This is a genomic window from Pedobacter yulinensis, assembly GCF_003029735.1.
Classification (GTDB): domain Bacteria; phylum Bacteroidota; class Bacteroidia; order Sphingobacteriales; family Sphingobacteriaceae; genus Pedobacter; species Pedobacter yulinensis.
Genome location: NZ_KZ686270.1, coordinates 459,339 through 513,858, shown reverse-complemented (window position 1 = coordinate 513,858; position 54,520 = coordinate 459,339). Strand labels below are relative to the sequence as shown.

The 54,520-nt window shown below is 50.1% G+C and carries 52 protein-coding genes and 1 tRNA gene (1 of these 53 running past the window's edge); 28 read left to right on the top strand and 25 right to left on the bottom strand.

What is annotated here, in order from left to right:
* A partial coding sequence (locus tag C7T94_RS16790; protein ID WP_107216731.1) for a GIN domain-containing protein occupies positions 1–468 on the top strand: 468 nt, incomplete at its 5' end.
* A gap of 121 nt (positions 469–589) precedes the next feature.
* Here C7T94_RS16790 and C7T94_RS16785 read toward each other — a convergent pair.
* The 4 genes from C7T94_RS16785 to C7T94_RS16770 form a co-directional block, all read right to left on the bottom strand.
* Positions 590–1,531, bottom strand: coding sequence for an EamA family transporter (locus C7T94_RS16785; RefSeq protein WP_107216729.1), 942 nt, complete (start codon positions 1,529–1,531; stop codon positions 590–592).
* A 14-nt stretch (positions 1,532–1,545) separates the two neighbouring features.
* Positions 1,546–2,016 (bottom strand): Lrp/AsnC family transcriptional regulator, encoded by a 471-nt coding sequence (locus tag C7T94_RS16780; RefSeq protein ID WP_107216728.1) that lies wholly within the window; start codon positions 2,014–2,016, stop codon positions 1,546–1,548.
* A gap of 163 nt (positions 2,017–2,179) precedes the next feature.
* Positions 2,180–2,788 (bottom strand): DUF4142 domain-containing protein, encoded by a 609-nt coding sequence (locus tag C7T94_RS16775; RefSeq protein ID WP_162618745.1) that lies wholly within the window; start codon positions 2,786–2,788, stop codon positions 2,180–2,182.
* A gap of 262 nt (positions 2,789–3,050) precedes the next feature.
* Positions 3,051–3,512, bottom strand: coding sequence for an Lrp/AsnC family transcriptional regulator (locus C7T94_RS16770; protein WP_107216724.1), 462 nt, complete (start codon positions 3,510–3,512; stop codon positions 3,051–3,053).
* A gap of 139 nt (positions 3,513–3,651) precedes the next feature.
* Here C7T94_RS16770 and C7T94_RS16765 point away from each other — a divergent pair, with 139 nt between their 5' ends.
* On the top strand, positions 3,652–4,899 hold the full coding sequence (locus C7T94_RS16765; protein ID WP_107216722.1) for an aminotransferase class V-fold PLP-dependent enzyme: 1,248 nt from the start codon (positions 3,652–3,654) through the stop codon (positions 4,897–4,899).
* Here the strand turns inward: C7T94_RS16765 and C7T94_RS16760 are convergent.
* Positions 4,896–5,975 (bottom strand): calcium:cation antiporter, encoded by a 1,080-nt coding sequence (locus tag C7T94_RS16760; protein WP_107216720.1) that lies wholly within the window; start codon positions 5,973–5,975, stop codon positions 4,896–4,898. The two genes, C7T94_RS16765 and C7T94_RS16760, sit on opposite strands and share 4 nt — an antisense overlap.
* A gap of 146 nt (positions 5,976–6,121) precedes the next feature.
* Between C7T94_RS16760 and C7T94_RS16755 the strand changes: the two genes are divergently transcribed.
* Positions 6,122–6,667, top strand: a complete 546-nt coding sequence (locus C7T94_RS16755) for a hypothetical protein (protein ID WP_107216718.1) — start codon at positions 6,122–6,124, stop codon at positions 6,665–6,667.
* A 445-nt stretch (positions 6,668–7,112) separates the two neighbouring features.
* Here C7T94_RS16755 and C7T94_RS16750 read toward each other — a convergent pair whose 3' ends face one another.
* Positions 7,113–7,370: a hypothetical protein gene (locus C7T94_RS16750; RefSeq protein WP_204353313.1), complete on the bottom strand. Its 258-nt coding sequence runs from the start codon at positions 7,368–7,370 to the stop codon at positions 7,113–7,115.
* A gap of 252 nt (positions 7,371–7,622) precedes the next feature.
* Here C7T94_RS16750 and C7T94_RS16745 point away from each other — a divergent pair, with 252 nt between their 5' ends.
* Entirely contained in the window at positions 7,623–8,072 is a 450-nt protein-coding gene (locus C7T94_RS16745; protein WP_107216825.1) for an SRPBCC family protein, read from the top strand.
* Between the two features lie 176 nt (positions 8,073–8,248).
* Here the strand turns inward: C7T94_RS16745 and C7T94_RS16740 are convergent.
* Together C7T94_RS16740 and C7T94_RS16735 are read right to left on the bottom strand one after the other, a co-directional pair.
* Positions 8,249–8,322: transfer RNA gene (locus tag C7T94_RS16740), tRNA-Met, on the bottom strand.
* Positions 8,323–8,396: 74 nt separating this feature from the next.
* Positions 8,397–9,632: a hypothetical protein gene (locus C7T94_RS16735; protein WP_107216714.1), complete on the bottom strand. Its 1,236-nt coding sequence runs from the start codon at positions 9,630–9,632 to the stop codon at positions 8,397–8,399.
* 206 nt (positions 9,633–9,838) lie between these two features.
* On the opposite strand from C7T94_RS16735, the gene C7T94_RS16730 reads away from it, so the two are divergent.
* The 3 genes from C7T94_RS16730 (at position 9,839) to C7T94_RS16720 (ending at position 13,012) form a co-directional block, all read left to right on the top strand.
* The gene (locus C7T94_RS16730) at positions 9,839–10,219 is read left to right on the top strand and encodes an START-like domain-containing protein (RefSeq protein ID WP_107216712.1); all 381 of its coding nucleotides are present in this window, start codon (positions 9,839–9,841) and stop codon (positions 10,217–10,219) included.
* Positions 10,220–10,249: 30 nt separating this feature from the next.
* Entirely contained in the window at positions 10,250–11,683 is a 1,434-nt protein-coding gene (locus tag C7T94_RS16725) for an LptF/LptG family permease (RefSeq protein WP_107216710.1), read from the top strand.
* A gap of 117 nt (positions 11,684–11,800) precedes the next feature.
* Positions 11,801–13,012 carry a bifunctional 3,4-dihydroxy-2-butanone-4-phosphate synthase/GTP cyclohydrolase II gene (locus C7T94_RS16720; protein WP_107216708.1) on the top strand — a complete coding sequence of 404 codons (1,212 nt, stop codon included), beginning with the start codon at positions 11,801–11,803 and terminating at the stop codon, positions 13,010–13,012.
* 45 nt (positions 13,013–13,057) lie between these two features.
* Here the strand turns inward: C7T94_RS16720 and C7T94_RS16715 are convergent, their stop codons facing one another.
* Together C7T94_RS16715 and tsaD are read right to left on the bottom strand one after the other, a co-directional pair.
* The gene (locus C7T94_RS16715) at positions 13,058–13,261 is read right to left on the bottom strand and encodes a hypothetical protein (protein ID WP_107216706.1); all 204 of its coding nucleotides are present in this window, start codon (positions 13,259–13,261) and stop codon (positions 13,058–13,060) included.
* Between the two features lie 9 nt (positions 13,262–13,270).
* On the bottom strand, positions 13,271–14,272 hold the full coding sequence (gene tsaD / locus C7T94_RS16710; protein ID WP_107216704.1) for a tRNA (adenosine(37)-N6)-threonylcarbamoyltransferase complex transferase subunit TsaD: 1,002 nt from the start codon (positions 14,270–14,272) through the stop codon (positions 13,271–13,273).
* Between the two features lie 117 nt (positions 14,273–14,389).
* On the opposite strand from tsaD, the gene C7T94_RS16705 reads away from it, so the two are divergent.
* On the top strand, positions 14,390–18,769 hold the full coding sequence (locus C7T94_RS16705; protein WP_239495053.1) for a translocation/assembly module TamB domain-containing protein: 4,380 nt from the start codon (positions 14,390–14,392) through the stop codon (positions 18,767–18,769).
* A 312-nt stretch (positions 18,770–19,081) separates the two neighbouring features.
* Here the strand turns inward: C7T94_RS16705 and recA are convergent, their stop codons facing one another.
* The 4 genes from recA to C7T94_RS16685 all read right to left on the bottom strand — a co-directional run bounded on the left by recA (position 19,082) and on the right by C7T94_RS16685 (position 21,908).
* Entirely contained in the window at positions 19,082–20,098 is a 1,017-nt protein-coding gene (gene recA / locus C7T94_RS16700) for a recombinase RecA (protein ID WP_107216700.1), read from the bottom strand.
* Between the two features lie 133 nt (positions 20,099–20,231).
* Positions 20,232–20,897: an endonuclease III gene (gene nth, locus C7T94_RS16695; RefSeq protein WP_107216699.1), complete on the bottom strand. Its 666-nt coding sequence runs from the start codon at positions 20,895–20,897 to the stop codon at positions 20,232–20,234.
* Between the two features lie 53 nt (positions 20,898–20,950).
* Positions 20,951–21,148: a hypothetical protein gene (locus tag C7T94_RS16690; protein WP_162618742.1), complete on the bottom strand. Its 198-nt coding sequence runs from the start codon at positions 21,146–21,148 to the stop codon at positions 20,951–20,953.
* A gap of 175 nt (positions 21,149–21,323) precedes the next feature.
* The gene (locus C7T94_RS16685) at positions 21,324–21,908 is read right to left on the bottom strand and encodes an RNA polymerase sigma factor (RefSeq protein WP_107216695.1); all 585 of its coding nucleotides are present in this window, start codon (positions 21,906–21,908) and stop codon (positions 21,324–21,326) included.
* A 267-nt stretch (positions 21,909–22,175) separates the two neighbouring features.
* On the opposite strand from C7T94_RS16685, the gene uvrA reads away from it, so the two are divergent.
* Both uvrA and C7T94_RS16675 read left to right on the top strand, forming a co-directional pair.
* The gene (gene uvrA / locus C7T94_RS16680; RefSeq protein WP_107216693.1) at positions 22,176–24,977 is read left to right on the top strand and encodes an excinuclease ABC subunit UvrA; all 2,802 of its coding nucleotides are present in this window, start codon (positions 22,176–22,178) and stop codon (positions 24,975–24,977) included.
* 16 nt (positions 24,978–24,993) lie between these two features.
* A complete protein-coding gene (locus C7T94_RS16675; RefSeq protein WP_107216691.1) occupies positions 24,994–25,614 on the top strand; it encodes a LysE family transporter in 621 nt (206 codons plus the stop codon).
* A 55-nt stretch (positions 25,615–25,669) separates the two neighbouring features.
* Here C7T94_RS16675 and C7T94_RS16670 read toward each other — a convergent pair whose 3' ends face one another.
* Entirely contained in the window at positions 25,670–26,701 is a 1,032-nt protein-coding gene (locus C7T94_RS16670; RefSeq protein WP_107216689.1) for a DUF2157 domain-containing protein, read from the bottom strand.
* A 126-nt stretch (positions 26,702–26,827) separates the two neighbouring features.
* Here C7T94_RS16670 and C7T94_RS16665 point away from each other — a divergent pair, with 126 nt between their 5' ends.
* From C7T94_RS16665 to fabG, 8 genes are all read left to right on the top strand, one after another.
* Positions 26,828–27,217, top strand: a complete 390-nt coding sequence (locus C7T94_RS16665; RefSeq protein ID WP_107216823.1) for a septal ring lytic transglycosylase RlpA family protein — start codon at positions 26,828–26,830, stop codon at positions 27,215–27,217.
* Positions 27,218–27,789: 572 nt separating this feature from the next.
* Entirely contained in the window at positions 27,790–28,767 is a 978-nt protein-coding gene (locus tag C7T94_RS16660) for a ribonucleoside-diphosphate reductase small subunit (protein WP_107216821.1), read from the top strand.
* Between the two features lie 104 nt (positions 28,768–28,871).
* Positions 28,872–31,250, top strand: a complete 2,379-nt coding sequence (locus C7T94_RS16655) for a ribonucleoside-diphosphate reductase subunit alpha (RefSeq protein ID WP_107216687.1) — start codon at positions 28,872–28,874, stop codon at positions 31,248–31,250.
* Positions 31,251–31,287: 37 nt separating this feature from the next.
* Entirely contained in the window at positions 31,288–31,560 is a 273-nt protein-coding gene (locus C7T94_RS16650; protein ID WP_317046928.1) for a cysteine-rich CWC family protein, read from the top strand.
* 78 nt (positions 31,561–31,638) lie between these two features.
* Complete coding sequence (locus tag C7T94_RS16645; protein WP_107216685.1) at positions 31,639–32,784, top strand: alpha/beta hydrolase; 1,146 nt, start codon at positions 31,639–31,641, stop codon at positions 32,782–32,784.
* 97 nt (positions 32,785–32,881) lie between these two features.
* Entirely contained in the window at positions 32,882–33,757 is an 876-nt protein-coding gene (locus tag C7T94_RS16640) for a carbon-nitrogen hydrolase (RefSeq protein ID WP_107216683.1), read from the top strand.
* Positions 33,758–33,834: 77 nt separating this feature from the next.
* Positions 33,835–34,905 carry an agmatine deiminase family protein gene (locus C7T94_RS16635; protein ID WP_107216681.1) on the top strand — a complete coding sequence of 357 codons (1,071 nt, stop codon included), beginning with the start codon at positions 33,835–33,837 and terminating at the stop codon, positions 34,903–34,905.
* Between the two features lie 161 nt (positions 34,906–35,066).
* Positions 35,067–35,810 carry a 3-oxoacyl-[acyl-carrier-protein] reductase gene (fabG, locus tag C7T94_RS16630; RefSeq protein WP_107216817.1) on the top strand — a complete coding sequence of 248 codons (744 nt, stop codon included), beginning with the start codon at positions 35,067–35,069 and terminating at the stop codon, positions 35,808–35,810.
* Between the two features lie 54 nt (positions 35,811–35,864).
* Here fabG and C7T94_RS16625 read toward each other — a convergent pair whose 3' ends face one another.
* The 3 genes from C7T94_RS16625 to panB form a co-directional block, all read right to left on the bottom strand.
* Positions 35,865–36,269: a response regulator gene (locus C7T94_RS16625; protein ID WP_107216680.1), complete on the bottom strand. Its 405-nt coding sequence runs from the start codon at positions 36,267–36,269 to the stop codon at positions 35,865–35,867.
* Positions 36,270–36,337: 68 nt separating this feature from the next.
* The gene (locus C7T94_RS16620) at positions 36,338–37,039 is read right to left on the bottom strand and encodes an RluA family pseudouridine synthase (protein WP_107216678.1); all 702 of its coding nucleotides are present in this window, start codon (positions 37,037–37,039) and stop codon (positions 36,338–36,340) included.
* A gap of 7 nt (positions 37,040–37,046) precedes the next feature.
* On the bottom strand, positions 37,047–37,862 hold the full coding sequence (gene panB / locus C7T94_RS16615; RefSeq protein ID WP_107216676.1) for a 3-methyl-2-oxobutanoate hydroxymethyltransferase: 816 nt from the start codon (positions 37,860–37,862) through the stop codon (positions 37,047–37,049).
* A 278-nt stretch (positions 37,863–38,140) separates the two neighbouring features.
* Here panB and carA point away from each other — a divergent pair, with 278 nt between their 5' ends.
* From carA to C7T94_RS16570, 8 genes are all read left to right on the top strand, one after another.
* Positions 38,141–39,253 (top strand): glutamine-hydrolyzing carbamoyl-phosphate synthase small subunit, encoded by a 1,113-nt coding sequence (gene carA, locus C7T94_RS16605; RefSeq protein ID WP_107216672.1) that lies wholly within the window; start codon positions 38,141–38,143, stop codon positions 39,251–39,253.
* 101 nt (positions 39,254–39,354) lie between these two features.
* On the top strand, positions 39,355–40,122 hold the full coding sequence (locus C7T94_RS16600; RefSeq protein WP_107216670.1) for an ABC transporter ATP-binding protein: 768 nt from the start codon (positions 39,355–39,357) through the stop codon (positions 40,120–40,122).
* Positions 40,123–40,134: 12 nt separating this feature from the next.
* Positions 40,135–41,226: an ABC transporter permease gene (locus C7T94_RS16595; protein ID WP_107216668.1), complete on the top strand. Its 1,092-nt coding sequence runs from the start codon at positions 40,135–40,137 to the stop codon at positions 41,224–41,226.
* Between the two features lie 78 nt (positions 41,227–41,304).
* Positions 41,305–41,706: a hypothetical protein gene (locus C7T94_RS16590; RefSeq protein WP_162618741.1), complete on the top strand. Its 402-nt coding sequence runs from the start codon at positions 41,305–41,307 to the stop codon at positions 41,704–41,706.
* Between the two features lie 61 nt (positions 41,707–41,767).
* Complete coding sequence (locus tag C7T94_RS16585) at positions 41,768–42,250, top strand: hypothetical protein (protein ID WP_107216664.1); 483 nt, start codon at positions 41,768–41,770, stop codon at positions 42,248–42,250.
* 61 nt (positions 42,251–42,311) lie between these two features.
* Positions 42,312–42,809: a hypothetical protein gene (locus C7T94_RS16580; RefSeq protein WP_107216661.1), complete on the top strand. Its 498-nt coding sequence runs from the start codon at positions 42,312–42,314 to the stop codon at positions 42,807–42,809.
* Between the two features lie 166 nt (positions 42,810–42,975).
* Positions 42,976–44,268, top strand: a complete 1,293-nt coding sequence (gene eno / locus C7T94_RS16575) for a phosphopyruvate hydratase (RefSeq protein WP_107216659.1) — start codon at positions 42,976–42,978, stop codon at positions 44,266–44,268.
* 116 nt (positions 44,269–44,384) lie between these two features.
* Positions 44,385–44,696, top strand: a complete 312-nt coding sequence (locus C7T94_RS16570) for an FtsB family cell division protein (protein WP_317046927.1) — start codon at positions 44,385–44,387, stop codon at positions 44,694–44,696.
* Here the strand turns inward: C7T94_RS16570 and C7T94_RS16565 are convergent.
* The gene (locus C7T94_RS16565; protein WP_107216658.1) at positions 44,693–45,310 is read right to left on the bottom strand and encodes a trimeric intracellular cation channel family protein; all 618 of its coding nucleotides are present in this window, start codon (positions 45,308–45,310) and stop codon (positions 44,693–44,695) included. The genes C7T94_RS16570 and C7T94_RS16565 overlap by 4 nt on opposite strands.
* Positions 45,311–45,345: 35 nt before the next feature.
* The gene (locus tag C7T94_RS16560) at positions 45,346–47,430 is read right to left on the bottom strand and encodes a vWA domain-containing protein (protein WP_107216656.1); all 2,085 of its coding nucleotides are present in this window, start codon (positions 47,428–47,430) and stop codon (positions 45,346–45,348) included.
* Between the two features lie 49 nt (positions 47,431–47,479).
* Here C7T94_RS16560 and C7T94_RS16555 point away from each other — a divergent pair, with 49 nt between their 5' ends.
* Positions 47,480–48,229: a L,D-transpeptidase family protein gene (locus tag C7T94_RS16555; protein ID WP_107216654.1), complete on the top strand. Its 750-nt coding sequence runs from the start codon at positions 47,480–47,482 to the stop codon at positions 48,227–48,229.
* On the opposite strand, the gene C7T94_RS16550 is transcribed toward C7T94_RS16555, so the two are convergent.
* Together C7T94_RS16550 and C7T94_RS16545 are read right to left on the bottom strand one after the other, a co-directional pair.
* On the bottom strand, positions 48,210–48,887 hold the full coding sequence (locus C7T94_RS16550) for a class I SAM-dependent methyltransferase (protein ID WP_107216652.1): 678 nt from the start codon (positions 48,885–48,887) through the stop codon (positions 48,210–48,212). The two genes, C7T94_RS16555 and C7T94_RS16550, sit on opposite strands and share 20 nt — an antisense overlap.
* Before the next feature lie 71 nt (positions 48,888–48,958).
* Positions 48,959–49,213, bottom strand: a complete 255-nt coding sequence (locus C7T94_RS16545) for a hypothetical protein (RefSeq protein WP_239495052.1) — start codon at positions 49,211–49,213, stop codon at positions 48,959–48,961.
* A gap of 290 nt (positions 49,214–49,503) precedes the next feature.
* Between C7T94_RS16545 and C7T94_RS16540 the strand changes: the two genes are divergently transcribed.
* Entirely contained in the window at positions 49,504–49,857 is a 354-nt protein-coding gene (locus tag C7T94_RS16540) for a single-stranded DNA-binding protein (protein ID WP_107216649.1), read from the top strand.
* Positions 49,858–50,104: 247 nt separating this feature from the next.
* Here C7T94_RS16540 and C7T94_RS16535 read toward each other — a convergent pair whose 3' ends face one another.
* From C7T94_RS16535 to C7T94_RS16525, 3 genes are all read right to left on the bottom strand, one after another.
* A complete protein-coding gene (locus C7T94_RS16535; protein WP_107216647.1) occupies positions 50,105–52,162 on the bottom strand; it encodes a TonB-dependent receptor in 2,058 nt (685 codons plus the stop codon).
* 52 nt (positions 52,163–52,214) lie between these two features.
* Entirely contained in the window at positions 52,215–53,510 is a 1,296-nt protein-coding gene (locus C7T94_RS16530) for a PQQ-dependent sugar dehydrogenase (protein ID WP_107216645.1), read from the bottom strand.
* Between the two features lie 76 nt (positions 53,511–53,586).
* Positions 53,587–54,520, bottom strand: the final stretch of a protein-coding gene (locus C7T94_RS16525; RefSeq protein ID WP_107216644.1) for a TonB-dependent receptor. 1,769 nt of this gene lie beyond the right edge of the window; only the last 934 of its 2,703 coding nucleotides appear in the window; its start codon lies off the right edge, out of view; it ends in the stop codon at positions 53,587–53,589.

The window sequence follows — 54,520 nt, the reverse complement described above, 5'->3', positions numbered from 1 at the left end:
CCATCAGGTGTAAAAAAAGTCGTGGTGAGCGGCAATGTGGAGTTGATCCTGGTGCAGGACGGCACAGAACGTGTAGAACTACTGAACGAAGGTCAGCAAACCTCTGTAACGCAAAAAGGCGATATGCTGCGCATCAGCTCAGAGTCACGCGAAACCCAGCAGGTGCGTGTATCGGTTAAAGACCTGTACCGCATCGAGGCCTCGGGCCGGGTAAAGGTGAGCACCGGTTCAGACCTGGATGTAAAATACCTGCAGATCATTCTGAAAGACGAGGCCAAAGCCACGATCGGTGCAAATGTAACAGGTCTTTATAGCCTGCTTCAGGACAACTCGAACCTGATCCTGAGCGGATCGGCCGGCGAACATACCTTGCAAATGGGTAAAGTAGCCAGCATCACCATGGACAAGTTTACTTCCCAGCAATCACAGATCAATGCCCAACAGGCTGAGCAGGTTGCTTCATTATAAATAACAGGTTAGGTTAACGCTGAACGGCCGGAGGTTTTCTTCCGGCCGTTTTTTTATGCAGATTCTGCAATACCAGTAAGTTTGTCTGGTAAAAAGACCCCTGCACGACAAGTCCGGCAGATTATCCCGCTGTTCGCGCACGCCTGCTGCCGGAAATATTGATGGCAAGAACGCTTAAAAGGATCAGCACCAGTCCGCCGAGTTGTAACCAGCTGATCTCTTCTGCCGCGAAGAATACACCAAGCAAGATAGCCACGACAGGGTTTACATAAGCATATGTACTCACCTGAGCCGCCGAACGTACCTTAAGCAGCCACATGAAAGCGCTGAATGCCAGGACAGAGCCAAAGACGGCAAGGTAAGCGACGGCCAGCCACGACGATGTACTAACCGCGTGCCATTTAAACCGGGCAGCATCGCCAGAAATAAGGGCTGCGAGCATAAAGAGGAGCATGGCGCTCAACATTTGCCAGCTTACACCCGCTGTGGCTGTCAGATTTGCCGGGTAACGTTTTGAATACACCGATCCGATAGAAAAGGCGACGGTTCCCCCTGCGACAAACAACATGCCTGGAAGGCCATCACTCAGGGAGCCTCCGGCTGCTGCCTGGCTGAGCTGTTCGCCAAACAGCAGACCCACACCTGCGAACCCCGTTGCCAGGCCGCCGAGAGTAAGCGGACTTCGAAAATTTGCCTTCCAGTTTGGCCGGTCAATCAGGACAAGAACCAACGGCTGGGCAGACCAGAGAATCGCGACGACAGCGCTTGGCAGCGTTTGCTCGCCCAATACAACACCGCCGTTGCCACAGGCAACCAGCAGAATTCCTGCAATGATCGAGCGAAGTATGCCTGGCACATGCCAGATCTTTTCGCCCCTGGCAAAACACCAGCAGAAAAGCAGGACAGAACCCAGCAGGAACCGAAAAGCCCCAAGTATGAAGGGTGGCAGGTCTTCCATGCCCATCTGGATGAAGAAGTAAGTCGAACCCCAAACCAGGTAAATGGTGGCAAATGCCAGTGTTACAGTGAGCGGAGACGCGTGCTTTGACGGGGATGTTTTCATGACGGTTGATGTGTCTATAATTCGGGGATAACAAGCTGGCGGGTTTCTTTCACAGTCTGGAGAACGATCGTTGTACGCGTGCTGATCAGGTTGGGAATCTGGCTGAAAGAATTGCGCATCAGCGCCATCAGCGAAGCTGAATCTGATGTGCGTACCTTAACGAGGTAACAGTCGTCGCCGGCAATGTGATGCACTTCCTGAACTTCCGGCAAAGCAGTAAGCAGCGCCGTTGTCTTCTGATAATCGGGCCCGTCCAGAACCCGCATGGACACAAAGGCCAGCAGTTTCTGGCCAAGCGCCTCTGCATTGATCTGAGTGCTGTAACTCTCGATCACCTTTTTCTGCTCTAGTTTGCGCACCCGCTCCAGCATGCCGGAGGGTGCCATATTCAGCGCTTTTGCCAATTCTACGTTGCTGATCCGGGCATTGCCCTGCATCATCCGCAGTATTTCAAGGTCGGTACGGTCAAGTTCAAGGGTATTCATTGCCTGATTTCCCGCTAAAATAGAAATAAATTCTATTAATATCTAATAATTAGAATTTTATTCAGTATTTGACCTTATTTTACGAATTTATATCGATAAGATCTGCGTTTTTGGCCAGTAAGGCAGTCCTCCGTGAATTACGAACCATGAAGGCTTTCAGCGTTCAGGTATCAAGCTGCCACCTTCGGCACAATTGCTCAATGGCCGGTACATGGGCATGCAATGCTGTAACGGTGTGCTGGGCATAACCGCGTAACAACACGTTTTCGGCGAAGCTGCTGTAACACTTAAACAAAGGGAGGCTCCAGGCCAGCATGACCCGCTGGTGGAGGATGAAATATCGCGTAAGCTGTTGCGGCTGAAATTGAGACAATGCCCGAAGCTGCGTTCGTATCATCCCGGCAGAAGACCGCGGCAAGGTGATCGAAGCCGAAGCAGCCAACTCGCTCAAAGACAGGAGCGCATGCTGATGGTCGTTTGTAAGCTTACCTGCCAGGGTGCAGGTTTCCGGGTCCTCGCCTTTCTCCAGAACGAACCTGCTCATACTTAGCTCACTGATGCGAAGGCGGTATTCTTCAAGCAGGAACATCCGGTCATTGTCTGCGGCGCCAACAGCCCGGGGCTTTTGGGAAAAAGGGCCCTTGCCGGGATATGCCGGGCTTGTACAATTGATTTTTGGGGTCGACATGAGCAGGAAGTTCAGATAAAAGCTTGAAGGCCGCCCGACAAACATACGCTCGTCGGTTTGCCCTGCATAGTAAAAATCCGACATACGCCTGTTCCGCACAGTAAGCCTTTGTAAAAAAGAAAAGCCCACCGAAGTGGGCTTTCTTGCCGCCGGCTCAGAGGGGGTCAGTTTGCCGGCAGCAGTATTATCTCGCAGCAAAGGTGCTGCGCGGTGAGTTAAGTTCTGTCAGCTGGCAAAACAGATGGCCAACTGGCTGTGTCGTTTTGCTGATGACGCAACAAAAATGCGGCTTCGATTTCGGAATAAATTGTACAAAGGCGACATGATTGAAAAATTTTCAAAAAACTTACAGCTTCAGGTTGTACCCCGTTTTAACTCTGTCCATGACTACGTGCGTATAAAAGTGTTTCACGTTCGGGTTGTCCATGAGCCATCTGGTTGAAAACGCTTCGTAATGTTCCATATCACGAACGTTCACGACCAGCACGAAATCGTACGTGCCGGTTACAAAATAACACTGCATCACTTCCTCACAGTCGCGCATGGCCGATTTGAATTTACCCAGCTCACGCGAGCCGCCATCCTGCAGAATGATATCGACGATACACATAATACGCATGCCGGCCGCAAGCGGAGAGACAATTGAAACATCAGCCTGGATGACCTGATCATCGCGCAGGCGCTTCAACCTGCGTTGCACGGCACTGGCACTCAGGTGTACCGCTTCTCCAAGTTCCTCAGCAGTCAGCCTGTTGTTCTGCTGCAGCAGGGAAAGCAATTTTTTGTCATGGTGATCAAGCTCTTGCATGTTTTACGCGTTTTCAAAACCAAACTTAAAGAAAAAACGCGCCGCCGTGGGCCTCTTTGCGCGAATTAAGCGGCTGGCCCGCTCTAGTTTTGTGGTATAAACGCCTGCCCAGGCAGGCGCCATACCCATTCGACACAATATGACAACAAACACAACATTTCCAGCCGTTTTCAGTCAGGAAGAACTGGACCGCTTTCGCCGCGACACGCCCGGCGCCAACAACGTAACCCATCTGAACAATGCCGGTGCAGGGCTGATGCCTTTGTCTGTAAGCCGCTCGGTACTGGATCACATCAACCTGGAAGCAGAAATTGGCGGTTACGAAGCCTCAGCTGCACGGGCAGACGCCATACACGCTTTTTATGAACTGGCCGGCCGGCTGCTGAACTGCAAACCACAGAACATCGCTTTCACCGCCAGCGCCACCGATTCGTATACCCGGGCCCTTTCATCGATCCCGTTCAGCCCCGGCGATGTGATCCTGACCGACAAAGACGACTTCGTTTCGAACCAGATCCAGTTCCTGGCCTGCCAGAAGCGCTTCGGCATCCGCATTGTGCATATCGAAAATGCGCCGGAAGGCGGAGTGGACCTGGCCGATCTTGAACAAAAGCTCAACGTACTGAAGCCAAGATTGCTGGCCATTACACACATTCCGACCAATGCCGGTCTGGTGCAGCCCGTTGCTGAGATTGCTGCGGTTTTTAACCGTTACCGGGCATTGACGCCTGGCCACACCTGGTATATACTGGATGCATGTCAGTCTGCCGGACAGCTTAAGCTTGATGTGGAGGCTCTGGCCTGTGATTTTCTGAGCGTAACCGCACGTAAATTTTTGCGTGGGCCGCGGGGTACGGGTTTTCTTTACGTGTCAGACCGCGCACTGGCTGCCGGCCTGGAGCCTTTGTTTATTGACATGCGCGGGGCCGAATGGACGGATAAAGGCACATATAAACAGCAGGAGGGTGCCATCAGGTTTGAGGACTGGGAGTTTGCCTACGCCCTGGTCATCGGAACTGCAGAGGCCATTAGATATTGCCTGGAAATTGGGGAACACCGAATTTCAAAGCAGGTGCAGGGAGCCGCAGCTTATCTGAGGAGTCGCCTTTCAGAGATCGCGGGGCTCAGGCTGCTTGACCGCGGTCCGGCACTCGGCGGCCTTGTAACGTTTACGTTTGATAAACTATCTGAACCGGCCAAACTTTTCGAAGCGCTGAAACGGGACCGTTTCAACGTGGTACCAAGCTATCGGCAGTTTGCTGTGCTTGATTTTGATGAAAAAGATGTTAAATGGGCGCTTCGTGCTTCTCCGCACTATTATAATACCCGGCACGAACTGGATACTTTTGCAGAGGCCGTACACAAATTTTCACGGCAGCCCGCCTAAGGCGCGACTGTCGTGAAGAGGTAGACCGCAAAAATGAGCAGCAGGACAACGCCCTGGAGCACATTAGTTCGTCCGTTCGCCAGTGACAGCATGGTCGTAAATAAAGCAAGCAGCAACAGCAGTGTCGACTTCATGTCGATACCAAGCGTTACGGGCAGGCCGGTAAACATGGAGAGGAGCGCTACTGCAGGAATCGTGAGGCCAATACTGGCCAGCGCCGAACCGAGGGCCAGGTTCAGGCTTGTTTGCAGGCGGTTCAGGCTGGCTGCCCGGCAGGCGGCGAGGCCTTCGGGCAGTAAGACCACCGCTGCGATGATAATGCCCACCAGGGACTTCGGTGCGCCTGCAGCAACGACCATGTCTTCTATACCGGCCGAAAGCGACTTTGCAAGAATGACAACCACGCCAAGGCTAAGCAACAGCAGCGCCAGGCTTGTTATTGCAGTGAGTCGCGTGGGAGGCGCGGCGTGCATGTCCTCGTCCTGCCGGGGCTCGGCCGGCAGAAAATAGTCCCGGTGCCTGACGGTTTGGATCAGTACGAAGGCTCCGTACAGGACCAGCGAGACAATTGCCACAAAGGTAAGCTGCAGGGGAGTGTAATAAGGGCCTGCCTTACTCGTGGTATAATTAGGCAGCAGCAAGGTCAGGACAACGATCGCTGTCAGCGTCATCAGTCCGGCATTGACGCCTGGCAGGCTGAAGGTTTGTTCGCGGTATTTAATGCCGCCGATAAGCAGGCATAGGCCGACAATGCCGGTGAGGATGATCATAACGGCTGCGAAGACCGTATCTCTGGCCAGGGCTGTAGTTTCCGGCCCGCCCGAAACCATGATCGAAACGATTAGAGCCACTTCGATGATCGTAATGGCCAGTGCCAGCAGGAGCGTGCCAAAAGGCTCGCCCACCCAGTGTGCAACAACTTCAGCATGGTGAACCGCGGCAAGGACCGCCCCGATCAGGCAGGCCGCCAGTAAAAACTGCATGAAGGATGCGGCCACGAGGAGGCTGCCGCCATATGCGGCCCAGGCCACAAGCGGTGCAACAATGGTCCAGACAGGTAAGGAAAGCTTTTTCATAGGCAGGTAGACAAGATACCATTAAAACACGAAACATGCCCCGGTGTTTGCCAGCGTGATCAGGCCAGGGCACATATAAAAAAAGAGCTGCTCCATCCGGACCAGCATCTTTTTACCTAAAATTAAACCTAAGAAAACTTCACGCTTTGGCGGCAAGAACTGCCGCCCTGGCGTTTAGTCTTACAAAAATGAAAAAGGATGCAGATATGCCGAAACAAGTGCCGTTAAATGACGGGAATCAGCCGGTAAAACCCATGGTACATCCGGTTGACACGCAGAGGTTTGCTGGAAACCAGGTTGCATGCCGGTATCCTAAAGGTTCGCGCAGGAAAGAAAGATCTGCCGCCAGGCGTAGCGCCCATGGGGTACATGACCAGTTGCGCGCGGCTCGACGCCGGTTGGATCAAACATCGGCAGATCAGGCTATAGAATATGTCGACTGGCCGTCACAAAAAAAGGCACCTCTCCATCCGGACGGGTGCCTTTTACCTAAAATTAAACCTAAGAAAACTTACACGCTCATGCGGCGCGATGCGCCGTTTATTGCTAGTGATACAAAGATGCAGTCAGGTTCGCGTGTACGGAAGCAGGTAACGGTAAATGGACCTGATCTGCCGGCGACTGGAGAACTCCCCGGCTGCAAAGCAGCAAAAAGGGTTGCTGAGCGTATTCATGGCACCCCTGTCCCGTAAAAAGAAAGGTGCCGCTCCATCCGGAAGGGCACCTTTTCACCTAAAATTAAACCTAAGAAAACTGTTTCCGTCTTTCATTCGCGCTTATCCTGCCACACGCATGCTGCACTGCATCTTCACGCCTTCTCTGTTCCTGGTTACCGGCACCGCACGAACCCCCGCTCACATTGGTACCCCCGGAACTCACTGGGCTATACGCCATCGCCTGCACTCATCATCCCTGCTATGCGTACGCCACGGTCTCACTCGCTCTCACTCACTTTCACTTGCCTCCTCACGGCGCGAATGTCAGACTTCGTTAACAGTACAAAGATGTAGAAACCTGTGGCCCGGCCAAAAGCAGTGCCGGCAAACAGTGCCGATCTATCGGCGATCGGGGGGGTGCAATACCCGTTAAGCGGCAAAGCAGCCTGAAAGCAGGTTAAAAATCTGGCCGGGGATAACGTTAAAGTGTTTCGATCGTCAGGCGAATGGCTTGCCCGTCGGCCCCATTCCCGGCAACTGCCAGGGCCAGGCGAAAGTGTTCAGGGGCTTTGTCGCGGTCTGCGTCCCGGTAAAGTTCGCCCAGCAGGGTGTGGTAATAAGGATTCCCTGCCAGGTTCAGTTTTTCAGCTTCAGCAAGCGCAACGGCCTTTCCATGAACTTTCGACAGCGCGAACGTATGGTTCAGGGCCGCAACCGGCGAATAATATAGACGAAGCAAATGGTTGTACAAATGCAGACTATTTTCGCTTATTAGAGCGATGTTTTTGGTTGTGATATTATTTTGATTGACGGCAACTGGTTTCGTCCCTATCATACCCGCATGTTGTCGGATTCAGCCCCCACTCTGAAAAAGAGAACTTCTCATCTTTGTTATGCAGCAGCGTTAAGGTGTTGCTGCATGGAGCGGAAACCATACAAACGGGCGAACCTGAAAAGCCATACGAGTAGGATCAAAAAACATAAAAACGTTATGTCAAAAAACAATGTCTTCCTGCAGCGCTTTATCAAAGCCTCGCCTGAGAAGGTTTACCGCGCGTTCACCGAACAACTTGCTATCGCTTCATGGCTTCCGCCATATGGATTTCTCTGCACCGTACACGAAATGGATGTTAGGGTGGGTGGTACGTTCCGGATGTCGTTTCAGAACTTTTCGACCGGCAACAGCCACTCTTTCGGTGGTACCTACCAGGAGGTCAGGCCAGGCGGGTTCCTGAAGTACACTGACCAATTTGATGATCCGAACTTACCTGGTACGATCACCAACTCGATTTGGTTTGAGAAAACGATGATGGGTACCGAACTTCGGGTTTTGCAGGAAAACCTGCCCGAATCGATTCCTGCCGAGATGTGTTACCTGGGCTGGCAGGAATCGCTGGAAAAATTGATTAAACTGGTCGAGCCGGAAATTCCCGAGGCTTAACCTGCCTGAGTTTTAGCACAGCGGCGTTGGTACGGTGCCCGACCAGATTTGAAACTGATACATCTTTTAGCCGCAACTCTTTCCATCCGGAATTGCCTGTGTGTGAAAATAAAGGGTTATGCTTTTTTGCGGGAAACGAAAAGGCCTTCAGATGACATCTGAAGGCCTGATCGGTGTAGCGGGGAGCAGGATCGAACTGCCGACCTCAGGGTTATGAATCCTGCGCTCTAACCATCTGAGCTACCCCGCCGATTTTGGAGTTGCAAATATAGAATTTTTGTTCTTCGAAAAAAAAAAAGAAATGTAAAAATAGCCTGACGGCACTTATCGGCCGAAAACATAGGTTAGTGATACAGAAGTCCGGCTCATGCCCATTGATGTATCTACCAGTGTAATCAGATTCGTCAGTTCTTTAGACCAGGTCAGCATAGCATCTATCTTTCCGAACGATACACCTGCTCGCAATGGAACCGAAAAAGAGAGGCTCTGAAAACCATCCTCATTTTCAGCTGGTATCGGCTTCGACCCAGGAAGTTCAACCTGTCGTAAGGTAGTCCTGTCGTCACTGTAATGAAACCAGTTTGCAGAAAATCCGGCACCAGCAACAATCTTAAAATTCTGTCTGTTATAAAGCCGGTATAAAAAAACAGGTGATAGGCTATATGACCACTGCGTAAAATTCTTTGTTTCCTCCAGCCTATCGTTTATAGAGTAGAAGTGTGCTTTTGCCCTACTGGCTTGCCCCGTTAAGTGAATAATTGCATTATTACGTTCGGGATTTAAGGTCCATTCAACGCCGATTAAGGGATAGACGCTTATGATCTGATCTGGCTTCGAGCCGGCAATCCCTGCTTCTCCAGATATTGTAAAAGCAGTATGAGCAACCCCTGCACCGGCCATGAACCGAACTGGGCTGGAACGTCTTGCTTTGAAAGCAATCTCATTGTCATTGATCAGGGTTACAACTTCGGTAAGGTCGTTATGATTATATGTGGCGCGGTTGATAGCTGCTCTGGCTAAGGGCTGACTATCGTTGACCAATGAGGTTAGTTGCTCGCGAAAGGTGTTAATCTCAATAATTGTCCCACCTTGCTCACGTGCCCGATAAATCTGGTATCTGAGCTCTTCGGCAGCACCGCCGGTTTTCCTCACAAAATATCTGGTCTTGATGCTGTCGGCCAGGCTCAGCAAAGCAACCTTGCCTCCCTCTGCCAACACCTCAAGAAAAACCGTATCGGCTACCATTCGGTTATCGGGTCTTGACGGAATGCGTGGGTATTTAATGCGGTTAAGGCTCTTTCTGATAACTGCACGTTCAAAACGGCGTCCGCCGTTGACCTGTATCGCTGCCGTATTGGTTAAGTTAGCTTCCTCATGAGTACCGTTGGGCGCCTTCAAAATAAAATTTCGTGGATTTGTGACCCAGTTTACCACACGCACTTCAGCACTGCGGGCTGTTCCGTTCAGTGCGGTGACTTGTCCTTGCTTAAAGGTTGCTTGACCAAATGCTGTTATAGGGAGTAATAAAAGTGTAGAAAGGTAATGCTTGAGCGTTCTCATTGTTGAATTAGATTTAACAAATATAAGAATTGCACTGATCGAACTCAAGTTCTGATAGTCCTTTTGATTTAAAAGACAATGTCTCAAACATTTGCGACGCACTCAGCCTATAATGAGCATTTTTGCAAATACAGAATAATTTACTTTTCTTTAGAGATCAATAGGGAATAACTTTCGCGAATTAACGTTACCAGTGTTGTAAAGGGATGTCAGAAAAGAAAAAATTTACCATGGAGTTTGAATTGAAATCATCTCCGCGTATTTTGTACAGTTTCATCAGTGAGCCGAACGGACTGGCTCAGTGGTTTGCAGATGATGTGACCATTCGCGATCATGTTTACACCTTTAAATGGGACGACGAAGAGCAGCGGGCCAAGCTGCTCTCCCTCAAAGAAAACAAACTCGTTAAGTTCAAATGGACTGATGACGAACCCCATTGTTATTTTGAAATGGAGATCGTGCAGGATGAACTGACCAACGATGTGGCGCTGGCCATAACCGATTTCGCAACCGACGAAACGCTTGCCGAGCGCAGGCAAATCTGGGAAAATCAGGTCGATTACCTGCTGCGTGTCATCGGCGCCTGATTATTCCGTCGTCTTTCTTAACTTTGTAAGGTGAAAAAGATCCACCTGCTGTTGCTTCAGGCTTTTCTCAGACCGTTTGTCGTTACGTTCCTGATCGTAATGTTCATCCTGCTGATGTTTTTCCTGTTCAAGTACATTGACGATCTGATCGGCAAAGGCTTTGAGTGGTATGTGATTGTGGAGCTCATGTTTTATGCTTCGGCAAGTAACGTAGCGATGGCCCTGCCGCTGGCCGTACTGCTGTCGTCGATCATGACCTTCGGCAGCCTCGGTGAAAACTACGAGCTTGTGGCCATCAAGTCTGCGGGCATTTCCCTTCAAAAGGCCATGCGCCCCCTGCTGGCACTCATTCTCCTGCTCTCTGTTGCTTCGTTTTTGTTCTCTGACTACATGCTGCCGAAAGCAAACCTGAAGTTCGGCTCACTGATGTGGGATGTGCGCAATAAAAAACTTTCTTTCCTGATTAAAGAAGGCGTATTTAATAACAGCATACCCGGCTACGCGATCCGTGTGGATCGTAAAGACAGTCAAGCCGATTCCCTGTTTGGCGTAACCATTTACGACCATACCGGAAACAGCGGAATAGCCAAGGTGATCAAAGCTGAAAAAGGACGCATGTACAAGCTCGACGGCGACAAGTACCTTTATCTGAAGCTGATTAACGGCGTGCGATACGAGGAGTCGAGCGGTAACAGCAGTACCTATAATCCCCGGCAGCAGTTCAGCCGCATGCGCTTCAGGCAAACGGAACAAAAGTTCGACCTGTCTACCTTTGCCCTCAACCGCACGGCAGAAGAAAGTTTCAGCAACAACACGCAAATGCAAAATCTGAAAGGGCTCGTCAGGAAACGCGATTCTTTGCAGCGCAAATTAGACAGCCTGGATAAAAGCACCAAATACGCCGCATCGAGTTATTTTAAGCAGACGGGGGCGGCACTTGGTTACTCGAAAATTTCTTCGAAGCCTAAAAAGCTGGGGACCGATATCGTCAAATCCATGCCCAAAACCGTGTCGAGGTATCAGATTTATCAATCGGCCGCCGACCGGGCCGAATCCATTCGCCAAAGTATCAACAACCGGGTCGAAGAACGAAAGAATGTAGAAAAGGACCGGCTGTTTACGATCGTCGAGTACCAGCGCAAATACACGCTGGCTGTATCGTGCCTGCTGCTGTTCTTTATCGGGGCACCGTTGGGGGCCATTATACGCAAGGGAGGGCTTGGCCTGCCGGTTGTCATGGCCATTTCGTTTTTTCTTGTTTACCACGTGATCTCTACGGTCGCCGAAAAGTCTGCCCGCGAGGGTTCGCTTGATCCGCGTTTCGGCATGTGGCTGGCCATTATTATTCTGTCGCCTTTGGGAGCCTTTCTAACCTATAAAGCAACTGCCGACTCGGCATTGTTCGACGTAGACTATTATAAAAACCTCGTGAAGGGCTTGTTTAAAAAGAAAGTACGGGGGTAGAGCCCCGGTTCCGGCACTTCCTTACAGCATCATGATATTTTCGCTCCGTCTTTTGTCGAAATAACATCGTAAATTTGTGACATACTTTTCCGTGAGGGAAAGGTCTATTCAGCAACAATGAAGATCAAGTTAAATACCATTGAAGAGGCCATTGAAGACATCAGGGCAGGCAAAGTCATTATCGTTGTCGACGATGAAGACAGGGAAAATGAAGGTGATTTTTTAACTGCCGCCGCAAATGCGAGCCCTGAAGTAATTAATTTTATGGCCACTTACGGCCGCGGACTGATATGCGCGCCGCTCACCGAAGAGCGCTGCGATGAGCTGAATCTTAACCTGATGGTTGGCAAGAATACGGCTGCGTATGAAACGAATTTTACGGTTTCAGTTGATCTGACAGGCCACGGCTGCACCACGGGAATTTCTGCCTCAGACCGGTCTAAAACCATCAAAGCGCTGATCGATCCAAATATTCACCCTGATGAACTGGGCAGGCCCGGTCATATTTTTCCACTGCGCGCGAAAGATGGCGGCGTGATCAGGCGTGCGGGACATACTGAAGCTGCAGTTGACCTTGCCCGCCTGGCAGGGATGGAGCCGGCCGGTGTGCTTGTAGAAATTCTGAAAGAAGATGGCGAAATGGCCCGCCTGCCCGACCTGATCAAAATTGCGGAACAGCACCAGCTTAAGATCATTTCGATCGAGGACCTGATCGCTTACCGCCTGGCAAAGGAAAGCCTGATCAAACCGGAAGTAACCATTAACCTGCCAACAGCCTGGGGCGATTTTCGCATGACGGCCTATACGCAGATGGATAACCAGGCTACGCACCTGGCCATCAGCAAGGGCGAATGGAAAGAAGGTGAGCCGGTACTAGCGAGGGTGCACAGTTCCTGTGTAACCGGCGATATTTTCGGCTCCTGCCGCTGCGATTGCGGTCCCCAGCTCCATAGAGCCCTGCAAATGATCGAGGCAGAAGGAAAAGGCATTGTCGTTTACATGAACCAGGAAGGCCGTGGCATTGGGCTGATCAACAAACTACGCTCATATAACCTGCAGGATGCAGGTTTTGATACGGTCGAGGCCAATATTAAACTGGGCTTTAAAGGTGACGAGCGCGATTATGGTGTTGGGGCTCAGATTCTGCGGGCACAAGGTGTGACAAAGATGCGGCTCATGTCAAACAACCCGACCAAACGTGCCGGATTGGTGGGATACGGGCTTGAAGTCGTCGAAAATATCCCGATCGAGATTGAGAGTAATGAACACAATGAGCGCTACCTCAAGACCAAACGCGATAAGATGGGACACTCCATCATGAAAGGCTAAACATCGCGGCGCTTCGGCGCCGCGAAAATTTTTGTTTTCTGCTCTTTATTTCCCCGTCTGCTGAAAGTTAACGTCAAAGTCTTTCGTTACATAAATGATGACCAGGAAGGCGGCAATGATCAGAACGGTCAGAATAATAAGTCCCCAGCTCCCGGCCATTTTGTTTTTGTCTTTACGAATGAGCCAGTAGACACCGCCGATGAGGGGAATGGCACAAATGAGCCAGAAAATAATTGAAGCAACTGCCATAGTCTTAGTTTAAAATTCCATCCTTGCCATTGGAGCCGTATCCTGGCCCACAAATTCGCCTTTCTGGTATAAATGATGTGCCGCAATGGCAATCATGCCTGCGTTATCTGTACAATATTGAAATGCCGGGATAAAAATTTTCCAGCCTTGTTTTTTTGCCATTTCTTCCAGGCCGGTGCGCAGCCCTGAATTTGCGGATACACCGCCTGCAATGGCGATTTGGCTAATGCCATACTGTACGGCAGCCTTTTTTACCTTGTTCAGCAAAATGCTTACAATGCGGTGCTGTACCGACGCGCAAATATCGGCAAGGTTATTTTCAATGAAAACCGGATCTGCCTGCACACGTTCCCGCAGAAAGTACAGTACAGCGGTCTTTAAGCCGCTGAAGCTGAAGTTCAATCCCGGAATTTGCGGTTCCGGAAAAGAAAATGCCTCTGGATTTCCGGATCTTGCCCATTTATCGATCAAAGGTCCCCCAGGGTAGGGAAGCTCGAGAATTTTTGCGGTTTTGTCGAAGGCTTCGCCGGCGGCATCATCAAGCGTTTCGCCCACGATCTCCATATCAAAATAGTCATTTACCTTAACGATCTGGGTATGGCCGCCCGAAACGGTCAGACATAAAAACGGAAATTCCGGTCTGGGCTCGTCTATAAAGTGGGCGAGGACGTGCGCCTGCATGTGGTTTACCGCAATGAGGGGCAGCCCGAGCGCCAGGGCGAAAGATTTGGCAAACGATACGCCGACCAACAGCGACCCCAAAAGCCCCGGTCCGCGAGTAAAGGCCACTGCGGTCAGGTCACTTTTTCGCAGGCCAGCATCCTTCAATGCCTGGTTAACTGCAGGAACAATATTTTGCTGGTGAACCCGCGACGCCAGCTCTGGTATGACACCGCCATAATTTTCATGTATTGTTTGGTTTGCAATAACATTGGCAGTAATTTTGCCGTTGTTAGAAACGGCAACAGACGTTTCGTCGCAAGATGATTCTATAGCAAGTATAACTGGCAATTCGTTGATCCTTTAAGCTGCAAAATTATTAAAAAACTATTTAAAATACTTCTTTGGTCAATTGCTTCGCTGCTTTTGTTGCTGACCATCGTAGTTTTTTCTTTGCAGTTTAAAGCTGTGCAGACCTATATCGCTAAAAGGGCCGCACGGTACCTTTCAGACGAATTAAAGACAACTGTCAGCATAGGCAGTTTGTACCTCAAGCCGTTCAAATCGCTCGTGCTCGAAGATCTTGTGGTGCTCGACCTGCAAAAAGATACCCTGCTCAGCACACCGAAATTCATGGTCGATCTGAATGAGCTCTCGCTAAAGCGACGGGTAGTCGACGTTAATACCATCCAGATCAATAACGGGTCGTTTTTTCTTAAGCGTTATAAGAAGGGAGGAAACAACCTCAAGTTTATCATCGACTATTTTGACTCGGGTGCTGCACCCAAGAAAAAGAAGAAAAAACCTTATGAGGTGCGCCTTGGCCGGGTCATTTTGAACAACATGCACCTCAGGTATAAGAATCTGAGAAAGAAAGACACCCTGCTCAGGGGCGTAAATTATGATGATGCAGAACTCCGGCAGCTGAACGGCATATTCGAGGGCCTTAACACGCGCGACCACCTTGCAAAGCTGGATATAAAAAACCTCACTTTCAAGGAAAAGAGCGGATTCTACCTGAAAAACCTGACTGCCCAGACCACCATCGATACCAATTCAATCGAACTTAAAAACCTTCTGCTGGTGACCAACCAGAGCCGGCTCACGAACTATTATAAAATGAGCTTCGACCGGTTTGAAGATTTCGAGGATTACGAAAACAGGGTACGCATGAAAGCCGTGTTTCGTAAAAGCCACATCGCTTCGCGCGATATCGCATACTTTGCGCCGGCCCTGCTGCGCATGAAACTTGATCTGGATGTAGACGGACAGGTTACAGGACTGGTGAATAGTCTGAAGGCCAAAAAGCTTTCAGTCAGGGCCGGCAAAGCAACCCACATCAAAGGCGATTTCACGGTCCGTGGCTTACCCAACTGGGAGGAGACATTCCTCGATCTGAAAATCGAAATGGCCGGAACAAATAAACGCGATCTGGATGAAATTCTTGGTAACACCACCGGACGGAAGACAAAAGTGATTCCCGAAATCGTAGCCAAATTCGGGAACGTGAATTTCAACGGTTCTTTTACCGGCTTCCAGAACGACTTTATTGCCTACGGCGAATTCAAGACCAAACTGGGGCGCCTCGTATCTGATGTAAACATGAAGATCGACAAAAAGGGCGAGCCTTCATATTCCGGTAATGTAAGCACCTACGACTTCAACCTGGGTGACTTACTTAGCGAAAAAAGCCTTGGTCGGGTCACATCAAAATTATATGTAAAGGGCCGCGGTACGGAGTTAAACCGGCTGAGTGAAGCGCTTACCGGCGACGTGGCCTATATCGATTTTAACGGTTACCGGTACCGCAACATCAAAGTTGATGGCACTTTCGACAAGAAGTTCTTTGATGGTAGTCTGCGGGTAAATGACAGGAACCTCAAACTCACCTTCGACGGAGGCATCAACTTCAATCCGAAACTGCCGGTATTCAATTTCAAAGCAGAGATTCGCGATGCACGGCTCCGGTCGCTGAAGCTGTATAAAGATTCGCTGCGGATTGCCGCGAGTTTCAGCACAAACTTTTCGGGTACCAACCTGAACAACATTGAAGGCGACCTGCTGATCAACAAGATCAGGCTGCAGAACCCGCGTGGAATTTACAACATCGACTCACTGCGCCTGACGGCAAACGGCAGGGGAATTGATCGGCGACTAAGCATCAATTCAGATATCTTTGATGCGAGCATTACAGGCACCTATGATCTGAATACGCTTGTTTCGTATTACAAGGCCATTGCAAAAACCTATATCCCCTCTCTTAAAACAGATATCATTCGTTACAACACCCAGATCTTCAAGTTTAACCTGCGCGTGAAGCGGTTTGAACCGATTGCGCCGCTGATTATGCCGGGGCTTGATCTCGAAGACCAGGCGGTGCTGGTTGGGAATTTTGACTCCCGCAACAATACGGCTACGCTGAACGGCTTTATTAAGAAGCTGAAATACCGCGGTGTGGTTGCCAATAACATCATTATAGATGAAAGCACCACTAAAGATTTTCTGCAGGCGGTGGTCACCTCAGACCGTGTAGATATCAATGACAGCCTGTTCATCAAAAATGTGAACATCTCGAATATCCTGCGCAACGACAGTTTATCCATGAACGTCAAAATGTCTAATTCTGACGATGCCAACCAGCTGGACCTGAATGGTCTGATCGAGTTCTCGAAAGATACCATGGCCCGGCTTAGCATTTTGCCTTCCTTATTGAAGATTAACAACGAAGACTGGCAGATCCAGGAAAAGGTGCGGGTAAGCTTTGATAAAGGCGAAACGCGCATTACGAACTTTGACCTGAGTAACGGAGCGCAGCTGTTAACCATAAATGGCACGCTCTCTGAAGATCCTGCTGACCTGCTGAAGGTCGGTTTTGAAAACTTTGATCTGAATACACTCAATCCGTTCACAAGAGGCTTCGGGGTCAAATTAGGCGGGAAGGTGAATGGCGAATCAAACCTTTACGGCATCCTGAAAGCCCCGCGTCTTAACGACAACCTGAAGATCGATTCGCTGCGGTTCAACGATACAGATATCGGCAACCTGGTCGATACCTCTTCCTATTCATCGGCAGATAATAAAGTTCACCTTTATACGCGAGTAACGACGGGCGGCCAGGAGACCTTTAAGGTAACCGGGGCCATTGACCTGGCTCAGAAACAGCTTGATGTAAACGTGAAGATGGCAGAAAGTAAACTCACCATACTCGAGCCCTTCGTCAAGAAACTGGTTTCGAACTTAAGGGGGAATATCTCTGCCGATATAGACATCAAAGGCAGCCTGAACAAGCCGGAAATTAATGGCGAGGTTGAGCTCGACGAAGCACGGCTTACCGTGAATTATCTGCGTACTCCTTACACCATTACTGACAAGGTAAGCGTGAGGAACAGTGTAGTCGAACTCGGCGATCTCGTTATCGCCGATGCAGAAGGAAACCTGGCACAGGCCACCGGTACCGTCGATCTGAACAACATCAACAATCCGACGCTCGACGTAACGGTTAACGCCAAAAATTTCATGGCGCTCAATACCACCAGCAAAGACAATTCAGTTTATTATGGACGGGCCTATGGATCGGGTGTCTTTCGCTTCAACGGGCCTACAGATAACATGCGGATCCAAATTGATGCAAAAACTGAGAAGGGCACCGTTTTTAATCTGCCATTGAATAGCTCGGAGACGGTATCTGAGAAAGATTTTATCAATTTCGTGACCAAAGACACGGTCAACACCCAGAAAAAACTCACTTCGTTTGACGGCCTGACGCTTAGTTTTAAGCTCCGCATCGACCCAAATACCACGGCGAATATTTATACTGCCCTCGGCAACCTGAGCGGAAAGGGAAATGCAGAACTGGCGCTCAATATCAACAGCCAGGGCGACTTTGAGATGTCTGGCGACTACATCATTGAGTCGGGCAGCTTCGACTTTACAGCCCAGGAGGTCATCAATAAACAATTTGCCATTCGCCAGGGAGGAACGATCAGGTGGACCGGCAACCCTACGGGTGCCCAGATCAACCTGAAAGCCATTTATTCATTGCGTGCCGGCCTGCGCGACCTCTATACAGCTGCCAACCGGGATGCAAGCAACAACAACAGTTCAGATCGTGTCAACACAGAAGTGGAAATGGGCCTAACTGGTTTGCTGCTTAAACCAGATATCAAGCTGGATATTTTCTTTCCGTCAAACCCGGCTATCAAGGAAGAGTTTCAGTCTTATTTCAGCGATCAGAATAACCTGAACCTGCAGGCTTTCAGTCTGATTATTCGACGCAGCTTTACACCCGGAACCGGCGAGGGCATAGGCCGGCAGCTGACCACCGGCGTCACCAGTACCGCAACAGAATTGATCTTTAACCAGTTTAACAACGTGTTGTCTTCTCTGAACCTGGACTTTGTTGACTTAAACGTGCGCACCTTTAACGACGTCAATGCCTCGTTCAAGTTTTTTGATGACCGGCTGATCATTAATGCCGGCGTTGTGGACCGCCGCAGCTCCAATGACTTCTCCCTCATCGATTTTTCCAGGAATGCGGTGGCCAGCGAGATCGAAGCCCTGGTGCTGATCAGAAAAGATGGAAGCCTGACCGGAAAGCTGGCCAATAAACCGCCAACACAACAGAGCATCTTCCTGAACTCAGGGATTAGCCCTACAAACAACGTGACCTCGCTGGGTCTGATCTATACCACCCAGTTTGATACATTCAGCGAATTTGTGAAGAAACTGACAGGGCAATACCGCCGCGACATCCGCAAGCGCCAGGGGGGAGAACAGCCAAAGAAAACCCGTCAGTCGGTAAACCGGGAAGCGGTAAGGAATGAGGAAAAAAGCTCCCAGCGCCGGTAGGTTATCCGCTGGCCGATAGGTATGCCTCGGTCTTCAGGATTTCCTGTAAGGGACTGCCTGCAACATAAAAGTCTAAAAAAGGTCGCCTGAAGAAAACCTGTACATTAGCGAGAGGACGCTGCCACTAAGATCCATGGGTTTAGGCCAGGTTAGATTTGCGCTCCCTGACTAAATAAAAAAGGTCGTTTCCCAACGGGGAACGACCTTTTTCTGTATGCTGACTCTCGTCGAGCAGGCTTCAAGGTGTGGAGCGCAACATCTGAACGTGGACAATATCACGAAAACAGATACGTCGTGACGGCTTATGTCTGATTATCCTTTGTCTTCAAGTTTATCGCCGGTAACCTCGGCCTTGATCCGGGTTTCGAGTTCTTCGGCAAGTTCAGGATTATCGAGCAGGAGTTGTTTAACCGCATCGCGGCCCTGTCCGAGTTTGGTATCGCCGTAAGAGAACCAGGATCCTGCTTTTTTAATGATACCGAAGTCGACGCCCAGGTCAATAATCTCGCCTGATTTGGAGATGCCTTCACCGAACATGATGTCGAACTCTGCAATGCGGAAAGGCGGCGCTACCTTGTTTTTAACGATTTTCACTTTAACGCGGTTACCTGATACCTCATCGGCATCCTTGATCTGCGAAATCCTGCGAATATCCAGCCGTACAGAAGCGTAAAACTTAAGGGCGTTACCACCGGTGGTCGTTTCAGGGTTTCCGAACATGACGCCGATCTTTTCGCGCAGCTGGTTAATAAAGATACAGGCGCAGCCTGTTTTTGATATGGTGCCGGTCAGCTTACGCAGGGCCTGGCTCATAAGTCGTGCCTGGAGACCCATTTTGCTGTCGCCCATTTCCCCTTCAATTTCACCTTTCGGTACCAGGGCCGCGACCGAGTCGATCACGATCACGTCGATCGCACCCGAACGAATCAGGTTATCGGCAATTTCCAGTGCCTGCTCACCATTATCTGGTTGTGAAATCAGCAGGTTATCAGTATCAACGCCCAATTTCTTGGCGTAAAATTGGTCGAACGCGTGCTCAGCATCGATAAATGCAGCAATGCCCCCTTTTTTCTGCGCTTCTGCAATGATGTGGGTGGCCAGGGTGGTTTTACCCGAAGATTCAGGCCCGTAAATCTCAATAACCCGGCCTTTCGGTATGCCACCGATGCCAAGAGCGATATCCAGGCTCAGCGAACCTGTTGATATGGCCTCAATCGATTCAATGGCCGAATCGCCGAGTTTCATGATCGTACCTTTTCCGTACGATTTTTCAAGTTTATCTAAAGTAAGCTGTAATGCTTTTAATTTGTCTGTGTTTGGCGTGCTCATGCTAAAAAAATCTGGATCGTAAATATAAACTGTAAGTAAAGTAAATAGCGCAGCTGTTGATAACTAATAATGCTAAATATTTTAGCGAAAATACGCAAAAAATTAGCGATGTCAATAATTGTAGAAAAAAAAATTAACCGGTCGTTTCAATCAGCCGGATCTTTTTTACACGCTGTTCAAAATAGCGGCAAAAATGGCTGATCTGGCAAACCTCACATTTTGGCGTACGTGCAATGCAAACATAACGGCCATGCAAAATGAGCCAATGGTGCGCCAGGTGGATGGTGTGCTGCGGCAGGTGTTTAACCAGGTCTTTTTCTACTGCCAGTGGCGTTCTTCCGGTGGTCAGGCCCACGCGCCGGGATACCCTGAATACATGTGTGTCTACAGCCATGGCCGGCGCCTGATAAATGACCGAGGCAATGACATTTGCCGTTTTGCGCCCAACGCCCGGCATGCGCTGCAGGTCCTTGATGTCTGAGGGAACCTTGCTGCCAAAATCTTCCAGCAGCATTTTGGCCATTCCGACCAGGTGTTTTGCCTTGTTGTTGGGATAACTGATGCTTCTGATGTAATCGAACACGATATCGGGCGTAACAGAAGCCAGTGCACGTGCATCGGGGAAACGTGCAAACAGAGCAGGCGTAACCATGTTCACGCGTTTGTCTGTGCACTGCGCGGAAAGGATGACAGCCACCAGCAGCTGGAAGGGATTTTCGTAATGAAGTTCTGTCTCGGCATCTGGCTGCTGTTCAGAGAAGTGTTCAACAAACAGGCGGTACCTTTCTTTCTTTAGCATGTGCAAAGATAAGCCGCAGGGCAAAAAAAAAGCTGCATTTCTGCAGCTTGTATTTATTTCTTTGTTTTCCTGGAATATTCGAGGATCCTGCTGATCACCTCATCGCCGGGGGCTTTCATCAGATCATCCAGCTGTGGTTTAAGGCTTTCATAAAAAAGATCATCGTCCATATCTGCAGGGTTTAGTCCTTTTTCAAGAGGTTGTGGGGCTTTCGTTTCTGCACCTTTAAAAGTAGTAGAGGTTCTTGTCATAAGCCTGGTTAAATTTTTAGGAATCATTTACAGAGTAAACGAGCCGCTATCTAATTTATTTTAAATCCCCGGATTTATTTTAAGACCCCAGGCTTTATTAACAAGAATGTTACTACAGGTGTGAAAAACACGTAGTCCCCGCATTTTTTAGAACCGTCTGCCGTATAAAAGCCGGTTAATTCCGGTAACTTAGCTCTTTGGCACTGATCATTTTCCGCAGGTTGCTCAGTGCATAACGCATGCGCCCGAGAGCGGTATTGATGCTCACATCTGTCAGATCGGCAATTTCCTTAAAACTCAGGTCTGCATAATGCCGCATGATCAGAACTTCCTTTTGCTCATCTGGCAACAGCCGGATCATTTTTTTGAGGTCAGAGCTGGTCTGCTCGCGCAGCATCCGGTCTTCTGCGCTTTCATCATGAAACTGCAGCAGGTTCAGCACATCACTGCCGTCTGAGCTGGTGATAACCGGCGCGCGTTTTTCCTTCCTGAAAAAGTCGATGACCAGGTTATGGGCAATGCGCATAACCCAGGGCAAAAACTTGCCTTCTTCGTTGTACCGGCCCGAACGCAGCGTATTGATCACTTTGATAAAAGCGTCCTGAAAAATGTCTTCGGCAAGGTACGAGTCCTTTACCAACAGGTATATAGAGGTGTAAATTTTGGATTTATGTCTTTTTAACAATTCTTCCAAGACCAGTTCGTTACCGGCTATATACAATTTAACCAGTTCCTGATCGTTTAATGATTGTAATTTCATAGGATTACCTACACTAATTTCCCTAACTATTTGCTAAAAATTAATTTGTAGATGTTTAGAATCGATAGTTTGTCTCCTATGTTGGGGGTTGACGACTGTTTTATTACAGTCGTTATAAAGTCAAAGAAAGAATTTTTTTTGTCAAAAAGCAACAATTAAATTGTTAAAAAAACGAAAAACCCACTTTATCGGTTTAATTTTGTAAGCAGGCGGAGCACAGGCGACCGCCTTTTTTATCTGCCCTGACCAGGAATTTCCCAGAGATACATGAAGAAAGAAGTCGAAAAAGACCCCTCGAAAAATATCATTATAAAAGGTGCACGCGTGCACAACCTGAAAAACATAGACGTTGCCATTCCCAAAAACAAGCTGGTAGTTGTAACCGGCATGTCAGGGTCGGGCAAATCCTCGCTGGCCTTCGACACGCTCTATGCGGAAGGACAACGGCGTTACGTAGAAAGCCTTTCGGCCTATGCGCGGCAGTTCATGGGCCGCATGAACAAACCCGATGTCGACTACATCAAAGGAATCGCACCGGCTATTGCCATTGAACAAAAGGTTATTACCTCGAACCCCAGATCAACGGTAGGCACTTCGACCGAGATATATGACTACCTCAAGCTGCTCTTCTCACGCATCGGTAAAACTTATTCTCCCGTGTCGGGGCAGGAGGTTAAACGGGATTCGGTCAGCACGGTGGTCGATTTTTTCAGCAAACTGCCTGCCGGCACGGCCGTGACGGTTTTCTGCCCACTGCACCCGCACAATGACCGCAGCCTGAAAGAGGAGCTGGCTGTCTTGCTTCAGAAAGGATTTTTGCGTGTGCTGATCGGCGGCAAGATCCACAAGATCGAGCAGGTGCTGGAAGACGGGTCGGTAAAAGATGAAACGCTCAAACAATCTGATGCTGTACAAATATTAATTGACCGCATCGTATACAGCGATGACGAGGAGACGCTGAGCCGCATTGCCGATTCGGTCCAGACGGGGTTTTTCGAGGGCAAGGGTGATATTTTTGTCGAAGCAGAAGGCCGGACAACCCATTTCTGCGACCGTTTTGAACTGGACGGAATGCAGTTTGAGGAGCCGACGCCGAATTTCTTCAGTTTCAACAATCCATACGGGGCTTGTAAACGCTGCGAGGGCTACGGAAACATCATCGGTATAGACCGCGATCTTGTTATTCCGGATAAAAGCAAAAGTGTGTACGACAATGCCATTGCGCCCTGGCGCGGCGAAAAAATGCGTGACTGGCTGAACCGTTTCATCAAGGTTGCCGGCAAGTTCGACTTTCCGATCCACCGGTCTTACAGCGAACTGACCGAAGAGCAGCAGGAGTTGCTGTGGACCGGCAACGCGCATTTCAGCGGGCTGAACGCGTTTTTCAAGGAACTGGAAGAGCAAACCTATAAAATACAGTACCGGGTCATGCTTTCGCGCTACCGCGGAAAAACAACCTGTCCGGATTGCAAAGGCTCGCGTTTGCGTAAAGACGCTTCGTACGTCAAGATCAACGGGAAATCGATTATACAGATCGTGCTCATGCCCCTCGCCGCAGCGCTGCAGTTTTTCAACGAACTGGAGCTCAGCGGAACCGATGAAAAGATTGCGCGCCGGCTGCTGGCCGAGATCGCTAACCGCATCCTGTATCTGAACAATGTGGGGCTGGGTTACCTGACCCTGAACCGGCTCTCGAACACCCTTTCTGGCGGTGAGTCTCAGCGCATTAACCTGGCTACTTCGCTGGGCAGCAGCCTGGTTGGGTCGGTGTATGTGCTCGATGAGCCCAGCATCGGTCTGCACCCGCGCGATACGAACAAACTGATCGAGGTGCTCCAGTCGCTGCGCAATGTCGGCAATACCGTGCTGGTCGTTGAGCATGAGGAGGAAATGATGAAGGCGGCAGACCACATCATCGACATTGGTCCGGAAGCCGGAACGCATGGCGGCAACCTGGTTTTCAGCGGGACCTACGATGAGATCATCAAAGATGAAAACAGCCTGACCGGCAAGTACCTGAGCGGCAGCGAACGGATCGAATTGCCGGTTTCAAGACGCAAGTGGCGCGACCACATCCTGGTCAAGGGAGCCAGGGAAAATAACCTGAGGAATATAGATGTAAAATTTCCCCTTGGTATTTTTACCGCTGTAACCGGCGTTTCGGGTTCGGGTAAGACCAGCCTGGTTAAAAAGATACTTTATCCGGCCCTGCAGAAAGCAATTGGCAATTATGCCGGCGAAGCTACCGGACAGCATGACGGCATATTCGGCGATTATGTGTTGGTAAGCCAGGTGGAACTGGTAGACCAGAACCCCATTGGGCGGTCGTCAAGATCTAACCCGGTTACCTACGTAAAAGCCTGGGACGACATTCGTGCACTGTTTGCTGGTCTTCCTGGAGCGAAGGCCGCCGGACTTAAGCCGGCCGCTTTCTCTTTCAATGTGGAAGGGGGGCGCTGCGACGTTTGCCAGGGCGAGGGCGAGGTACGGATTGAAATGCAGTTTATGGCTGATATCTTTCTGCCCTGCGAAGCCTGCGGCGGAAAACGGTTCAAGCAACAGGTTCTTGATGTAACTTATAAAGATAAAAATGTATCGGAGATCCTGGACCTAACGATCGACGAAGCTGTGGCATTCTTTGCCAGGGACCCCAAGATACTCGCTAAACTACAGCCGTTGGTCGATGTCGGGCTGGGTTACGTACACCTGGGGCAATCGTCAAATACCTTGTCTGGAGGCGAAGCACAGCGCATCAAACTGGCGTCGTTCCTCATTAAAGGAAACAATGCTACGAAAACCGTATTTATCTTTGACGAACCGACCACCGGCCTTCATTTTCACGACATCAAGAAGCTGCTGAAAGCCTTGCATACGCTGATTGAGCAGGGAAATACGGTTATTGTGATCGAACACAATATGGACATGATCAAGTGTGCCGACTGGGTCATTGATATTGGTCCTGAAGGCGGCGACGGGGGTGGGGCGCTCGTGTTTGAGGGGCTGCCTGAAGACCTCGCAGAGGTAGCGCACTCTTACACAGGCAAGTTTTTGAAAGAGCATCTGAAATAATTGTACATTTGCAGCCATGCTTTTTCTGACCTTCGTCCTGGGTGTTGTTCTGAACGCCATCGGGTACATTCCGCCCGGTAACATCAACCTCACGGTGGTGCAGATCTCTATTTCCAAAGGAATCAAACAGGCTTATGCCTTTATTATCGCCTTTGCATCTGTCGAGGTCTTTTTTACTTTCTGCATCATGCGTTTTGTGCAATGGCTGAGCAGCGAGTTCAAATTTGGCGAGGTGATCGATATATTTATGATCATCATGTTTTCTGTGCTCGGCGTCATCACCTGGCGAAGCCGTAAGGAAATGCCGAAGGCCGATACATCCAATCGCGACAGCATCAAGTATGGCATGTTACTGGGTGTGCTGAACCCGATGCAGCTGCCTTACTGGCTTTTTGTTGGTACGTACCTGATTGCACACCAGTGGATCGAGATCGGCAACATTTCGCTGATCATTTTCAGCATCGGGTCGGGATTGGGTGCGGGCCTGGCCTTGTACGGCTTTTCCCATTTTGCCAGGTACATCCAGGAGAAGTTTGACCTGAGCAGTTACATCATCAGCAAAAGTATCGCTTTCCTCTTTTTTGCTCTGGCCGCCTACCACATCGGCAAACTCATCTATGTGCACTTGATCAGGTAAAAAACACCGGTTGGACGGCGTTTTGTGCTGCCGGGTTGCGGGCGCGCGGCCTGGCCTATTTCAGGAAATCGACATTCCAGATCTTTTCTGCTTTCCGGCCAATGAGCCAGAACGAAGCGGCGAGCACAGAGAAAAACAGGGCTTTATGCCAGCTGTCCCAGAAATACTCAAAATAACGTGTGTACAGGTTAATAAAGAGAAAAGTGATGCCGAACTCGCGCGCAATATCGTCCCGGTATTTGAGACCGATCCAGGTACTCACGATACAGGCCGCCGCAGAAAGCAGTGCCCAGTAGAACAGGCTCAGCTGCCGCACCTTGTACCAGTCATCGAGTGTAGCGAAATTGCCGAAAACAGACAGGAACCAAAGGGAAATGAACAGGTACATCATCCCGCTCAGGTAAGTGACCTGGAAAAAGTATGAAAGTGTCCTGTGTTTTTTCAGCAGCAGGGACAGGGCGGTTAGCGCGGCCCCGAAAATGACAAAGCGCAGTGGGTAGTTCATGCCCAGGTAATAGCTGTCGCGGCTCAGGTATCCTGTTTCAGTGCCGAACCAGGCACCCAGCGAGATCAGCGCAAATGCCCAGATCATGCGCGAGCGGAAAAAATACCCGATCAGGCCATAAACCAGCACAGAAAGGAGAATGAGCAATCCGAAGTGCCCGCTTCCTTTGTCGAGCGATTTGCCAAGGTACGCGATGCCGTTTGCTGTAAAAAGCACCGCCATAAACAGGATGGCTTCGTTGCTGAACCGCAGGTTTGACCGTTTCTTTTTTCTCCTGAAACCAACAGCGTACAGCCAGGCAGCCAGGGCGATGGAGATAAGCGCAATGACGATATCGGAGGTTTCATAGATTCGCTCCAGCTGTTTGAGAATTGAAGGATCGATAAGCAAGGCCCCGAGCGAAATAAAACCACAGGCCAGGGCAACCCAGAACGAGTATTGGGCCAGGCGCAGCCAGTCGAATGTTTTCACCTCATAACTGCGGCGCAGCTGCTGCCCGGTCTCTTCGCTGATCAGGCCACGGCTTTCCCAGTCCATGATCACCTCGTCCAGGAATTCGCTTTTTTCTTTGTCTACTTTCATGTTCTGTTTCCGAAGATAATGATTTTGCCATGAGCCGGCCCGCTAACGATGCCCGGGAGGGCAGAAAAGCAGGTTTTTTTTGGTTAGTGACCTTGTTTGTTATATTTGCTTTTTGACAAACCGCCGATGAAACATGCTTTAACGGTAATTTGCCTGTTGTTTTTTGCGCTGCGCCCGGTCTCTGCGCAACAGGCAGACAGTGCTGCCGACCGCGCGGCAACGGTAAAAACGGGCCTCGCTACCTATTATGCGAGCCGGTTTGAAGGCCACCGCACCACCAGCGGGCAGCGCTACCGAGCCAAAAAATTTACCGCCGCTCACCGCAGCCTTCCTTTCGGTACCGTGGTTACCGTGACTAATCTCAGCAACGGCAAAACTATCGACGTAACTGTCAATGACCGTGGCCCCTTTACACGGCGGTTCATCATTGATGTCTCGGCTGCCGCCGCGAAAGCGCTTGGTTTTTACAGGCATGGGCAGGCGCGTGTACAGATCTCCTACCTCCATTCGCGGTAGCACGGGCGGTCCCGGTTCCTGCCTGTGATAACCTAAATAATTGCCGGATCGTTCAGGTCGTTTAGAAACCCTCGGGGCAGCGCTCCTGCTGACTATTTTACGCCCAAAAGTCAGTTAAAATAGCCGTTTTTAATACTTATTAACACTCATTACTTTTCGTTACGGCCTTAAAACGAAATAATTAGCTTTTTTGAGCCCGGTTTATGACCCTGGGCTGATCAAATTTTCGATTTTACCAACGCCGGTGTTAACAACTTTTGGGGGCAGAACGGGCCTCGTGTTATATATTTGTTTTAACGAATTCTAAGGGAAATCCGTCGTTCATTGTGTAGTTTAAAGTGTTGTGATTTAGTTAATTAGAAAGCATCGTTCTGATTCGATTTACCAAAGATTTCTTTGGCATTGCACCTGCAAGCTTGGTCACAACATGATTATCTGATGAAACGGTTTTGTTTTACGAAGGAGAGAAAATAAGGGAATGGTTCTGCATTTATTTTTAGTGGTGAATTTCACCGCGAGGAGAATTGTCGGCTTTTCCCGGAGAGTATGTGTTACCCAAACCTGATCCGCTTATGCAAAAGGAAGAAGAAGTATTATTAAAAGAGAATAAGGATCGTTTTGTGATCCTTCCGATTAATTACCCGGCCATCTGGGAGATGTATAAGAAGAGCGAAGCCAGTTTCTGGACAGCAGAGGAGATCGACCTATCTGACGACCTGAAAGACTGGAACAATCTGAACAGCGGAGAACGACATTTCATCTCACACATCCTGGCGTTTTTTGCGGCCAGCGACGGCATTGTCAATGAAAACCTGGCGGTTAACTTCATGAGCGAAGTGCAGATCCCTGAGGCGCGCTGTTTTTACGGTTTCCAGATCATGATGGAAAACATTCACTCTGAAACGTATGCCTTGCTGATCGACACGTATGTCAAAGACCCTGAAGAAAAGGACCGCCTGTTCCATGCCATTGACACGGTGCCCTGCGTGGGCAAAAAAGCGGAATGGGCACTTCGCTGGATCGAGAACGGTTCTTTTGCCGAACGCCTGGTGGCTTTCGCTGCGGTTGAAGGTATCTTTTTCAGCGGCAGTTTCTGTTCCATTTTCTGGCTTAAAAAACGTGGCCTGATGCCGGGGCTGACCTTCAGCAACGAACTGATATCACGGGACGAAGGCTCACACTGCGAATTTGCCTGCCTGTTATACGGCATGCTGAAATACAAGCTGACCGAAGAGCAGGTGCATACCATTATCAAAGATGCGGTCGAAATTGAAAAGGAATTTGTCACAGACGCACTTCCGGTAGCACTGATCGGTATGAACGCGAAACTGATGTCGCAGTACATCGAGTTCGTGGCCGACCGCTGGGCGCAGGAACTTGGTTACAGCAAAATATACGGTGCCAGCAATCCGTTTGATTTTATGGAGATGATCTCCCTGCAGGGCAAAACCAATTTCTTCGAGAAACGAGTTGGCGACTACCAGAAAAGCGGCGTGCTGACTGCCGCCGAAGATAAAGCGCAGAGTTTCTCCCTGGACGAAGACTTCTAAACATACCGCCGGAGGGCGCCGGGATCAAGACCGCGTTTTCTGAATACTTTTAATGATTTGGTACCGGTGCTTGATGGCCGGTACGCTAGCTAAATGATAAAAATATGTTTGTAATCAAAAGAGACGGTCGCAAAGAAGCGGTGCAATTCGACAAGATCACCGCGCGGATTCAAAAACTGTGCTATAGCCTCAATCCGGATCTGGTCGATCCGATCGATGTGGCCAAAAAAGTGATCGAAGGTCTTTATGACGGGGTAACTACCTCTGAGCTTGACAACCTCGCAGCGGAGACAGCTGCTTCTTTAACTACAAAACACCCGGATTATGCACTGCTTGCTTCGCGCATTGCCGTGTCCAATCTGCATAAAAATACGATCAAGTCTTTCTCGGGAACCATGAAAATGCTCTACGAGTATGTTGATCCAAAAGCAAAAAAGGAAGCGCCCCTGATTGCAGATGATGTATGGGAAATCATCGAGAAAAATGCAGACATCCTGGACAGCTCGATCATTTACGACCGTGATTTTGGCTTCGACTATTTCGGGTTTAAAACACTTGAAAAATCTTACCTGCTTAAAGTAAACGGCCAGATCGTAGAGCGTCCGCAGCACCTTTTTATGCGTGTTTCGGTTGGAATCCACAAGGAGGATATCGAAAGCGCCATCAAAACTTATCACCTGATGAGCGAGCGCTGGTTTACCCACGCTACCCCAACGCTCTTCAATGCAGGAACTCCAAAACCTCAAATGTCTTCCTGTTTCCTGCTGACCATGCAAGACGACAGCATTGACGGTATCTATGATACACTGAAACAGACGGCAAAGATATCGCAAAGCGCAGGCGGTATTGGCCTGAGCATTCACAACATCCGTGCAACGGGTTCTTACATTGGCGGTACGAACGGCACAAGCAACGGGATCATCCCGATGCTGCGCGTGTTCAATGATACTGCCCGTTACGTAGACCAAGGTGGCGGTAAACGCAAGGGTGCCTTCGCCATTTACCTGGAGCCCTGGCATGCCGATATCTTCGCTTTCCTTGACCTGCGCAAGAATCATGGCAAGGAAGAAATGCGTGCCCGCGACCTCTTTTATGCACTCTGGATGTGCGACCTCTTTATGCAGCGCGTTAAAGACAACGGCGACTGGAGTCTCTTCTGTCCGCATGAAGCACCAGGCCTGGCCGATTGCTTTGGTGCAGAATTCGAGAAACTGTATACCAGTTACGAGCAGGAAGGCCGTGCACGCCGCGTTGTAAAGGCACAGGAGCTCTGGTTTGCCATTCTCGATTCACAGATCGAAACCGGTACGCCATACCTGCTTTACAAAGACGCCGCCAACAGCAAGTCCAACCAGCAGAACCTCGGTACCATTAAAAGCTCAAACCTTTGTACCGAAATCATCGAATATACTTCTAAAGATGAAGTTGCCGTTTGTAACCTGGCATCGCTTGCCCTGCCACGGTTTGTAAACAATGCAACCTTTGATCATGAGAAACTTTACGAGGTTACTTATCAGGCAACCCTGAACCTGAACAAGATCATCGACCACAATTATTACCCGGTTGAACAGGCACAGACATCCAACCTTCGCCACCGGCCAATCGGCCTGGGCGTGCAGGGCCTGGCAGATGCGTTCATCCTCATGCGCCTGCCATTCGAGAGTGACGAAGCCAAACAGTTGAACAAAGAGATCTTTGAAACCATCTACTTTGCCTCGATGACCGCTTCCAATGACCTGGCTAAAAAAGAGGGACCTTATGAAACATTCAAGGGCTCGCCGCTTTCAAAAGGTCAGTTCCAGTTTGACCTCTGGAATGTGAAACCTGAAAGCAACCGCTGGGACTGGGAGTCGCTGCGCAAGAGTGTCATGGAGCACGGCGTGCGCAACTCACTGCTTGTAGCGCCTATGCCAACTGCATCTACCTCGCAGATCCTGGGCAACAACGAATGCTTTGAGCCGTACACCTCGAACATCTATACCCGCAGGGTACTCAGCGGCGAATTTATCGTTGTTAATAAACACCTGCTTCGCGACCTGGTGGCGCTTGGCCTGTGGAACAACGACATGAAAAACCAGATCATCCTGGCAAACGGATCCATCCAGTCCATTCCTGAAATCCCCGCCTACATTAAAGAACTGTATAAAACGGTTTGGGAGATCAAGATGCGTAACATCATTGACATGGCCGCAGACCGTGGAGCCTACATTTGCCAGTCTCAGTCCCTGAACCTGTTCGTAAATGCACCAAATACAGCCAAATTGACCTCCATGCACTTTTATGCATGGGAAAAAGGCCTCAAAACCGGTATGTATTACCTGCGCACGCAGGCCGCATCGCAGGCGGTTAAATTTACAGTTGAAAACCAAGGCGGCAAAGCCATTGAGCCGGTTATCCCGGCAAAGGTAGAGGCTGTAGTAGACGAGATTCCAGACGGCCCGGTCTGCAGCATGGAAGAAGGCTGCATCAGCTGTTCCGGATAAGAAATAAAGGCGAAGGCCTTTATACAATTACATTACAATGCCATTTTTTCAGGGTCCCGGCTGGTTTTGCCGGGACCTTGTTTTTTGTACGTATTTTTGCCGCATGCACCTGTCCAGCAAACACGAGATCATTGCCTGCGAGCGCTGTGCCAGCCCGGTCGAGTGCAAAGCCAACGCGTATACAAAATGCCAGTGCAGTACAGTACAGCTCAGCATTAATGAAGTTCAGTACATCAGTGAACTGTACGAGGGTTGTTTGTGCGCAAAATGCCTTGCTGAACTGCAGCAAGAGTACAGGGAGCAGGTTTGATGTTAAAAAAACAGTAAGTTGCAGACCAAAATTGGCAACTGTCTTTGCCGGGACCTATCTTCGCCACAAATAATAGCCATGAATAAATTTATCGTTCTGATCGCCTTGCTTGCTGGTCCGCTTGTCATGCATGCGCAAATCAAAAAAGCTACAGCTTTACGTATGGCCCAAAGCGAAGTTGAACGGGCGCAGGCCGCATACCGTTCAGAGGCGGCTGCAGCCTGGCAGTCGAAAACAATCCGCCAAGGCGACAAAGCCATGAAGTTTGAAACGAAAGTTTTCGGACAAGCTCAGCCTGGCCAGCGCAGTCTGTACATTTCGCTGCACGGCGGCGGTGGCACTACGCCCGAAGCCAATGACAAGCAATGGCAAAATCAGCAGCGGCTCTACACACCTGGGGAAGGTCTGTACTTTGTGCCGCGCGCCCCAACCAATACCTGGAACCTCTGGCATGAAGACCATATTGACGACATGATTGATCAGGTGATCAAAAGTGCAGTGATCCTGGAAGGTGTAGATCCCAACCGGGTGTACCTGCTTGGGTATTCTGCTGGTGGCGACGGCCTTTACCAGCTTGCCCCCCGAATGGCCGACCGCTTTGCTGCAGCTTCAATGATGGCCGGTCATCCCGGCGATGCTTCCGCACTGCCGCTTCGCAACCTGCCCTTTGCCATCTTCATGGGGGCCGAGGATGCCGCCTATGACCGCAATAAACACGCCGCTGCCTGGGGAAAGACACTGGATAGTCTGCAATCGGCCGATCCCCAGGCCTATCTACACAAAGTGGAGATCTATCAGGGCCTGGGCCATTGGATGAACCGAAAAGACACCGTTGCGCTAGCCTGGATGGCCGGTTTCAAAAGGACCGCCCTTCCCAGCAAGGTGATCTGGGTTCAGGATGACCGCAGGCATCAGCAGTTCTATTGGTTAGGTGCCACCGCTGCAGCAAAAACCGGCGACAAAGCTGTCGTTTCTCTTGACCGGAAAGGCAATGCTATCGAGCTGGACGAAAATACTTTTGCAACGCTGCATATCTACCTGAACGACGACATGCTCGACCTGGACAAACTGATCACCCTGCGGTCAAACGGAAAAACCTTGTTCAGGGGGAAACTTAAACGTTCGGCCAACCTGATCAAAAGCTCGGCAGAACGTCGCCTGGATGCATCACAGGTTTATTCGGCGGGGCTGCAGGTTGCAGGTGGCAGCGCTAAACCGCTTTAAGCCGTGTCAGCTGCAGGTAAGCATCCGGCTCCGGCACCAGGTTGCTTTCAGCGTTCCCGAACAAAATCGTAACTTTGCAGCAAAATTTTTTGAGTAGATGAGTAAAGTAAAAGTGGGTCTGGTGCAGATGAGCTGCACGAAAGACAAACAGGAAAACCTGGACAAGGCCATTGCCGAAGTGCGCAAGGCTGCTGCTAAAGGTGCACAGATCGTTTGCCTTCAGGAGCTGTTTACATCGCTGTATTTCTGCGATGTGGAAGACTATGATAACTTTGCATTGGCCGAGGCCATTCCCGGCCCTTCTACCGATGCGCTTGCACTGGTTGCCCGCGAGCTGAACGTGGTCATCATTGCGTCGTTGTTCGAAAAACGTACCGCCGGTCTGTACCACAACACCACAGCCGTGCTGGATGCCGATGGGACGTACCTGGGTAAGTACCGCAAGATGCACATCCCGGACGATCCTGCTTTTTATGAAAAATTCTATTTTACCCCCGGCGATCTTGGTTATAAAGTATTTCAAACCAAATATGCAAAGATTGGGATCCTGATCTGCTGGGACCAGTGGTATCCGGAAGCATCGCGCATTACTGCGCTGATGGGCGCTGAAATCCTGTTCTACCCGACGGCCATTGGGTGGTCGACCGAGCAGGACGAAGAAACGAACACAGACCAGTACAATGCCTGGCAAACCATTCAGCGTTCGCATGCAGTAGCCAATGGTGTTCCTGTGATTAGCGTAAACCGAGTTGGTTTTGAACAGGATGGCGCCATGAAATTCTGGGGCGGCAGTTTTGCGGCGAATGCGCAGGGGCGTATCCTTTATCTGGCTTCGCATGAAAATGAAGAGACGGAGGTCGTTGACCTTGATCTGGATGAATCTGACTTTTTCAGGAAACACTGGCCCTTTTTACGGGACCGGCGGATCGATTCTTACCAGCCGATCACGAAACGTTTTATCGATGAAGACTAGCCGCAGGCTATAGCCCTGTACGCTGCACCATTCTTAATCTTAACATCAATTGCCGGTTAGGCCGGTTCCATGTATATATGAACGACTTTTCTGCGGGGCTGCGTGCCGGTTCCGGATCTACACCAAAAGCAAACGGGTACAGCTTTCCGGCTGAATGGGGCAGACAAGAAGCCATGTGGCTGAGCTGGCCCCATAAGGAAGCGTCCTGGCCGGGAAAGATCGACAAGATCTATGCGCCGTATTGCCGCTTCATCAGGGCTGTTTCTGAGGGTCAGAAAGTTCGCATCAACGTGAAAGATGCGGCGATGGAGCAGTTTGCGCGCGAGCAGCTTGCTAAGGAAGCTGTACCGGCAGAGGCGGTCGAGTTTTTTTATCACGAAACGAACGATGCCTGGTGCAGGGATCATGGGCCCGCATTTTTGACAGACGGAAAGGGCGGCAAGGCAGTGGTCGACTGGGGTTATAACGCATGGGGCGGCAAATACCCGCCTTATGATTTGGATGATGTCATTCCGACGCGGATCGCTGCGCATTTCGGCTTGCCCGTCTACCATCCGGGAATCGTTATGGAAGGCGGCTCGGTCGACTTTAACGGCGCAGGAACGGTCCTTACCACCACAGCCTGCCTGCTCAATGAAAACAGGAATCCCGCGCTGAGCAAAGAAGAGATCGAGACCTACCTGAAAGAGTTTTATGGGCAGGACCAGGTGCTGTGGCTTGGCGACGGAATTGTCGGCGATGATACCGACGGTCATATCGATGACATCACACGGTTTGTATCAGAAGACACGGTGTTAACTGTTGTGGAAGAAAACCCTGAAGACGAGAATTACGCGATTTTACAGGAAAACCTGGAAACTTTAAAGACGTTTCGCCTGCCAGACGGCCGTCCGCTTAAAATCGTCGAATTGCCAATGCCCGCTGCGGTCATATATGAAGATACCCGGTTACCGGCATCGTATGCGAACTTTTATATTGCCAACGAGGTGGTCGTCGTACCTGTTTTCAACGATGCCAATGATGCGCGCGCGTTGAAGATCATTCAGAGTTGTTTCCCAGACCGGAAGGTGATCGGTATCGACTCTGTAGATCTGATCTGGGGCCTGGGCAGTTTTCATTGCCTGAGCCAGCAGGAACCGGCGGTATAACCAACTGGCCAAACATGAACAGGGCTTAAAAAAGGCCTTGCGCCGGCACTTTGCCTACCAAATGGGCGGCAGGCGATCTGAATAAACATTTTCAAGCTGGAAAAGAAATGATAAATTTGGCCTCCGGCCCGGGCCGGCCAATGAGATCAAATCAAATGATAATGAAATTACTTGAAGGAAAAACGGCGCTGGTTACCGGTGCTTCTAAAGGAATAGGAAGAAAAATCGCAGAAGTGTTTGCTGCCCATGGCGCAAACGTCGCGTTTACATATCTCTCGTCTGTTGAAAAAGGACAGGCTCTTGAGACCGAGCTGCAAACTTTCGGAACGAAGATAAAAGGTTACCGGTCTGATGCATCCAAGTTTGCCGAAGCAGAGCAGCTGATCAGCGACGTCGTAGCTGAATTCGGCACGCTCGATGTTGTGGTTAACAACGCTGGCATAACCAAAGATGGTCTGCTGATGCGGATGACCGAAGAAAACTGGGACGAGGTAATCGACGTGAACCTGAAATCGGTGTTCAATGTAACCAAAGCGGCTTCAAAGATCATGATGAAAAACCGCAAAGGCGTGTTCATTAACCTGAGTTCCGTTGTCGGTGTGCAGGGTAACGCCGGTCAGGCTAACTACGCCGCATCAAAGGCTGGAATTATCGGATTTACCAAATCAGTTGCCAAAGAATTGGGCTCGCGTAACATTCGGAGCAATGTTGTTGCTCCGGGCTTTATTCGCACAGAAATGACCGATGTACTCGATCCGAAAGTTGTAGAGGGCTGGGAGGCGAACATTCCTTTGAAACGGGCGGGGCAGCCGGAAGATGTGGCCAATGTCTGCGTGTTCCTGGCTTCAGACATGAGCGCCTACGTGACCGGTCAGGTGCTTCCCGTTTGCGGCGGCATGCTCTAGCAATAAAAGATATACAATGAAAAGGCCCGCTAATCCTGTTTAGCGGGCCTTCTTTTAGTTAAGCCTGAACTTTTCTTCGGGTTCCTCATTTACCTGTTTAAGCAGGGTCTTTATTTTCTTTAGCAAAACATTGATGTCAAAAGGTTTTGGAAGAAAGTCGTTCGGTGCATGTTCTTCGTTCATGACGTACTGATAGTCCCGCAAGCCTGACATCATCAGGATGGGAATATCTTTGGTGTCTTCGTCCATTTTTAGCTGTTCGCAGATCACGCGTCCGTCCATTTTGCCCAGAACAACATCAAGAATGATCAGTTCGGGGCCAAACTCCTCGATCCGCTCAAAGATCTGTTCTGCACTCAGCAGCGTCGAGACCTCGTAATTGCCTATCTCAAGAACCAGTTCAATGGTTTCCAGCACATCTTCATCATCATCAATTACAAGTATTCGTTTTTGCTCCATGGTCGGTAAATTGAAATCCGGTTGCAAGTATAACAAAAAAATTATGTGGGGGTTTTGTTAAAGAAACATTAATTTCCTGTTGGTTCAAAGCGTTCAAAACGCTCCCAGAAGCCATCTTTTGGCAAAGAAGCAAACAGTTTGACGGGTTCTTTTTTGACTGGGTGAATGAATTCCAAACGCCTGGCATGCAGGCAAATGCTGCCCTTTCGGCTGCCTCGCGGATACCCGTATTTGTTGTCGCCAACGATGGGCGTGCCCAGTGTCGACAACTGCACGCGGATCTGGTGCGAGCGGCCGGTAAGCGGGTCGACCTCAATCAGGAAATAACCGTCCAGTTCACCTAGCAGGCGGTATCCCAGCTGGGCGCGCTGACTGCCCGGAACCTCCTTGTCGTAAGGCGTAACCAGGTTTTTCTTCGGGTCTTTGATCAGCCAGTGTATCAGTGTACCCTGCACTGCGGCTGGTTTTTTCCGGGCCACGGCCCAATAAGTCTTTTTCACCTCGCGGTTTTTAAACAGGAGGTTCATGCGCTCCAGGGCCTTGCTTGTTTTTGCAAAAAGAATAACACCGCTAACCGGGCGGTCGAGACGGTGCACAACGCCGAGAAAAGCGCTTCCCGGTTTGTTGTACTTGGCGGCAAGATATTTCTTAACCTGCTCATCGAGCGGTTCATCTCCGGTTTCGTCTACCTGGACAATGTCGCCCGCTTTTTTGTTTATGGCAATCAAGTGGTTGTCTTCAAAAAGAATATCGTGGTCAGTGATCGGCATGCTGCGGTCAGTATTGCTCCTTTTCGTTCGGGAAATCTTTGCTCTTCACATCGCTGATGAAAGCTTTCGCCGCATCGTGGATCTGGGTATAAAGATCAAGGTACTGGCGTAAAAAACGGGGTTTGAAACCCTTTGTCAGTCCGAGCATGTCATTTACCACCAGCACCTGCCCGTCGCAGTGTGGCCCGCCGCCAATACCGATAACAGGTACGCTGACACTTTCAGCTACGAGTTTACCCAGGTCGGCGGGAATCTTTTCAACAACAATAGAAAAACAGCCGGCTGCCTGGATGGCCAGGGCGTCTGAACGCAATTTGGCTGCTTCGGCTTCCTCTTTGGCGCGCACGGTGTAAGTGCCGAACTTATAAATAGACTGCGGTGTCAGGCCAAGATGGCCCATGACGGGGATACCAGCCGTTACAATACGCTCAATAGATTCCACCACCTCTGCGCCGCCTTCCAGTTTTACTCCATGAGCGCCCGACTCTTTCATGATGCGAATGGCCGAGTTCAGCGCCTCCTTTGAATTGCCCTGGTAAGATCCGAAAGGGAGGTCTACGACGACGAAGGCGCGTTTTACGGCACGGATAACCGAGGCCGCATGATAGATCATCTGGTCGAGCGTAATGGGGAGGGTGGTTTCATGACCCGCCATCACGTTCGAAGCCGAATCGCCTACAAGGAGGATATCAAGCCCTGCATCGTCCAGGATGGTTGCCATTGAGTAATCGTAGGCGGTAAGCATGGATATCTTCTCGCCCCGTTGTTTCATTTCCTGGATAATGTGGGTTGTAACCCGCTTTACTTCCTTGTGTATCGACATGGCTTGTCTTGTTTTAGGGCCCAAATGTAAAAAGTAATCGCCACATTCTTCTGTCAATCGCTTGTAAACATCAGGGCGCTGCCGGCCTTTTTTAAAAAAAACGGCAAGATCAGCTTACTAATATGGTATTTCCGTTTCCAGATATGGCTGGTAAATACTATCTTTGTACCCCGAAATGAACGGGCTTGAACTTTACCTTTCCAACGTAAAACCTGCCGGCCAATGGCCTTCAAAGTGGCTTTTTTCTTTCTTTTTACCGACTAATTTATTGACAAAACATGACTAACTACACCAAGTTACCTGCAGTATTATTATTGGCCGACGGAACTGTCTTTCATGGTAAAGCTGCCGGAAAGATCGGCACCACAACCGGCGAAATTTGTTTCAATACAGGCATGACAGGCTACCAGGAGATTTTTACCGATCCATCGTATTTCGGGCAGATCATGGTAACCACCAATTCGCACATCGGTAATTACGGTATTCACAAGGAAGAGATTGAGTCGGGCTCGATTAAGATTGCGGGGCTGGTTTGCAAAAATTACAATATTCTTTATAGCCGCAAAGAAGCCACAGAATCCATCCAGGATTATTTCCAGAACGATAACCTGGTGGCGATTTCAGATATCGATACCCGTGCGCTGGTGCGTCACATTCGCGATAAAGGCGCCATGAACGCCATCATTTCATCAGAAATTACCGACCTGGAGACCTTGAAGAGCATGCTTGCAGAGGTTCCTTCAATGGAGGGACTGGAGCTTTCCTCTCAGGTTTCTACCAAAGAAGCTTACTATTATGGCAGCCCTGAAGCATCGCTCAAAGTGGCTGTGCTGGATTTGGGAATCAAGAAAAATATTCTGCGCAATTTTGACGACCGCGACATCTACGCCAAGGTTTTCCCGGCCAGGACTACGTTTGCCGAAATGGAAGAGTTTGCGCCAAATGGTTACTTTATTTCAAACGGTCCCGGCGATCCCGGCGCCATGCCTTATGCTGTAGACACATTCAAGGAAATCCTCGCGGCAGACAAACCTGCTTTCGGAATTTGCCTGGGGCACCAGCTGCTGGCCGAAGCCAACGGCATCGGAACCATGAAGATGTTCAACGGCCACCGCGGGCTGAACCATCCGGTTAAAAACGTGATCAAAGATCATTGTGAAGTTACCTCTCAGAACCACGGTTTCGGGGTGATACCGGATGAAGTGCGTGCATCAGACAAGGTCGAGATTACCCATGTGAACCTGAACGATCAGTCGATTGAAGGCATTAGGGTGAAAGGAAAGCCGGCATTTTCTGTTCAGTATCACCCTGAGTCCTCGCCCGGCCCGCACGATTCACGATACCTGTTCGATGATTTCGTCGACCTTATGAAAGGTAAGTTAAGCTGGTAGTACGCCGGCGACGGTTGGAAGTTATTCGTTGAAACGATGGTTCGGGTGGTTTTTGACCGCCTGCTGTCGGGCCATGCTGAAAAGCTTCGTACCTTTAACCTATGCAAGACAAGCAGGCAATGATCCGGGTTAAAGACCTGGTTAAAAAATACGACGATTTTACGGCCGTTAAAGGATTGTCGTTCGACGTTTTTGAGGGCGAAATTTTCGGTTTACTGGGCCCCAATGGCGCGGGAAAAACGACTACCCTTGAAATCATCGAAACCTTGCGCCAGAAAACTTCGGGAGAGGTTTTTGTGAACGGGCTTTCAATAGACCGCGATGCGCATGCCATCAAACAAATCATTGGCGTTCAGCTGCAGGCCGCAGGGTACTATCCCAATCTGAACCTCATCGAGCTGCTCGAACTTTTTTCGGGCTTGTATGGCGTGAAGGCAAAACCGATGGAGATGCTCGAAAAAGTCAACCTGCAGGAGAAGGCGAAGGCCAGGTACAAAGCGCTTTCAGGCGGGCAAAAGCAGCGGTTTTCAATTGCTACCACACTCATTAATTCGCCAAAGATCGTTTTTCTGGACGAGCCGACCACCGGCCTCGATCCGCAGGCGCGGCGCAACCTCTGGCAATTGATCGGCGAGATCAGGGAAAGCGGAACAACCGTTGTGCTCACCACCCATTACATGGACGAAGCGGAGCAACTTTGCGACCGCGTCGCTTTTGTGGAGCGCGGCGAAATCATTGCGCTGGATACACCCGATCAGCTCATAGACAACTTGCTTAAAACCGGATTCGAGCGGAAAAAGGAAGTAAAGGGTGCCAATCTGGAAGACGTGTTCATACACCTGACGGGCCAGGAATGGCGCGAAGGCTAATTACAACCAAATATGCAAAAAGCCTACAGCAATACCACCGCAACCCTGACCCTTGCTAAGGCAAGTTTCAGGTCAATCCTGCGCAGTCCATCGGCCGTTATTTTTACACTCGCATTTCCGCTCATCTTCATTTTGGTGTTCGGTTTCCTGAGCAATGGCGGTATTCGCGTCAGGCTGGGCGTTGACCCGGGCTCTGACCTGCAGAATCCCGTTATCGCGGCGATGCAGCAAACGAAGGTGATCAAGCTGATCCAGGACAAAACTGCATCAGAACTGCGGGAGAGCCTGGAGAAAGGACATATAGATGCGCTGATCAGCGTACGTAGAAACACTTCCGGTAAACCGCTTTTTATTGCAGACATCAGGTACACGTCTGCATCGGCCGACAAGGGAAATATTCTCCGCTCGCTCATCACCAACCTGATGTACAAATTAAATATGCACGATGTTAAACCCAGCGTTGCAGATGTACGGGAGCAGACCGTTAAAGGCCGGATGTACCGGACGATAGACTTTATCCTGCCCGGGCAACTGGGTTTTTCTCTGCTTAGCACGGGCGTTTTCGGTACGGCTTTCGTATTTTTCAGCCTGAGACAGAACCTGGTCATTAAACGGTTCTTCGCTACACCCGTTAAGCGCTCCAGCATCGTGATCGGCGAAGGGATCGCCCGCATTGGTTTCGCGTTACTCGGCGCACTCGTTATTATCCTGATCGGGCACTTCTTTTTTCATTTTACCCTGATTCACGGTTTCATTACGGTAATCAACATGCTTATTCTCTGTTTTTTGGGTGTGCTGGTATTTATGGGCTTCGGGTTTGTGGTTTCAGGCCTGGCCAGGAGTGAAAGTACTATACCACCCATTTCAAATATCATTACCCTGCCCCAGTTCCTTTTGGCAGGCACATTTTTTTCGATCGAGGCGTTCCCCGAATGGCTGCAGCCAATTAGCCGGGTGCTGCCGTTAACCTATCTGAACGATGCGATGCGCCTGGTAGCCTTCGAAGGCGCAGGCCTCTGGGAAGTAAAAACACAGATATTGGTGCTGCTTGTTTGGGGTATCGCGATTTATGCCCTTGCTGTAAGGACCTTTAAATGGGAATAAGTGGTTTTAAATTGCTGCGGCTTTGTAGCGAAGGGAAACCTGCCGGCGTTTTTGCAGGTGTCCAAACAAAAGAACAGTATGAAAAATTCATTCTTCGCCATCACAACCCTGCTCCTTTTTATTTTCAGTGCCTGCAGTAAAGACAAAGACCAGGGCGTGCCCGAAGAGAACTTGTCGCCAATCATTCAAACAGAGCTTCCTGCGAGCGTCAATTCCCTTGATCCCATCCAGTTCAATGTTCACCACCTTGTTTTTAATGGCTGCGGCCGCTACGATCGCGCGGTGACAAAGGCGGATGGCAAAACGATTACAATCACCTTCCTGGCAAAATATGCAGATGGGTTTTGTACCATGGACGTACCTACCCGTGTTACACCCTACACCTTTGTGCCAAAAGAAAAGGGAACCTACACCTTCCGTTTCAGGTCGGGTCACAAGAGCGAAGAAAAGTATATCGAGCAGCAGCTTGAGGTCAGGTAATCCATAACCTGCCGAACTATCTTGCATCAGCGTTGTTATACAGATATCAACCTGATCAATCATGAAAAAAGTATTGCTTGCTGCTGCCTGCGCCCTGGGTGTTGCCGTTGGCTGCAACAACGACCGCAAACCCACCTCGAACACTGAACTGGCAGACAGTTCGACGGCTAAGTCCGACTCCCCAATCGAGGAAGCAAAATGTTATACCTATATTAAAGGAAAAGACACTGCGCAAGTACACTTGATTACAAAAGACCAGGCCGTAACCGGCCATATGCTGGTCAGTTTTTTTGAAAAAGACCGGAACTCAGGTGCTTTAACGGGCAGAATTGTCGGCGATACCATTATCGCAGATTACAAATTCATGTCTGAAGGAGTGGAATCGGTCAGGCAGGTCGCTTTTTTGAAACAGGGCGGAAAGCTGGTAGAAGGTTATGCTGAGATAACCGAACAGGATGGCAAAATGGTCTTTAAAAATACGCATGACCTGAAGTTTGACAGCAAGTTTCCGTTAACGGAAACAGAATGTCCAACCAGCATGTAGCCTTCGTGGGGCTGCTGCATACCAAAAGACAGGATGGGACGTTTTAAGAACAGGAGGCAAGATGCTCATACAGAACGAACTGAAGAACGAAGAGATTACGGTGTTGAGCGTTCCGGTGCATTATCCTAAAGAGACGCTGCTTCGCAGCAAATTGCGCGCCTCATGGAAAAAGGGCATTTTACTCGTGGTCGTCGCCTCACTGCTTGCCGCCGGACTGCTCAGCCTGGTGAATCTCTCAAATTTTCTGCTCCAGTTTTTTGTTACCCTGCTTATCTTTGCCGCCTTGGGTTACGTTCTGATTGCCTGGTCTGTGAAAAGGGAATCTGAGCGCCTCAGAAGCCTGCAGCTGGAACTGGAGTTGACCGAGGCCGGGGTTAGTTTCGTAAACCACACCCTGAATAAACGCAACTCTTTTAGCTGGGACGCTGTCAGGGCAACTTATACACCGGGCAAAGACTGGGAGTTCTTTTTTCCGCGAATTGGTCAGTATGCTTTTATCTCCGAAAAAATGCTTACCGAACGTTACCACAGCAAGATCCTTTCCTGGTCAAAGCATTAAGGTTCCCCCGGTCTTTATGCGATGGGCAAATTGCGCTATTTATGAACTTTTTCTTAATTTTCAGCCTAAAAAACCGATTATTTAAAATTTATTATAACTTTGAGTCGACACTTAGAGGTGTGTAAAAAATACACTAAGTGAGTTTAATTAATAAAAATCAAATAGAATGAGTTCAATAATTAATGTCCATGCCAGACAGATCCTCGATTCACGGGGAAATCCTACCGTCGAAGTAGAAGTAATTACCGAGGCCGGCGCAATGGGACGTGCTGCCGTACCGTCAGGTGCCAGTACCGGAACCCACGAAGCCGTTGAATTGCGTGATAACGACAAGAATACTTACATGGGAAAAGGCGTTTTGAAAGCCGTTGAAAATGTAAACAGCAAGATCTCGAAAGCGCTGAAGGGCATTGAAGTATCTGAACAAAATCAAATCGACAAGATCATGATCGATCTTGACGGTTCTGAAAATAAAGGCTCACTTGGTGCGAACGCAATCCTTGGCGTGTCACTGGCTGCTGCCAAAGCTGCGGCGCAGGAAAGCGGGCAGTCACTTTACCGCTATATCGGCGGCGTAAATGCAAACACCCTTCCGATCCCGATGATGAACATCCTGAACGGTGGTGCGCATGCCGATAACAAGATCGACTTCCAGGAATTTATGATCATGCCGCTTGGTGCTGCTTCTTTTTCTGAAGCGCTGCAGATGGGAACGGAGGTCTTTCATCACCTGAAAACGGTATTGAAGAAAAAAGGCTATTCTACCAACGTTGGCGACGAAGGTGGTTTTGCCCCGAACATTGGTTCTAACGTTGAGGCGATCGAAACCGTTCTGACCGCTATCGAAGCCGCAGGTTATACGCCTGGTAAAGATATCTGGATTGCAATGGATGCCGCAACTTCAGAAATGTATGACAGGGAGAAAAAAACCTACAGCTTCCACAAATCTTCCGGAGAGGTTCTGACCTCAGAAGAAATGGTAAGATACTGGGTAGACTGGGTAGAGAAATATCCGATCATTTCGATCGAGGATGGCCTGGACGAGGATGACTGGTCTGGCTGGGAGGCCCTTACGCTGGCCATTGGCAGCAAGGTGCAGCTGGTTGGCGACGACTTATTCGTGACCAACGTAAAACGCCTGCAAACCGGTATTGAAAAGAGCATTGCCAACTCCATCCTGGTCAAAGTAAACCAGATCGGTTCGCTTACAGAAACCATTAATGCCGTTTCAATGGCGCAGATTAACGGTTATACGTCGGTCATGAGCCACCGCAGCGGCGAAACTGAAGACACCACGATCGCCGATCTTGCCGTGGCCCTTAACTGCGGTCAGATCAAAACCGGTTCAGCTTCCCGCTCAGACAGGATTGCAAAATACAACCAGCTGCTCCGTATAGAAGAAGAGCTGGGCAGTTCGGCACGGTTTATCGGCAAAGACTTTAAATTCTTGAAAAAATAAACGGCGTTTGCGAGGCAACTGTTGATAAGTTGAAAAACTGGTCAATGAAACATCCGGAGATTTAAAAATCTTCGGATGTTTTTTTTCTTTATGTTTGTAGTCCAATCTTGGTCTGTATGAAAAGTATCAGAAAAATGGTCAGCCTGCTCCGGAACAAATACTTCCTGGCTACGTTGATTTTTGCTGTCTGGATGTTGTTCTTCGACCGCAATGACATTGTATCGCAGTATGAATATGGCCGCCAGGTCGACAAACTGCAGGAGGAGAAAGACTTCTACGAGAAAGAGATCATGCAGGTAAAAAAAGACCTGCGCGAACTCGATACCGACTTGCAGACTGCTGAAAAGTATGCCCGCGAGCGTTATTTCATGAAGAAAGACAATGAGGATGTTTTTGTCATTATCCGGGAAAATAAAAAAGAAGACTAACTCCTGAAATACGAGGCGGGCAGCGACAATTTGTAGCGCACAACGACTACCCGCATGCCGAATATAAAGGCGATCACGATAACCTTGGCCAGGTCGGCTTTGAGGTTAAAATACACCAGGATGAAATATAATATACCGCCCAGAATGCAAACAGTTGCATAAATTTCCTTTCTGAAAACGAGGGGGATCTGGTTTAGCAGCGTATCACGTATAATGCCCCCAAAGCAGCCAGTAATGGTGCCCAGCGCCACGCACATACCGGGCTCGAGGCCGAAAACGATCCCTTTCTGCAACCCAAGCATCGTAAACAACCCGAGACCCATGCTGTCAAACACGAACAACGTTACTTTGAATTTTTTAATGTGGGTTTTGAAATAGATGGTAGCCAGCGAAGTGAGGAGAATAAGCAGGCAATAGTTCACATCGCGCATCCAGGCCACGGGTGTGTCGCCCAGCAGCAGGTCCCGGACGGTTCCACCCCCGATTGACGTAACAAAGGCAATGATGAGTACCCCGAACGGGTCCAGGCGTTTCTGCATGGCCGCAAATGTTCCCGAGATCGCAAACGAAATCGTTCCTAGAACTTCAATAATCTCTGAGGTGCTGAAATGCATGCAATGAAGATAAGCATTGCCGTTTAAAGTCCGTGCTACACAGCTCCATTTCGCTTACGCATCAGCCATTCGGCGGTAAGCAGCAGCAGCACCAGGAAGAAGACCGTTTTAATGCCAACCGGTTCTTCGTATCGAAGGTCCTCATAACTCACGGTGCGGATGTCCGGATTTTTTTTCAGGTCATTGGTAATGTTGAGCAGATCGGCGGGGCGGTAACGTTTTCCGGAGCTTTGTGCTGACAGGCTTTGCAGCAATTGGTGGTCTGCAGTGGTTTGCCGGTATTCCAGTTGTGTGGAAGTGACGAAAAACCTACCCTGAAAACTGTAATTTTTGTTCTTGAAGCTGGCACTGGCTTCGTATGCGTAGTTGCCCTGGCTGAAAGTTCCGGCATCGAGTCGGTAATGGTCTTCTGAGGGAGAGAAAACAAAGTTATAGCGTTTCCCGCTTTCTGACCTGACCTGCATGCGGATGGTGGCTTCGGTAACTGGTTCGTAACTGTCATTATAGAGCGATGCATGGAACAGCACATGCTCGTTTTCTTCAAACCCTGGCCTGGCTGTAGCGACCCGAAGCTTGCGTTTATCGTCTTTGGCGGTCAGGAACTGTGCAGATTTCTGAATCAGTTCATTGAAAGCCGGCGTTGTCTCGCCTTCCTTTGCTTCGGCAAGACGCCAGCGCCAGAGGCCTTCGCCCAGTAAAAATCCCTGCTTGCGGCCCGCCTCAGCTGTAAAGAAAAGCATGGGGACGCCGGTTTCCAGCCGCCCGATTCGCCGAAGTAATACTGGAGTTACCTGGGCCGATACATCCAGCTGCGAGAACGGAAGCTGCAGGGGATCGAAGTTCTTCAGTTTTCCAGCGTTTGCGGGGTCGAGCATAAAGGCCGTTCCCGTGATGGCAGGATAGGGATGAGCTTCCTGCAAACTGCCGCCGCTGGCTGATATTTTCACGGCCTGTTGTGCCATGCTGAGGCTGCGAAGGTCGCTCTGCGCACCGACGATGTACCAAAGCGGGGTTCTCGTCGCAGGGAGCTTATTCAAGAAGATCCGCTCATTGCCCTGCAGAAACGGCAACTGGTATAAGACGACCAGGTTATAGTCTGCAGGATTCAGCTTTTCCAGCGCGGGTCCGATAGCTGTAGTTACCTCGAAATGCCGGTTGCCTTCAAGTGCCTGTCTGATCGCGGCCATATCCGGATGGGGCGCAGCAGCAGCCAGCAGGATCTTTTGACGGCCGTCAATGACATCTACGAAAAAGGACTGGCTGTTGTTGAGCGTGGTCGATTCGCCATTCAAGGGGGCAAGCCGTACCGTGTATTGATGAATGCCCGGGCTGGACGCCCTGACCTTTAACGTAATGGTCTGGTGGCTTTCCGCTTTATCAAAACGGACCGGTTTGCTGTCTAACTTCTTGCCCTTTTCATAGATAGCCAGTTCAGAGCGCTCCCCCTGGCTTTTGTAGGCATCGGCAGCAACCTCGACGTTGAAAACGTTGTCCAGGTAGGCCATGTCGTTATAGCGTACATCGCTGACAGCCAGATCACGGCGTACGGTTGCATCGCCCAGCGCGATGGTGTATACCGGCGCCGCAAGTTGTGCGAACAGATATTGCGGATTTCCGCCCCGGTTGAAGATCCCGTCAGTAGCCATGACAATGGCGCCCACGTTGCGGTTCATCAGCCGGTTTACAAGTCCGGAAGCCATGGCAGCTGCATCCGTAAATTTTCCGTTTGGTTTGAAGTTCAGCCCCGAAGCTGCCCGCTCATTAAAATGCAGGACTTCTACCTGGTAATCGTTACGCAGTTCCCTGACCAGTTTTTTCAGGTCCTGCTCATACCGGCGGCGGTCAAACCCTGAGGGGGAGGTATGGCTGACCGAGGGAGAGTTGTCTTGGGCAATAACGATCAGCGGCTTTTCCACTTCATAGCGCATGCTGCGGTAGGGAGGCAGAAACAATAAGGCAAAGATTGCCGCCACAGCCACTGTGCGCAGACCGGCAAACAGAATACGCTGCGGGCGGCGCAGACCGCCGGGGCTGGCATACAGCAGCCATGCATATAACGAACCTGCTGCGAGGCTGAGCAGGATGACCACGAAAGAATGCATGGAAAACAAGTTGTTCATCGGCAGTCTGTAAAGATGCAAAAATTAGCTAAATTGCTGAACAAGGCTTATGACGAAAATCGGTTCGCTTGCACTGGGGCTTATGCTGCTGCTTACGCAAAAAATGAATGGACAAAGTACGTTTAAAACGAAACAGCTTTCTTTTGAAAGGGTAGCGAAGGCTTACGATGCAGTATGGCCGGTGCTTCGCAGGCAATTGGATGAGGCTGGTGCAGGTAAGCGGTTTGAGATTTTTCTTCAGGCTTTCAAAGCCGAAGGAAAACTGGAACTGTGGCTTAAAGCTCCCGCAGAACGGCAGTTTCGTTTGTTCAGAACCTATGACTTCTGCGCTCGCTCGGGAACGCTTGGGCCTAAACTGGCCGAGGGTGACTTGCAGACCCCCGAAGGTTTTTATAAAATCAATGCGTTTAACCCCCTGAGCGCTTACCATCTTTCGCTGGGTATCGACTATCCGAACGCCGCCGATCTGTTCCGGAGTGGCGGCCGCCCACCCGGCGGCGATATCTATATCCACGGAAATTGCGTTACCGTAGGCTGCATCCCCCTTACAGATGAAAAGATCAGGGAGGTGTACGTGATGGCGGTGGAAGCCAGGGCAAGTGGTCAGGACGAGATTCCGGTTTTTATTTTTCCTTTCAAAATGGAACCTGACCAGTTTCGGCGCCAATCAAAAAGCTGGCCCGCTCACCAGGGCCTCTGGAAACAACTCGAGCCGGCCTACAAACATTTCAGGGAGCACCACACCTTGCCCCGGGTGGCGGTTGGTCGTACCTACAAGGTTATCCCAGCAGCGCGGTGAATTTCATGACATAAAAGTCGCGTTCAACGGTGACCCCGTTGGGAGCTGTGATCGTTTCTTCAAAGTGGGTATTGCTAACCCCACCGAAACCAACAGCCATCATCAGTCTGGCAATCTGCTCCGGTTCATACAGGGTGAAACCAAACTGCGTGAAAGGTAATTTCTCCATAAACTGTGCGGAGCAAAAACCCAGGCACACACAGCCTCCTGGTTTGAGTACGCGACTGATTTCGCCGGCATAGGCAAGCGGGTCCTCCCAAAAATAGATCGTATTGACAGAAAAGGCGCCGTCGAACGTAGCGTTATCAAATGGCAGGGTCTTGCCGTCTGTAAGCAAAAACCGCGTACGGGGTGCCCAGTCTGACACGGCAGCGATGTTCCTGGCCTCGACAAGCATGGTCTCGGAGATATCGGCCCCGGTATACCTGAGGTTCCTGTATTTCGAAAACAGGTAGTTCAGATGGGCGGCATTGCCAAAACCGAGTTCAAGCACATCAGACCCCGATGCGGGTTCCAGCCCATCAAGTGTTTTACGGATCATGTTGGCATTGTTGTGCTCCATGCCGGTGGCTGTTCTGATGCCGCCTTCGCCTTCCGGGCACCGAAGCTGCCTTGCAACTTCACGCTGGCTGTCCAGTTCTGCGGATAAATTGTTCATGGAATTTTTTGCAAAAGATCGTCAAATTTCATGAAAAACACACTCTGCGTAACCGTACAGGTTCGCGCACATCAGTACCTTTCCGGAAGATCACGGACGAGCAGGATCTGGTCTGATTCAAGCCCCAGATAACCCTGGTCATAACAAAAAACATAGCGTTGGCCTCTTCTTGTCATGTAAGTGTGTGTGTGGTATTGAAAATTAAACCCGGCTCTGAGCAGAACCGATTTATTGACAACCAGCTTTCCCGTCGGATTAAGTTTTTCCAGGACTTCCCTGTTCTTTTTTAAAAAACAGTCGATTCGTTTCACGATGGCTACAGGCATCTTTTTATTTCGGTTATTGTAACTGCTCCTGCACTGATCATCGCAAAATTTTTTGTCTGCGCGGCCATTCAGGGGGCGATCACACTCTCTGCAATTGTTGTTCATAGGTTGGTTTATTAAATATAAAGAAATTTTTTAAATCATGTGTTTTTTGGGCGGGTTAATTGAGTTATCCGGATATATCCGTGTATATCCGGATATTCTCCGGTTCGGGCGGCGCGAAGACCTCATCTTTGTTTTGTCGGCAGGACGGTATCTGCCGGTCGTTAATCATCCGTTCACTTAAATACATGAAAAAAATGGAAGCACCAAAAAACAGCCTTCGCATCATGGGCCGCACAGGTTCGGCCCTGCAAGTTATTCAGCTCGCAAACAACAGGAAACTAGCCAAGGTAAGCCTGGCCGTCAATGAATATTTCGGTACGGCAGGCAACCAAACTAAACACACTGACTGGTTCAACCTGCTTTTTTGGAACGACCATGTTGCGCTTGCCGAACAACTGATCAAAAAAGGCGCAGCCTACCAGGTTGAGGGCCGGGTGAGGGTTAATACATACGAGGGCAAGGATGGCGTAAAACACGCTTCAATCGACGTTATTGTTAACGAGATTGAAGAAGTGAAGCATGCCCCGAAAGAGGAATAGTTGGGTTGGGTTCATGGGTGCCGCGGCCCCGGATGGGGTCGCGGCTTTTTTGCTGTCGAGTTGCTCGCCGTCTGCGTGATTGATTGCGCCCTCGCGGTGCTTTTACATGGCCGCCAAATTTAATTGCTAAAATGCATGGCTTGCCTGTGGTACCAGAGGTCGGTGGAACAAGCCTTGTGCTGTAGTCGCACGCCGATTTGGGCTCACTCGGACGCGCGCTGTGGTTACGGGACTTGTACTTGCCGTGTTAGCGAATCTCCATGCTCAGGCCTGCGTAATAGTTGCGCGGTGCCGCAGCATTGTAGTATCGTTTGCCAAAGGCGTTAAGGTCATTCCCGAGGCTGTACCGCTGATTAAGCAGGTTGTCTGCTCCTGCAAAAAAATTGATTTTGCCAGGCCCGAGTCTGATGGCTGCGCAACTAATACGGGCTTCCAGCAGGTGGTACCGTCGCGAGTAATCAAGATTGGCATCGTCAAGCGGAATGGCATCGGTGAAATTGTGTTGCACGAAGAGGTCGAGGCGCAGGGGCAGCAGCACATGCAGGCTGTTAACAGCCACCCATTTCGGAACGCCGGTCAGGCGGTTGCCGGAATAGTCAGTATCCGCATTGCGGTAGCCGGCAAACCTGAAGTCGCTGTAGGTCGTTGCAATGCGCCATTCAAGTCCCCTGATCAGTTGCTTTTCAGCGGGCCTGATCAGCCAGAGATTTCCCTGAAGTTCCAGTCCCTGCTGACGCGTACCGCCGGCATTAATAAAATACTCCAGGTCATTAGGCGTAAGCCGGCGTACAATGGCCCGGTTTAAGCGATAGTCGAACGCGGCAATATTCAGGCTCCACCACCGGCCGGGGTGTTCATACCGGAGGCCAGCTTCATAATTGTTGCCTGATTCGGCATCCAGCGCCGTGTTAATCTGGTTATCAGAAGCCCTTACCTCTGAGATCGTCGGTGTTGAATAACCCCGGGCAGCCGACGCACGCAAAGCCAGGCCCGGCGCCAGCAGGTAACTCAGTGCCAGTCTGGGCATTAATTTCGGATCAAACCGGCGTTCATTCTCCGCCGTCTGCTGTGGGAAAAAACTTTGGTATTGGTACCCGTACCTGTTCAGGCTGATACCCAGTTCGGCCTGTAGCCGTTCGCCAAATTCGGTTCGCAGGTGTGCGAAAAGAAAGGACTGGGTCGCCCGGAGGGCATCATCTGCCATCGGCGCCGCTGCAGTACCCCGTTGGTTTTGATAATTTTTGACCGTCGAGCCCGTGACCAGGTGCTCAGCACCAAGGTGCAGGTTTAGCCGGGTATTTTCCAGCTTTTCAGCAAATTCAAAATAGGTTCGAAAACCGAACGTCTGCTCTTTGCGCTGCTCATAATTTGTAATAAACGGGTTTTCGAAATCGGAAGCTGACGCAAATACCGCCGCCACATGTTTTAACTTTTTACCGAGGTCGGCTTCATTGCTCAAGCCGCCAAAAAAAGTCCGGTTGTAGATAGCAGCCTGCTGCTCCTCCGCTCCGGGATTGGGACCAGCAGCCGGCCGGGCGGCTGAGGCATTGGCCTGATATTGACCGAGTGTGAGTCCACCGGGCGTCTGGTAGCCGAGGTCAGAGTAGATCACCAGTGCCCTGATCCGGTCATGATCGCCGGCATGTATCCAGGGTGCAAGCTGCAGATACTTCCTGTTCATGGCGCTGTTATTGCGATAGCCATCGCTTTGGTGCCAGGCCTGCTTGATCTGGATTCCAGCATGCTCCCCCTGTAAGTCGAGTCGTGCGCTTTCCCGGCGCAGACCGAAGGAGCCGCCCGAAAGGGATACGGACGCGAATGGCGGCGTTTTATCGCCGATTGAGGGATCAATAACGATTACACCGCCTGAATTGGCACCGTAGAGGTCTGATTGAGGTCCCTTCAGCACCTCCACCCGGTCTATCGCACTCATGTCGATCAGGTTCAGGTAGGTGTTGCCTCCTGCATCGGTGAGCGGAAAGACATCCAGGTAAATTTTCGTATTGCGGATCCCAAAAGGAGAACGAAGCAGGCTGCCGCGCAACGACAAACGGTAACTGCCCGGCGATCGCTCTTCCATCCTGACGCCGCTCAGGCTGTTCATTGCACTTACCGGTGAGGCCGTTGTATGATTGCGAAGTTGCGCGGGGTTCAGGATGCCCGCAGCAGTTGCTGACTTAAGTGCTGGCCGTTTATTGAGACCCGAACGTATGCTCACGTCGTCCAGCCTGACGCTGGAGTCCTGTTGGGCAGATACATGCACACTGGCCAGCATGCCGGCAATTACAAGGCAGAAAAGTTTCATACAGATCGGGGCGCAAAATACTTAAAAGCAGCAGACTTTCGGCGACTCTGCACTATTTCGCAGCTACCCGCCAGATCACGCCGCTCACATCGTCTGCCACCAGGAGTGCGCCGTCGGGTGTTTCTGCAATCCCAACAGGTCTGCCATATACTTCCCGGGTGTCTTCATTTGCAATAAAACCGGTCAGAAAATCCTGCGGAGCGCCTGAGGGTTTTCCCTTGCTGAAAGGAACAAAGAGGACCTTATAGCCTGAGAAAGAAGAACGGTTCCACGATCCATGCTGGCCTATGAATGCACCACCACGGTATTTGGCCGGAAACCTGGTTTTGGTGTAAAACGCCAAACCGAGAGAAGCTGTGTGCGCGCCGACGGCGAGGTCAGGTACGATCGTCTTTTTTACCAGGCCGGGGTTCTGACCCTTTAGGCGGGGATCTTCATGGGGTCCGAAGTAGGCGAACGGCCAGCCATAGAACCCGCCGCGCTGCACACTGGTGATGTAATCGGGCACCAGGTCATCGCCCAAACCATCGCGTTCGTTTACAGCGGTCCAGAGTGTGTTGGTTCCCGGCGCCCAGGCCATGCCCACCGGGTTGCGCAAACCGCTTGCATAAAGTACTTCGTTAGCTCCGTCCGGATCAACCTCGAGAACGGCTGCCCGGCGTACTTCATTTTCCAAACCGTTCTCCCCAACATTGCTGCCCGAACCAACCGAAACATAAATTTTGGTCTGGTCTGCATTGGTGATCAGGTTGCGCGTCCAGTGGTTGTTGTATCCGCCGGCCGGGAGGTCAAGTATTTTCTTTCCGGCGGCAAGAATCACGGTGTCGCCGGTTTTATAAGGATAGGTGTAAATTCCATCGGTGTTGGCTACGTAAAACGTCTGCCCGATGATGGCCATGCCATAAGGCTGGTCCAGGTTACCCAGGAAACGGGTAACAAGTTCGGGTTTGCCATCGGCATTCGCATCCCGGTAAAGCACGATGGTGTTGGCGCTTTTACCGGCCACTTCAGCCTGCGACTTGCCGTTGGCATCATTTTTTTCTTTTTCCTTTTTTGACCGTTCGGAGTTTGAGAGCACGACAAATACATCGCCGTTAGGCCCAACCAGGATGTTTCGCGGGCTTTTAATACCTGAAGCGAATTTTGTTACCGTAAAGCCGGCAGGGGCTACCGGTGTCTTGCCTTCGGGCCAGCCTATCACTTTAGCAAATTTGTTTTTTGATGCACTTTCGTCAGGTGCAGGAAGTTTCAGGGCCTGGCCCGAGCCAGTTCTGATCTGCTGTTGGGCAGACGCTGTCGCGACAGACAGTACACCCATACATATCAGGCTAAAAATCGGTTTTTTCATGCGTAATCTGAGTTAACGCACTAATAACGCGCCGGCAGCCTTCTTGTTTGTCAGCACAACAGCTGTCAGCGTATTGTTACTTATATTTATTTAACTTGTACTGATAATTGATCAGGAAGTACTGCCGCAAAACCTGGTTTTCAGACAGGCTGACTGAGTTGCCCGAGGCGTATCGCCAAACTGAAATGTTCTGGTCGAGCAAGTCATAGACTGATAATTTGATCTGTCCGCGGTCTTTTTTCAGCATCAGTACCGAAACGGCCATGTTCAGCATGTGTGCGCTGCGCTGAAATCCCTGACCCACCTGCGGGTTGTAGTTGAAGCTGTAATTCGCATCGAATATCACACGCTTGGGCCAGCGCAGGCTCAAATCGCCGCCTGCTGTATGCTGGTAGGTGTTGACAGCTGCATAGTTCACCTCCTGGTAGCGGGTCATCTGCCGGCTGAAGTCGTAACGGCCATTTAGGGACACCAACGATGTGTAATTGAAGTTGACATTTTGTGAAATGGTGAAGCGGTAACCATTCTCCACCCCCTCGTCGGCATTCAGAAAAATGGCCCGCCTGTCCACATTGCCGTTTACATTAGTATTGATCCCGATCTGCCAGTTTTGCGATTTCTTGAATTGTTTGCCAATGTTGCCGCCGAAATAGCCGTTAATCCCACCGTCTTTGTTCACATAAGTGGCGGTAGTAGCTCCGGTTGGATCGATCAGGTTGCGTTGAATTACGTTATTAGACTGCATGTTCACCCCGAAGTACGCATTGACGTTGACTTGCTTAGCATAATTGTATTTGTAAATGTTCCCTGAAAAGCGCCGGGTACGCATGGGTTCCAGTTCGGGATTACCCGAAAACTGGTACAATTGACTGTACCGAACCGTAATGGGCTGCATCTGGTAAATATCGGGCTGACTGAGGTTTTCGTTATAGTTTACCGAAAACCACGGCCCATTCAGGCTGAAAGAAGGAAAGATGTTATAATGGTTCCTGTCAATGCTCAGCTCCGAG

What these genes read in the sequence shown, in the direction of transcription:
- C7T94_RS16665 (WP_107216823.1), top strand. Translation starts at nt 26,828, where the DNA reads ATGAAACATGCTTTAACGGTAATTTGCCTGTTGTTTTTTGCGCTGCGC.
- C7T94_RS16600 (WP_107216670.1), top strand. Translation starts at nt 39,355, where the DNA reads ATGCAAGACAAGCAGGCAATGATCCGGGTTAAAGACCTGGTTAAAAAA.
- C7T94_RS16555 (WP_107216654.1), top strand. Translation starts at nt 47,480, where the DNA reads ATGACGAAAATCGGTTCGCTTGCACTGGGGCTTATGCTGCTGCTTACG.
- C7T94_RS16780 (WP_107216728.1), bottom strand. Translation starts at nt 2,016, where the DNA reads ATGAATACCCTTGAACTTGACCGTACCGACCTTGAAATACTGCGGATG.
- C7T94_RS16585 (WP_107216664.1), top strand. Translation starts at nt 41,768, where the DNA reads ATGAAAAAAGTATTGCTTGCTGCTGCCTGCGCCCTGGGTGTTGCCGTT.
- C7T94_RS16655 (WP_107216687.1), top strand. Translation starts at nt 28,872, where the DNA reads ATGTTTGTAATCAAAAGAGACGGTCGCAAAGAAGCGGTGCAATTCGAC.
- C7T94_RS16645 (WP_107216685.1), top strand. Translation starts at nt 31,639, where the DNA reads ATGAATAAATTTATCGTTCTGATCGCCTTGCTTGCTGGTCCGCTTGTC.
- C7T94_RS16770 (WP_107216724.1), bottom strand. Translation starts at nt 3,512, where the DNA reads ATGCAAGAGCTTGATCACCATGACAAAAAATTGCTTTCCCTGCTGCAG.
- C7T94_RS16775 (WP_162618745.1), bottom strand. Translation starts at nt 2,788, where the DNA reads ATGTCGGATTTTTACTATGCAGGGCAAACCGACGAGCGTATGTTTGTC.
- C7T94_RS16715 (WP_107216706.1), bottom strand. Translation starts at nt 13,261, where the DNA reads ATGGCAGTTGCTTCAATTATTTTCTGGCTCATTTGTGCCATTCCCCTC.
- C7T94_RS16580 (WP_107216661.1), top strand. Translation starts at nt 42,312, where the DNA reads ATGCTCATACAGAACGAACTGAAGAACGAAGAGATTACGGTGTTGAGC.
- carA (WP_107216672.1), top strand. Translation starts at nt 38,141, where the DNA reads ATGACTAACTACACCAAGTTACCTGCAGTATTATTATTGGCCGACGGA.
- C7T94_RS16670 (WP_107216689.1), bottom strand. Translation starts at nt 26,701, where the DNA reads ATGAAAGTAGACAAAGAAAAAAGCGAATTCCTGGACGAGGTGATCATG.
- C7T94_RS16675 (WP_107216691.1), top strand. Translation starts at nt 24,994, where the DNA reads ATGCTTTTTCTGACCTTCGTCCTGGGTGTTGTTCTGAACGCCATCGGG.
- nth (WP_107216699.1), bottom strand. Translation starts at nt 20,897, where the DNA reads ATGCTAAAGAAAGAAAGGTACCGCCTGTTTGTTGAACACTTCTCTGAA.
- C7T94_RS16650 (WP_317046928.1), top strand. Translation starts at nt 31,288, where the DNA reads ATGCCATTTTTTCAGGGTCCCGGCTGGTTTTGCCGGGACCTTGTTTTT.
- C7T94_RS16745 (WP_107216825.1), top strand. Translation starts at nt 7,623, where the DNA reads ATGTCAAAAAACAATGTCTTCCTGCAGCGCTTTATCAAAGCCTCGCCT.
- C7T94_RS16785 (WP_107216729.1), bottom strand. Translation starts at nt 1,531, where the DNA reads ATGAAAACATCCCCGTCAAAGCACGCGTCTCCGCTCACTGTAACACTG.
- C7T94_RS16535 (WP_107216647.1), bottom strand. Translation starts at nt 52,162, where the DNA reads ATGAAACTTTTCTGCCTTGTAATTGCCGGCATGCTGGCCAGTGTGCAT.
- C7T94_RS16765 (WP_107216722.1), top strand. Translation starts at nt 3,652, where the DNA reads ATGACAACAAACACAACATTTCCAGCCGTTTTCAGTCAGGAAGAACTG.
- C7T94_RS16570 (WP_317046927.1), top strand. Translation starts at nt 44,385, where the DNA reads ATGAAAAGTATCAGAAAAATGGTCAGCCTGCTCCGGAACAAATACTTC.
- C7T94_RS16660 (WP_107216821.1), top strand. Translation starts at nt 27,790, where the DNA reads ATGCAAAAGGAAGAAGAAGTATTATTAAAAGAGAATAAGGATCGTTTT.
- C7T94_RS16565 (WP_107216658.1), bottom strand. Translation starts at nt 45,310, where the DNA reads ATGCATTTCAGCACCTCAGAGATTATTGAAGTTCTAGGAACGATTTCG.
- C7T94_RS16530 (WP_107216645.1), bottom strand. Translation starts at nt 53,510, where the DNA reads ATGAAAAAACCGATTTTTAGCCTGATATGTATGGGTGTACTGTCTGTC.
- C7T94_RS16545 (WP_239495052.1), bottom strand. Translation starts at nt 49,213, where the DNA reads ATGCCTGTAGCCATCGTGAAACGAATCGACTGTTTTTTAAAAAAGAAC.
- C7T94_RS16640 (WP_107216683.1), top strand. Translation starts at nt 32,882, where the DNA reads ATGAGTAAAGTAAAAGTGGGTCTGGTGCAGATGAGCTGCACGAAAGAC.
- C7T94_RS16690 (WP_162618742.1), bottom strand. Translation starts at nt 21,148, where the DNA reads ATGACAAGAACCTCTACTACTTTTAAAGGTGCAGAAACGAAAGCCCCA.
- uvrA (WP_107216693.1), top strand. Translation starts at nt 22,176, where the DNA reads ATGAAGAAAGAAGTCGAAAAAGACCCCTCGAAAAATATCATTATAAAA.
- C7T94_RS16550 (WP_107216652.1), bottom strand. Translation starts at nt 48,887, where the DNA reads ATGAACAATTTATCCGCAGAACTGGACAGCCAGCGTGAAGTTGCAAGG.
- C7T94_RS16560 (WP_107216656.1), bottom strand. Translation starts at nt 47,430, where the DNA reads ATGAACAACTTGTTTTCCATGCATTCTTTCGTGGTCATCCTGCTCAGC.
- C7T94_RS16635 (WP_107216681.1), top strand. Translation starts at nt 33,835, where the DNA reads ATGAACGACTTTTCTGCGGGGCTGCGTGCCGGTTCCGGATCTACACCA.
- C7T94_RS16590 (WP_162618741.1), top strand. Translation starts at nt 41,305, where the DNA reads ATGAAAAATTCATTCTTCGCCATCACAACCCTGCTCCTTTTTATTTTC.
- recA (WP_107216700.1), bottom strand. Translation starts at nt 20,098, where the DNA reads ATGAGCACGCCAAACACAGACAAATTAAAAGCATTACAGCTTACTTTA.
- C7T94_RS16685 (WP_107216695.1), bottom strand. Translation starts at nt 21,908, where the DNA reads ATGAAATTACAATCATTAAACGATCAGGAACTGGTTAAATTGTATATA.
- C7T94_RS16540 (WP_107216649.1), top strand. Translation starts at nt 49,504, where the DNA reads ATGAAAAAAATGGAAGCACCAAAAAACAGCCTTCGCATCATGGGCCGC.
- C7T94_RS16720 (WP_107216708.1), top strand. Translation starts at nt 11,801, where the DNA reads ATGAAGATCAAGTTAAATACCATTGAAGAGGCCATTGAAGACATCAGG.
- panB (WP_107216676.1), bottom strand. Translation starts at nt 37,862, where the DNA reads ATGTCGATACACAAGGAAGTAAAGCGGGTTACAACCCACATTATCCAG.
- C7T94_RS16760 (WP_107216720.1), bottom strand. Translation starts at nt 5,975, where the DNA reads ATGAAAAAGCTTTCCTTACCTGTCTGGACCATTGTTGCACCGCTTGTG.
- C7T94_RS16595 (WP_107216668.1), top strand. Translation starts at nt 40,135, where the DNA reads ATGCAAAAAGCCTACAGCAATACCACCGCAACCCTGACCCTTGCTAAG.
- fabG (WP_107216817.1), top strand. Translation starts at nt 35,067, where the DNA reads ATGAAATTACTTGAAGGAAAAACGGCGCTGGTTACCGGTGCTTCTAAA.
- C7T94_RS16620 (WP_107216678.1), bottom strand. Translation starts at nt 37,039, where the DNA reads ATGCCGATCACTGACCACGATATTCTTTTTGAAGACAACCACTTGATT.
- C7T94_RS16730 (WP_107216712.1), top strand. Translation starts at nt 9,839, where the DNA reads ATGTCAGAAAAGAAAAAATTTACCATGGAGTTTGAATTGAAATCATCT.
- eno (WP_107216659.1), top strand. Translation starts at nt 42,976, where the DNA reads ATGAGTTCAATAATTAATGTCCATGCCAGACAGATCCTCGATTCACGG.
- C7T94_RS16625 (WP_107216680.1), bottom strand. Translation starts at nt 36,269, where the DNA reads ATGGAGCAAAAACGAATACTTGTAATTGATGATGATGAAGATGTGCTG.
- C7T94_RS16735 (WP_107216714.1), bottom strand. Translation starts at nt 9,632, where the DNA reads ATGAGAACGCTCAAGCATTACCTTTCTACACTTTTATTACTCCCTATA.